Source organism: Erwinia sp. BNK-24-b (assembly GCF_047456155.1).
Classification (GTDB): Bacteria; Pseudomonadota; Gammaproteobacteria; order Enterobacterales; family Enterobacteriaceae; genus Erwinia; species Erwinia phyllosphaerae.
Window position 1 is genome coordinate 1,203,908 of sequence record NZ_CP179901.1, and the last position, 57,671, is coordinate 1,261,578.

54 protein-coding genes (2 of these 54 running past the window's edge) are annotated in these 57,671 nt (G+C 54.6%); 43 read left to right on the top strand and 11 right to left on the bottom strand.

Annotated features, from left to right (window positions below; genetic code table 11):
• Positions 1–639, top strand: partial view of a maltoporin gene (locus ACMGGR_RS05590; RefSeq protein ID WP_414148353.1) — the final stretch only. 660 nt of this gene lie to the left of the window's left edge; the window shows 639 of its 1,299 coding nt (coding positions 661–1,299); its start codon lies beyond the left edge, outside the window; the stop codon is at positions 637–639.
• Between the two features lie 8 nt (positions 640–647).
• Here ACMGGR_RS05590 and ACMGGR_RS05595 read toward each other — a convergent pair whose 3' ends face one another.
• Positions 648–2,078 (bottom strand): PLP-dependent aminotransferase family protein, encoded by a 1,431-nt coding sequence (locus ACMGGR_RS05595; RefSeq protein WP_414148354.1) that lies wholly within the window; start codon positions 2,076–2,078, stop codon positions 648–650.
• 90 nt (positions 2,079–2,168) lie between these two features.
• Here ACMGGR_RS05595 and ACMGGR_RS05600 point away from each other — a divergent pair, with 90 nt between their 5' ends.
• Entirely contained in the window at positions 2,169–2,615 is a 447-nt protein-coding gene (locus tag ACMGGR_RS05600) for a rhodanese-like domain-containing protein (protein ID WP_414148355.1), read from the top strand.
• Positions 2,616–2,617: 2 nt separating this feature from the next.
• Here ACMGGR_RS05600 and flk read toward each other — a convergent pair whose 3' ends face one another.
• Entirely contained in the window at positions 2,618–3,652 is a 1,035-nt protein-coding gene (gene flk / locus ACMGGR_RS05605; protein WP_414148356.1) for a flagella biosynthesis regulator Flk, read from the bottom strand.
• A gap of 107 nt (positions 3,653–3,759) precedes the next feature.
• Entirely contained in the window at positions 3,760–4,668 is a 909-nt protein-coding gene (locus tag ACMGGR_RS05610) for a DMT family transporter (protein ID WP_414148357.1), read from the bottom strand.
• Between the two features lie 402 nt (positions 4,669–5,070).
• On the opposite strand from ACMGGR_RS05610, the gene ACMGGR_RS05615 reads away from it, so the two are divergent.
• Together ACMGGR_RS05615 and ACMGGR_RS05620 are read left to right on the top strand one after the other, a co-directional pair.
• The gene (locus tag ACMGGR_RS05615) at positions 5,071–6,495 is read left to right on the top strand and encodes an amino acid permease (protein WP_414148358.1); all 1,425 of its coding nucleotides are present in this window, start codon (positions 5,071–5,073) and stop codon (positions 6,493–6,495) included.
• 435 nt (positions 6,496–6,930) lie between these two features.
• Positions 6,931–7,683: a glycosyltransferase family 25 protein gene (locus ACMGGR_RS05620; RefSeq protein WP_414148359.1), complete on the top strand. Its 753-nt coding sequence runs from the start codon at positions 6,931–6,933 to the stop codon at positions 7,681–7,683.
• A 161-nt stretch (positions 7,684–7,844) separates the two neighbouring features.
• Here ACMGGR_RS05620 and ACMGGR_RS05625 read toward each other — a convergent pair whose 3' ends face one another.
• Positions 7,845–9,125 carry an NAD(P)/FAD-dependent oxidoreductase gene (locus ACMGGR_RS05625; RefSeq protein WP_414148360.1) on the bottom strand — a complete coding sequence of 427 codons (1,281 nt, stop codon included), beginning with the start codon at positions 9,123–9,125 and terminating at the stop codon, positions 7,845–7,847.
• Between the two features lie 95 nt (positions 9,126–9,220).
• Positions 9,221–10,714, bottom strand: coding sequence for an aldehyde dehydrogenase family protein (locus ACMGGR_RS05630; RefSeq protein WP_414148361.1), 1,494 nt, complete (start codon positions 10,712–10,714; stop codon positions 9,221–9,223).
• A gap of 130 nt (positions 10,715–10,844) precedes the next feature.
• Between ACMGGR_RS05630 and gcvA the strand changes: the two genes are divergently transcribed.
• The 19 genes from gcvA (at position 10,845) to hisP (ending at position 28,952) form a co-directional block, all read left to right on the top strand.
• Positions 10,845–11,738, top strand: coding sequence for a transcriptional regulator GcvA (gene gcvA / locus ACMGGR_RS05635; RefSeq protein WP_414148362.1), 894 nt, complete (start codon positions 10,845–10,847; stop codon positions 11,736–11,738).
• Positions 11,739–11,842: 104 nt separating this feature from the next.
• Entirely contained in the window at positions 11,843–13,093 is a 1,251-nt protein-coding gene (locus ACMGGR_RS05640; RefSeq protein ID WP_414148363.1) for an aspartate aminotransferase family protein, read from the top strand.
• Between the two features lie 22 nt (positions 13,094–13,115).
• A complete protein-coding gene (locus tag ACMGGR_RS05645; protein WP_414148364.1) occupies positions 13,116–14,438 on the top strand; it encodes a VOC family protein in 1,323 nt (440 codons plus the stop codon).
• A 95-nt stretch (positions 14,439–14,533) separates the two neighbouring features.
• On the top strand, positions 14,534–14,977 hold the full coding sequence (locus tag ACMGGR_RS05650; protein ID WP_246757998.1) for a hypothetical protein: 444 nt from the start codon (positions 14,534–14,536) through the stop codon (positions 14,975–14,977).
• A 46-nt stretch (positions 14,978–15,023) separates the two neighbouring features.
• Positions 15,024–15,437 carry a fosfomycin resistance glutathione transferase gene (gene fos, locus ACMGGR_RS05655; RefSeq protein WP_246757997.1) on the top strand — a complete coding sequence of 138 codons (414 nt, stop codon included), beginning with the start codon at positions 15,024–15,026 and terminating at the stop codon, positions 15,435–15,437.
• A gap of 146 nt (positions 15,438–15,583) precedes the next feature.
• Complete coding sequence (gene pdxB, locus ACMGGR_RS05660; protein WP_414148365.1) at positions 15,584–16,708, top strand: 4-phosphoerythronate dehydrogenase PdxB; 1,125 nt, start codon at positions 15,584–15,586, stop codon at positions 16,706–16,708.
• Between the two features lie 124 nt (positions 16,709–16,832).
• Entirely contained in the window at positions 16,833–17,843 is a 1,011-nt protein-coding gene (locus tag ACMGGR_RS05665) for an aspartate-semialdehyde dehydrogenase (protein ID WP_246757995.1), read from the top strand.
• Complete coding sequence (gene truA / locus ACMGGR_RS05670) at positions 17,843–18,658, top strand: tRNA pseudouridine(38-40) synthase TruA (RefSeq protein ID WP_246757994.1); 816 nt, start codon at positions 17,843–17,845, stop codon at positions 18,656–18,658. Before ACMGGR_RS05665 ends, truA begins: the two co-directional genes overlap by 1 nt.
• An 18-nt stretch (positions 18,659–18,676) precedes the next feature.
• Positions 18,677–19,339, top strand: coding sequence for a DedA family protein (locus ACMGGR_RS05675; protein ID WP_246757993.1), 663 nt, complete (start codon positions 18,677–18,679; stop codon positions 19,337–19,339).
• Positions 19,340–19,707: 368 nt separating this feature from the next.
• The gene (gene accD, locus ACMGGR_RS05680; RefSeq protein ID WP_246757992.1) at positions 19,708–20,613 is read left to right on the top strand and encodes an acetyl-CoA carboxylase, carboxyltransferase subunit beta; all 906 of its coding nucleotides are present in this window, start codon (positions 19,708–19,710) and stop codon (positions 20,611–20,613) included.
• A gap of 64 nt (positions 20,614–20,677) precedes the next feature.
• Complete coding sequence (gene folC / locus ACMGGR_RS05685; RefSeq protein ID WP_414148366.1) at positions 20,678–21,940, top strand: bifunctional tetrahydrofolate synthase/dihydrofolate synthase; 1,263 nt, start codon at positions 20,678–20,680, stop codon at positions 21,938–21,940.
• Positions 21,930–22,643, top strand: coding sequence for a cell division protein DedD (gene dedD / locus ACMGGR_RS05690; protein WP_246757990.1), 714 nt, complete (start codon positions 21,930–21,932; stop codon positions 22,641–22,643). The genes folC and dedD overlap by 11 nt, the downstream gene beginning before the upstream one ends.
• A 328-nt stretch (positions 22,644–22,971) precedes the next feature.
• Positions 22,972–23,457, top strand: coding sequence for a colicin V production protein (cvpA, locus tag ACMGGR_RS05695; RefSeq protein WP_246757989.1), 486 nt, complete (start codon positions 22,972–22,974; stop codon positions 23,455–23,457).
• Positions 23,458–23,493: 36 nt separating this feature from the next.
• Complete coding sequence (purF, locus tag ACMGGR_RS05700) at positions 23,494–25,011, top strand: amidophosphoribosyltransferase (protein ID WP_246757988.1); 1,518 nt, start codon at positions 23,494–23,496, stop codon at positions 25,009–25,011.
• An 86-nt stretch (positions 25,012–25,097) separates the two neighbouring features.
• On the top strand, positions 25,098–25,667 hold the full coding sequence (locus ACMGGR_RS05705; protein WP_246757987.1) for a UbiX family flavin prenyltransferase: 570 nt from the start codon (positions 25,098–25,100) through the stop codon (positions 25,665–25,667).
• Between the two features lie 244 nt (positions 25,668–25,911).
• Positions 25,912–26,694, top strand: a complete 783-nt coding sequence (argT, locus tag ACMGGR_RS05710; RefSeq protein WP_246757986.1) for a lysine/arginine/ornithine ABC transporter substrate-binding protein ArgT — start codon at positions 25,912–25,914, stop codon at positions 26,692–26,694.
• Between the two features lie 82 nt (positions 26,695–26,776).
• Positions 26,777–27,463, top strand: a complete 687-nt coding sequence (hisQ, locus tag ACMGGR_RS05715) for a histidine ABC transporter permease HisQ (protein ID WP_246757985.1) — start codon at positions 26,777–26,779, stop codon at positions 27,461–27,463.
• A complete protein-coding gene (locus ACMGGR_RS05720) occupies positions 27,460–28,176 on the top strand; it encodes an ABC transporter permease (protein WP_246757984.1) in 717 nt (238 codons plus the stop codon). Before hisQ ends, ACMGGR_RS05720 begins: the two co-directional genes overlap by 4 nt.
• Positions 28,177–28,184: 8 nt before the next feature.
• Positions 28,185–28,952 (top strand): histidine ABC transporter ATP-binding protein HisP, encoded by a 768-nt coding sequence (gene hisP / locus ACMGGR_RS05725; protein WP_246757983.1) that lies wholly within the window; start codon positions 28,185–28,187, stop codon positions 28,950–28,952.
• Positions 28,953–28,988: 36 nt separating this feature from the next.
• Here the strand turns inward: hisP and ACMGGR_RS05730 are convergent, their stop codons facing one another.
• Positions 28,989–29,882, bottom strand: a complete 894-nt coding sequence (locus ACMGGR_RS05730; protein WP_246757982.1) for a TIGR01777 family oxidoreductase — start codon at positions 29,880–29,882, stop codon at positions 28,989–28,991.
• Positions 29,883–30,095: 213 nt separating this feature from the next.
• Here ACMGGR_RS05730 and yfcF point away from each other — a divergent pair, with 213 nt between their 5' ends.
• The 4 genes from yfcF (at position 30,096) to ACMGGR_RS05750 (ending at position 32,292) form a co-directional block, all read left to right on the top strand.
• Positions 30,096–30,737, top strand: coding sequence for a glutathione transferase (yfcF, locus tag ACMGGR_RS05735; protein WP_414148367.1), 642 nt, complete (start codon positions 30,096–30,098; stop codon positions 30,735–30,737).
• A gap of 92 nt (positions 30,738–30,829) precedes the next feature.
• Positions 30,830–31,345, top strand: a complete 516-nt coding sequence (gene yfcD / locus ACMGGR_RS05740) for an NUDIX hydrolase YfcD (RefSeq protein ID WP_246757980.1) — start codon at positions 30,830–30,832, stop codon at positions 31,343–31,345.
• Between the two features lie 187 nt (positions 31,346–31,532).
• On the top strand, positions 31,533–32,060 hold the full coding sequence (locus ACMGGR_RS05745; protein WP_246757979.1) for a DUF2778 domain-containing protein: 528 nt from the start codon (positions 31,533–31,535) through the stop codon (positions 32,058–32,060).
• Entirely contained in the window at positions 32,029–32,292 is a 264-nt protein-coding gene (locus ACMGGR_RS05750) for a hypothetical protein (RefSeq protein WP_414148368.1), read from the top strand. The genes ACMGGR_RS05745 and ACMGGR_RS05750 overlap by 32 nt, the downstream gene beginning before the upstream one ends.
• A 133-nt stretch (positions 32,293–32,425) precedes the next feature.
• Here the strand turns inward: ACMGGR_RS05750 and ACMGGR_RS05755 are convergent, their stop codons facing one another.
• The 3 genes from ACMGGR_RS05755 to ackA all read right to left on the bottom strand — a co-directional run bounded on the left by ACMGGR_RS05755 (position 32,426) and on the right by ackA (position 37,206).
• Positions 32,426–33,424 carry a hypothetical protein gene (locus ACMGGR_RS05755; protein WP_246757978.1) on the bottom strand — a complete coding sequence of 333 codons (999 nt, stop codon included), beginning with the start codon at positions 33,422–33,424 and terminating at the stop codon, positions 32,426–32,428.
• A gap of 295 nt (positions 33,425–33,719) precedes the next feature.
• Positions 33,720–35,864, bottom strand: a complete 2,145-nt coding sequence (gene pta / locus ACMGGR_RS05760) for a phosphate acetyltransferase (protein ID WP_246757977.1) — start codon at positions 35,862–35,864, stop codon at positions 33,720–33,722.
• Positions 35,865–36,003: 139 nt separating this feature from the next.
• Entirely contained in the window at positions 36,004–37,206 is a 1,203-nt protein-coding gene (ackA, locus tag ACMGGR_RS05765) for an acetate kinase (protein WP_246757976.1), read from the bottom strand.
• Positions 37,207–37,539: 333 nt separating this feature from the next.
• On the opposite strand from ackA, the gene yfbV reads away from it, so the two are divergent.
• From yfbV to ACMGGR_RS05785, 4 genes are all read left to right on the top strand, one after another.
• The gene (gene yfbV / locus ACMGGR_RS05770; RefSeq protein ID WP_246757975.1) at positions 37,540–37,992 is read left to right on the top strand and encodes a terminus macrodomain insulation protein YfbV; all 453 of its coding nucleotides are present in this window, start codon (positions 37,540–37,542) and stop codon (positions 37,990–37,992) included.
• A gap of 139 nt (positions 37,993–38,131) precedes the next feature.
• The gene (locus ACMGGR_RS05775; RefSeq protein ID WP_414148914.1) at positions 38,132–38,626 is read left to right on the top strand and encodes a YfbU family protein; all 495 of its coding nucleotides are present in this window, start codon (positions 38,132–38,134) and stop codon (positions 38,624–38,626) included.
• A gap of 13 nt (positions 38,627–38,639) precedes the next feature.
• Positions 38,640–39,299, top strand: coding sequence for a sugar phosphatase (locus ACMGGR_RS05780; protein WP_246758081.1), 660 nt, complete (start codon positions 38,640–38,642; stop codon positions 39,297–39,299).
• Between the two features lie 78 nt (positions 39,300–39,377).
• The gene (locus ACMGGR_RS05785; RefSeq protein ID WP_414148369.1) at positions 39,378–41,204 is read left to right on the top strand and encodes an SLC13 family permease; all 1,827 of its coding nucleotides are present in this window, start codon (positions 39,378–39,380) and stop codon (positions 41,202–41,204) included.
• Between the two features lie 7 nt (positions 41,205–41,211).
• Here ACMGGR_RS05785 and yfbR read toward each other — a convergent pair whose 3' ends face one another.
• Both yfbR and ACMGGR_RS05795 read right to left on the bottom strand, forming a co-directional pair.
• The gene (gene yfbR, locus ACMGGR_RS05790; protein WP_414148370.1) at positions 41,212–41,808 is read right to left on the bottom strand and encodes a 5'-deoxynucleotidase; all 597 of its coding nucleotides are present in this window, start codon (positions 41,806–41,808) and stop codon (positions 41,212–41,214) included.
• Between the two features lie 120 nt (positions 41,809–41,928).
• Positions 41,929–43,143: a pyridoxal phosphate-dependent aminotransferase gene (locus ACMGGR_RS05795; RefSeq protein WP_246757971.1), complete on the bottom strand. Its 1,215-nt coding sequence runs from the start codon at positions 43,141–43,143 to the stop codon at positions 41,929–41,931.
• Between the two features lie 989 nt (positions 43,144–44,132).
• On the opposite strand from ACMGGR_RS05795, the gene lrhA reads away from it, so the two are divergent.
• The 12 genes from lrhA to nuoL form a co-directional block, all read left to right on the top strand.
• The gene (gene lrhA / locus ACMGGR_RS05800; RefSeq protein WP_246757970.1) at positions 44,133–45,059 is read left to right on the top strand and encodes a transcriptional regulator LrhA; all 927 of its coding nucleotides are present in this window, start codon (positions 44,133–44,135) and stop codon (positions 45,057–45,059) included.
• 664 nt (positions 45,060–45,723) lie between these two features.
• Complete coding sequence (locus ACMGGR_RS05805; RefSeq protein ID WP_246757969.1) at positions 45,724–46,161, top strand: NADH-quinone oxidoreductase subunit A; 438 nt, start codon at positions 45,724–45,726, stop codon at positions 46,159–46,161.
• Between the two features lie 14 nt (positions 46,162–46,175).
• Entirely contained in the window at positions 46,176–46,850 is a 675-nt protein-coding gene (locus tag ACMGGR_RS05810) for a NuoB/complex I 20 kDa subunit family protein (RefSeq protein ID WP_125288254.1), read from the top strand.
• Positions 46,851–46,959: 109 nt separating this feature from the next.
• A complete protein-coding gene (gene nuoC, locus ACMGGR_RS05815) occupies positions 46,960–48,759 on the top strand; it encodes an NADH-quinone oxidoreductase subunit C/D (RefSeq protein WP_246757968.1) in 1,800 nt (599 codons plus the stop codon).
• Between the two features lie 2 nt (positions 48,760–48,761).
• Positions 48,762–49,277: an NADH-quinone oxidoreductase subunit NuoE gene (gene nuoE, locus ACMGGR_RS05820; RefSeq protein ID WP_246757967.1), complete on the top strand. Its 516-nt coding sequence runs from the start codon at positions 48,762–48,764 to the stop codon at positions 49,275–49,277.
• Complete coding sequence (gene nuoF, locus ACMGGR_RS05825; RefSeq protein WP_246757966.1) at positions 49,274–50,620, top strand: NADH-quinone oxidoreductase subunit NuoF; 1,347 nt, start codon at positions 49,274–49,276, stop codon at positions 50,618–50,620. The genes nuoE and nuoF overlap by 4 nt, the downstream gene beginning before the upstream one ends.
• A gap of 196 nt (positions 50,621–50,816) precedes the next feature.
• Entirely contained in the window at positions 50,817–53,543 is a 2,727-nt protein-coding gene (gene nuoG / locus ACMGGR_RS05830; RefSeq protein ID WP_246757965.1) for an NADH-quinone oxidoreductase subunit NuoG, read from the top strand.
• Entirely contained in the window at positions 53,540–54,517 is a 978-nt protein-coding gene (gene nuoH, locus ACMGGR_RS05835) for an NADH-quinone oxidoreductase subunit NuoH (protein WP_246757964.1), read from the top strand. Before nuoG ends, nuoH begins: the two co-directional genes overlap by 4 nt.
• Positions 54,518–54,530: 13 nt before the next feature.
• Positions 54,531–55,073 (top strand): NADH-quinone oxidoreductase subunit NuoI, encoded by a 543-nt coding sequence (gene nuoI, locus ACMGGR_RS05840; protein ID WP_246757963.1) that lies wholly within the window; start codon positions 54,531–54,533, stop codon positions 55,071–55,073.
• A gap of 10 nt (positions 55,074–55,083) precedes the next feature.
• A complete protein-coding gene (gene nuoJ, locus ACMGGR_RS05845; protein WP_246757962.1) occupies positions 55,084–55,632 on the top strand; it encodes an NADH-quinone oxidoreductase subunit J in 549 nt (182 codons plus the stop codon).
• Complete coding sequence (nuoK, locus tag ACMGGR_RS05850; RefSeq protein ID WP_034894855.1) at positions 55,629–55,931, top strand: NADH-quinone oxidoreductase subunit NuoK; 303 nt, start codon at positions 55,629–55,631, stop codon at positions 55,929–55,931. Before nuoJ ends, nuoK begins: the two co-directional genes overlap by 4 nt.
• A protein-coding gene (nuoL, locus tag ACMGGR_RS05855) for an NADH-quinone oxidoreductase subunit L (protein ID WP_414148371.1) crosses the window boundary here: on the top strand, positions 55,928–57,671 show its 5' portion. The gene runs 95 nt beyond the window's last position; only the first 1,744 of its 1,839 coding nucleotides appear in the window; its start codon is at positions 55,928–55,930; the stop codon falls past the right edge of the window. The genes nuoK and nuoL overlap by 4 nt, the downstream gene beginning before the upstream one ends.

A 57,671-nucleotide genomic window follows, 5' to 3' on the forward strand; every position in this document is an offset into this window, starting at 1 on the left:
GCCAACGTGCAGGAGGGCTACCGACTGGCGGACGATGCCAGTCGGGCAGGCTGGATGCTAACGGCCATCCATACGCAGGATTTAGCGGGAGGAAACAATAAGTTTGTGGCGCAGTATGCGACGGATTCAATGACCTCGCTGGGAAACGGTCGCAACGAAGGCGCATCGGTTGATAACAATGGGCGGATGATCCGCGTGCTCAACCACGGTTCGATTGATTTCAACAATCGGTGGGGAATGATGTATGTGGCGATGTACCAGAATATCGATCGTGACAATAACAACGGCACCGAATGGTACAGCGCGGGTATAAGTCCAATGTATAAGTGGACGCCGATTATGAGCACCGTGCTGGAAGCCGGTTACGATAACGTCAAATCGCAGCGTACCCGCGAGCGCAACAGCCAGTATAAAGTGACGCTGGCGCAGCAGTGGCAGGCGGGTGACAGCGTCTGGTCGCGTCCGGCGCTGCGTTTGTTTGCTAGCTGGGCTAAATGGCATGAAAAATGGGGCTATGCCACGGCAAGCGACGACGGCTTCAGTTCCGGCACGGCTTACAGCGATACCGGCCTGCATACGTTCAGCCGCGGAAACAGCGATGAGGTCAGCTTTGGCGCGCAGATGGAAGTGATGTGGTAAACCGGTGACTAAAACAGGCGCGCAAGCTTGTCGACCGCGCTAATAATCTCCGCTCGCTGCAGGGCGGAGAATCCCAGCAGCCAGCCTTCCTGGCGCGCCGTTCCCTGATATAACGGCGACAGCCGCGGCAGCAGCAAACCCGTCTGCAAAGCCTGGCGCGTTAATCTCTCTTCTCCGCCATCCGGCAGCGTAACCGTTAACTGTAAACCGTGCTGGTGGCTCAGCGGCTTGAGCTTATCGTCCAGCCTCGCTGAAAGCTGCGTCAGAAGCAGATCGCGGCGGCTGGCATACAGCTTACGCATCAGCCGTAAATGCGCCTGAAAGTGACCGTTATTGATAAAATCTGCCGTCACTGCCTGTAGAAGCTGTGCGCTATGCCCGTCCATGACGCTGCGCAGGCGGCAAAAAGGACTGACCAGGGCGGAAGGGACAACCAGATAAGCCAGCCGCAGGGAAGGGAACAGCGTTTTGGAAAACGTGCCCAGATAGAGCACGCGTCCGGCGCTATCCAGCCCTTGCATGGCGGGCGCAGGCTGGCTGTCGTAATAAAATTCGCTGTCGTAGTCATCTTCAATCAGCCAGGCATTTTGCGTACGGGCGAAATGCAGCCATTGCAGACGACGCGCCAGGCTCATCGCCACGCCCGTTGGATACTGATGGGAAGGCGTCAGGTAGACCAGTTTGGCCGCTGGCCGCTCGGGAATTCTGGCACCCTGATCGTCCAGCGCCACCGTACTGACTGCGGCACCCGCGCTGACAAAAGCATGATGAGCGCCACTATAGCCCGGCTCTTCCAGCCAGATCTGCTCGCCCGGATCGCACAGCAGCATTGCCAGCATCTGTAACGCCTGCTGAGAACTGGTCAGAATGATGACCTGCTCCGCTTCACAGCGCACGCCGCGCGACAGGTGGAGATAACGGGCCACCGCCTGACGCAGTTCCGGCAACCCTTGCGGGCTACCATAGCCCATCATTTTTTCCGGCTCGTGGCGCAAACGCTGTACGGTCAGCCGTCGCCAGATATCGTGAGGAAAAGCACGCAGATCCGGCGAACCGGCGGCGAAAGCCTGAGGGAAAAGAGGATCGCTACAGCCGCCGGTCGCTACAATGCGCGCTCCCCGTGCGGAAAACGCGGGTTTTTCTGTCCGGCCTGGTTTTCTGACGCGCTGCATCTCTGGCAGCCCAACGGCAACAAAAGTCCCTTTACCGGTTTGACGAAACAGATAGCCTTCGCTTTCCAGCTGCGCATAGGCTGCTTCTACCGTTACTCTCGACAATGACAAATCGCCAGCCAGCAGGCGCGAGGAGGGAAGTCGTTCGCCCTGCGGCAGCGTGCCGCTGGTGATGAGCTGGCGCAGAGCGGCGCACAGTTTTTCCCGTAGCGTTCTGCCGTGCTGCGAAGCAAATATCTGAATAAAAGAAGCGCGGGCCAGCGGCATAATGGTCTTACTCTTCGGTTAAAATGGGTCTTATTATTAAGACCCATTGACCTTATCATTGCGGGGACATTAAGCAAAGGAGCTACCCCGATGACCTTTTCCGCTGTTTTACAATTTCCACCGCCGTCAGCCGTGCAAAGTGAAGCCTGGCTACGCGAGAAGCTGGCTTACTATACCGACGCGTGGGATTTAGCGCAGGATCTTGCTAACGCCATTACCGCTATCGTTGTTATCGATACCCGTTCAACGGAACATTACCTGGCCGGCCATATTCCCGGCGCGGCAAGCTTTCCGCACGCCACTATGACGGCTGAAACGCTGGCAGCGCTGGATAAAAGTAAGGTTTACATCACCTATTGTGACGGCATCGGCTGTAACGGTTCGACCAAAGGCGCATGGAAGCTGGCGGCGGCAGGATTTCGCGTTAAGGAGCTTATCGGCGGCCTGGATTTCTGGCTGCGCGACCGTCATCCGATCGCGCAGGGAACCGCTAAAGGCGAGTGGCCGCCGCAAAGCTTACAGGCGTGCGGCTGCTGAACTCAGAGGAAAACCCACAGCAGGAAAATAACCAGCAGTAGCGCCGTAAAAGCGGTGACGGCTGGTCGGCTAACCAGCGGCTGTAGCGCCGTTGGCAGATAGCTGATGGGCGCGACGATGGGTTGAGGATTGATTTCGCTGTCGGCCAGCGGCAGCTCTTTCAGACGCTCGGCGCGGCGTGAGAACAGCAGATTCATCAAATCCTGCGCCTGTGCCGCGGTCAGTACGGCCTGCGGCGGCAGCTGGAACCGCTGCTGGCTGGCATCTTCCAGCATGCGTTGCTCAGCATGATCGGATGGCACCTTTAGCGTGGCAAGCAGTGAATGCAGCGTGGGCGCAGGCTGCTGGCTGAGCGTCTGGCTAACCTGTAAATATTGCGTCAGCAGCGGGAACAGGCGGGAAGGAATCGGGTCACCGCTGTGCAGATTGACCACTTTCAGCGCCGACGTCCACAGCTTGACCGGCTGCTCGCCAGTAACGGCAGCCAGGCGCGCCACCTGCTGATTAAGCGCATGGTGTTCTGCGGGCAGCAGCGAACGGTCGGTAACGCGATTCTGCTGCGGCTGCGGGATCGCCATCTGTCCGTTTTGTAACATCGTCAACACCTGACGCAGCTGGTCGGTATTCAGCGAGCTGAGCACGGTATGGCCAAACTGCTGGCGAATAAAGTCGCTGACCGCCTGACGATTATTACCCTGAGGCAGCAGATCGCTCAGCTGTTGAAACAGCTGACGGGTCGCATGCGTATTCTGCACCTGGGAAAGACGCGTATTCAGAAACTGCTCGGCCGCCGGGAAATGGCGCGACAGCAGTCCCGCGTCATTTTTCACGCCGACCTCATGCCGCAGGCCAGCCCACAGCTCCGGGGATTTCAACGAGCTGAGGGACATGATTTTGACAATCAGCCTTTCCAGCGTGGTGCGCTGAGCGGGCGTCAGCGGCTGGTCTCCCGGGCCGGTTCGGCTGGTATCGGGTCGGTTTTCGACCGTCGTACGTTCGCCAGGTAATGGCGCACCGGGGCCACTAAGAGGTTGCATGGCAAAATCCTTAACTCAAAATTATCCGGGGCGCACCGGAAAAAGGGGATTGGCTATGATAACAATCCCGCTTTGCGATAGGTAGTGGCGAGGGGCCGCAGAGCCGATTATTTTTCAGCAATTTTCTGGCGTCCGGCCGTTTTTTTCAGGCGTAAAGGCGTACGCAGCCGCTGAGCCAGAATCACGCCGCACAGAGTAATGCCGCCGCCGATAAAATGGTAGCTGTGCAGCTTTTCATGCAGAAACAGTACGGCGATAACGGCGGTAAAAACGGGCGTCAGATTCATAAAGATCGATGCGGTGCTGGCACCCATCCGCATCACGCCCTGGATCCACAAAAAAGGCGCGATAATTGAAGCCGGAATAGCGGCAAACAGCACCAGCGGCAGGTTATGCGCGTTTAGCGAAACGTCTTTTGCCAGCAGGAAACCGGGCAGCAATAGCAGGACGCCAAACACAATCTGCACGTAAAGACTTTGCCAGTTCGGCAGTGGAATTGCCCAGCGGCGGGTCAGCACGCCATACAGCGCATAAGAAGTGGAGGCGGCAAACAGCATTAGTTCGCCAGTACCCATGCCCTGCGTTAACAGCTGCGCAGGATTGCCCTGGCTAATCAGCCACACCAGACCGCTGAACGACAGCACGCTGCCGATCAGAATGCCTACCGTCGGCGCAACTTTTAACAGCACAATACTGATTAGCACGGTCAGTAGCGGGATCAGTGAAACCAGAATACCCATCGACAGCGCGCTCACGCTGTGCGCGGCGTAGTAGGCCAGGCTCTGATAAAGCACCATGCCAAGCAGGCCGAGCGTCAATAATTGCCAGGGATGTGGCCCGATCGGACGCCGATTACGCCACACGGCAGGCAGTACAAAAGGCGTCAGTGCAAGCAGCGCAATTAACCAGCGATAGAAAGAGATAGCGGCCGGATCGATAGCGCCAGCGGAAATTTTGCTGACGATAGCGTTGAACGACCAGATCAACACCGCCATCAGCGGATAAAGGAAATTCATTCTTATGCTCAAATCAATAAACAGGCAGAAGAGTGTACCTTTGTCCTGCTACAAATTAACAACGATTATCACATTACTGCCACAGTCACCGCAGCATCACGCCGCCATTTTTCTGCATCCAGCCCGTTCGGTGAAAAAAAGTTGCCAGTTCATTCCCAATTGTCGTTTGTGTATTTTTTGTTACGTCAAGATACTCATGCTGATGAGACAGGAAATTAATGCTGCATATCAGCAACATAAGAAAAGGCTATGACTCACCAACCTGAAAGCTTTTACTCCTTTTTCGGTAAAGTACAGAATTAATTCAGGAAATGACAGTTGTGTGACAGCGCAACGAAGAAAGGGAATTTGCACAGGAGAAAAGCACTAACGCCACTAACTCTATGCTATGCAGGAATAACTATGAACCCACCTAAACTGCACTCCGCGCTTGGCGACGGATTATCCAGTCGTCAGGTCACGATGATTTCAATTGCCGGTATTATTGGCGCTGGTCTGTTTATCGGTTCTGCCAGCGCGATTGCTACTGCCGGCCCGGCCATATTAATTTCTTATGCTTTGACCGGTTTTCTGGTTTTACTGGTTATGCGAATGTTAGGCGAAATGGCGGTAATACAGCCAGATTCGGGTTCTTTTTCCACCTACGCCGCCCGAGCGCTCGGCCCCTGGGCTGGCTTCACTATCGGCTGGCTGTACTGGTGGTTCTGGGTACTGATTGTGCCGGTCGAGGCGATAGCCGGAGCCAATATCCTTCACTCCGCTTTGCCTGCCGTTCCCGCCTGGGTTTATACGCTTTCCATCATGACTCTGCTGACCATCACCAACCTCTTCAATGTGAAAAACTTCGGTGAATTTGAATTCTGGTTTTCCATTATCAAAGTGGTGGCAATTATCGCTTTTATCATCGTCGGCATTGTGGCGGTAAGCGGCTACTGGCCTTTGGCAAAAGTAAGCGGCGTGTCGCGCTTATGGGATCATGGTGGCTTTATGCCGCACGGTAGCGGCGCAATCCTTTCCGGCGTGCTGATTACCATCTTCTCTTTCTTCGGCGCGGAAATTGTGACCATTGCCGCCGCCGAGTCAAAAAATCCGGGCGAGCAAATCCGCCGCTCAACCAACCTGGTGGTATACCGTATTGCCTTGTTCTATCTGCTGTCGATTTTTCTGGTGGTCTCGCTGGTAGGCTGGAACGATCCACAACTGAAAGAACAGGGAAGTTTTCAATACGTGCTGAACGTGCTCAATCTGCCGGGCGCAAATATTTTGGTCAGCACCGTAGTGTTTATCGCCGTTTGTAGCTGCATGAACTCCGGGCTTTATACGGCTTCAAGAATGTTTTATTCGCTGGCACAGCGTGGCGACGCGCCAAAAGCCGGCACCCGCGTTTCCGCAGGCGGCGTCCCGCGCGTGGCCGTGCTTTCTTCCACGCTGGCCGGTTTTGCTGGCTGCTTCGCAAACTATGCTTTCCCCGGTAAGGTTTTTGATTTTCTGCTTTCCACAACGGGCGCCATTGCGCTGCTGGTTTATCTGGTCATTGCCGTTTCCCAGCTGATTATGCGGCGGAAACTGGAGCGCAGCGGCCAGACGCCAGAATTTAAGATGTGGCTGTTCCCGTGGCTGACGCTGTTTACTATTGCCATCATCCTGATGGTGCTGGGCTATATGTTTATCTCACCCGACTACCGTTATGAAACGTTGATGACGCTGGCCGTGGCGGTGATTATGCTGATGCTGAGCTTCTACGTAACGCGTAAGCGAGCGGTGCAGAAAGTGACCGTCAGCAGCAAGATGCAGCCTCAGCGCCGCGCCGTTCAGGCAACTAAATAAAGGTGAGCTGATGACAAGGGCTGTCCGTGTTTCGGGCGGCCCTTGCTGCCTTACAGCATACCTGTAGCACCCTTAACAGTGACTCAATTGCTCAGCCCTTGATGCCGGTTCACCAGTAACCTGCTGGGCCAAAAGTAAAAGCCGCTCCTGCCGCCTGACCCCCATGCCACAGCCCCTTACGCAGGTAATAGCAAAATCCAACCCTGCTGCCGATATGTCTGTCCAACAGCACCCGCTTAATGAAAAACACTATCTATAGCCCGTTTCAATTGCCCGATTAATTTATATAATTGCGTCGCGCGATGTTAAAGATCGATACAGGAGTATCGAGCTGGGGAATAAGTAGAAATGAAAGCCAAAATAATCGCGAATATCTCTGGTTTAATTTCGGTATGGAAAACTATTTCTCCAGTTTAAATAATGGATGTTAGTAGAATGAAAGTTTTTATTATTAATTTGAAGCGCTCGGTATTGCGTAGGGAAAGTATTGAAAGAGAATGTGCTAAATATAATCTGGATTATGAATTTATTGATGCTATAGATGGGCGGCTGTTAACCTCTGCTGAAATACAGCAACATACGCGTAAACTTAATTATGCTTATAAACCTGGCGAAATCGGCTGCTCGCTTAGCCATATCAAGGTTTACCGCCTTATGTGCGCGCAAAAGATTAACACCGCACTGATTCTGGAAGACGACGCAAAGCTGATGCCGGATATAACGACCGTGCTGAACGCGCTCAATAAGGCCGAATACAGCAAAAAACCGACCATCACGCTTTTGACCAAAACGTTTCAATATCAGGATAAATACCTTTTTCATCTCGACCAGACCCACCGGGTTTATCCCGTTATTGAGGCCTGCATGTCGCATGGCTATGTTATTAACCAGGCCGCCGCGCAAAAGGTATTGGCAGCTTTTTATCCCGTATGGATGGTTGCAGACCGCTGGAGCCTTTTTAAAGAATATGCTGACTGTGATATCAATGCTGTTATTCCCCCGGTCATTGTCCATTCTGACCTTGCCAGCGCATCGACAATAAAGATGCCAGCAGATGAGGAAGATCATCAGTCCAAAAAGAAACAAATCTGGAAGGAGCTGCGCAAAAAGCGCCCGCTATCGGTCAGGTTAAAAAGAATGGTATGGCTGATGGGTAAGCGGAATTTTATAAAAATTGTTAAGTGCTAAATCTTTCAACGGCGCCAGTGGCGCCGCTCCGGCAACAACGCTTACGGCGGCTTTAATATTGCGACCAGTCCGGCTCCGGCAACAACGCTTACGGCGGCTTTAATATTGCGGCCAGTCCGGCTCCGGCAACACCATTCGCCGCGACTCCTTTTGCCGCACGCTCAGGAGAAAATGCGTAGCGCCTGGCCAGTATGGTAGAGCGTAAAGCCATTTTCAAAGGCAGCGGAACGCAAAGTGGAGTGGGTCACCGGCTTATACTGCTGTAGCGGCAGAGGCAGCAGCGATTGCTCACCCGTGGTCAGATAGTGCGCAAATCCTTTTCCTACGGCGGTGCCTGTCGTGACGCCGCGTCCGTTATAGCCCGTCACGGCCAGCATGCCGGGCAGTGGCTCAAAAATACGAAAGGTATGATTTGGCGTAAAGCCTATCGTGCCCGTCCAGAAGCATTCCCACTTTACATTACGCAGAAAAGGAAAATAAAACTTCAGCTGGCTGTTTACCCAGCCGCGAATATAGGCCGCCGGTTTTCCCTGCGCCGACCCCATACTGCCAAACAGCAAACGATTGTGTGCATCGCGACGAATACTGCTGAGAACCGTTTTGGTATCCCAGGAACCCTGACGCTCAGGGAAAATAGCCTGCGCATCGGCACACTCCAGCGGCGCAGAAGCGACCTGAAAATACCAGGCTTTAAAGAAGTTCTGCTTCACCGTATACCAGTCTGCCTCGGTATAGGCATTGGTGGCCAACACTACGCGCGACGCTTTAACTTCGCCTTCTGCCGTGGTGATAGTCCACTGCGTGCCGCTCCGGCTGACGCCTTTCACCGCGCTCTGTTCATAAATTGCCGCGCCGTTGATTTTGGCCGCTCGCGCCAGGCCTCGCGTGTAGGCTGTCGGGTTTAGCGTACCGGCGCGCTTATCCAGTAGGGCCGCCGGAACGTTGCTGCTGCCGACCAGCTGCTGTGCCTGCGTCTGGCTAAGCATTTCGACAGGTGCGCCACGACTGCTGAGCTGTTCATAACGACGCGCCAAATCCTTCATGCCGTTGTCGTTGTGTGCCAGATGCAGCGTGCCGCTACGGGTAGCGTCACACGCAATGCCATACTTATCGACCAGCGAAAACACCAGCGCGGGCGCTTCGCCCATCATGCGCGTCACGCGTTCGCCGTTCTCATTGCCCAGGACCTTTAAAATATCGTTCGGCGGGATCCAGGCACCCGCATTGACCAGGCCGACGTTACGTCCCGAACCGCCGCTGGCGACGCTGCCAGATTCCAGTACGGTCACCGAAATATTATTTTCGGCAAGATGTAGCGCGGTCGAAAGACCGGTAATGCCGCCGCCAATAATAACGACGTCGCTTTCTACCGTTGACTGCAAACAGGGGAAAGAAAGGGGAAGTTCAGACGAGGTGTTTTCCCATAAACATTTCTGCTCCATACTGACTCCGGGCAATAGACTGCAATGATTGACAGAATTTTTATCGTGAAGCCGGGAAAAAAGAGCCGCTGATAAAGTCAGCGGCTACAGCCAAACTAATTGAATTTAATACCCTGAGCCAGCGGTAATTCGCGCGAATAGTTAACGGTATTGGTCTGGCGACGCATATAGCTTTTCCAGACGTCCGAACCCGATTCGCGACCGCCGCCGGTTTCTTTCTCACCGCCGAAAGCACCGCCAATTTCCGCGCCGCTTGGGCCAATATTAATATTCGCGATGCCGCAGTCGCTGCCGGTAGCGGAAATAAAGGTTTCGGCTTCGCGGATATCGGTCGTGAAGATACAGGAGGAAAGCCCTTGCGGCACATCGTTATTTAAGGCAATGGCTTCATCCAGCGTATCGTAAGGGAGTACGTAAAGAACCGGCGCAAAAGTCTCTTTGCGGACAAATTCCGTCTGTGCCTCCAGCTCGACAATTGCCGGAGAAACGTAATAGCCCTGCGAATATTTATTATCCAGCACGCGCTCGCCGCCAAATGTTTTCGCACCGTGGGTTTTAGCCAGGGCCAGCACGTTTTGCATTGCCTTAAAGGCTTGTTCATCAATCAGCGGCCCAATTAATGAACCCTTGAGCGGATTGCCGATGCTGATATTGCTATAAGACTGCTTCAGGCGCTGCACAAGGTCGTCTTTTATTGAGCGGTGCACAATCAGGCGACGCAATGAGGTACAGCGCTGGCCCGCCGTGCCGACAGCCGAAAACAATATAGCGCGCAGTGCCATATCCAGATCGGCAGCAGGCGTAACCACCATCGCGTTATTACCGCCCAGCTCCAGAATGCTTCGGCCAAAGCGTGCCGCAACCGCTGGCCCAATATCGTGGCCCATTCGCGTGCTGCCGGTGGCGCTGATTAGCGGAATTCGCGCATCGCTGGTTAACACTTCACCTGCTTCCCGCTCGCCTAAAATTACCTGGCTTAATCCTTCCGGTGCATCGTCGCCAAATTGCGCGATAGCTTTGTTCAGCAGTGCCTGGGTAGCCAGTGCGCACAGCGGCGTTTTCTCTGACGGCTTCCATAAAAGACTGTTGCCGCAAACCAGTGCCAGCGCCGCATTCCAGGCCCAGGGCGCGGTGGGGAAATTAAAGGCGGTGATAATGCCGATAACGCCCAGCGGATGCCAGGTTTCGCGCATGTGGTGGCCGGGGCGCTCCGAGGCGATAGTCAGGCCGTAAAGCTGACGTGACTGACCCACGGCCAGATCGCAAATATCAATCATCTCCTGCACTTCGCCCAGGCCTTCCTGCAGGATCTTGCCGCATTCCCAGGTAATTAACGCGCCCAGTTCTTCTTTGTGCTGGCGCAGCTGTTCAGCAAACAAACGTACCAGTTCGCCACGGCGCGGAGCCGGAATTTTGCGCCATTGAATAAAGGCGGAGTGGGCAAGCTCAATGCGTTGGGCTACTTCCTCTTTATTTTGCAAAGTAATTCGTCCAATTACGCTGCCATCAATTGGCGACGTAACGGGATAATTTCCTGCAAGATAATCATTTTCAGCGACGCCCATTCGCAGCATTAGCTCTTTAATCATTCCATCACCTGTTATTTATTGACAAAAAAATTGCGTAATTCAGTATTGATGGGAGTGACAGATGGAAACAAACGACATTTTTTATTCAATTCATTCCGGAAAGTTGTGACCTCATATGAATCGCCGATACATGCCCTCATTGATCTCTATGCAGTGTTTTGAAGCGGCCGCCAGGCATTTAAGTTTTACCAAAGCGGCGGAAGAACTGAATATCACCCAGAGCGCGGTCAGCAAGCAGGTTGGCCAGCTGGAAGCTATTCTTGCCACGGCGCTTTTCCAGCGCGTGCGCAAGCGCCTTCAGCTGACGCCAGAAGGATCGGTTTACCTGACAGAAGTGCGTAAGGTATTGACCCAGGTAGAAATGTCGACGCGCTACATGCTTTCCTACGGTAGCCGCAATGAAGTACTGAACGTCAATACGCTGCCGACTTTTGGCGTGCGCTGGCTGATGCCGCGCCTGAACGGCTTTCGCTTTAAGCACGCCAATCTTTATTTAAATATTTCGAGCCGCATCGATCTTTTTGACTTTGATAAAGAAAACATCGATATCGCTTTTTATTATGGTCGCGGCAACTGGCCCAGGGCGCACTGTACAAAATTGCTGGATGAAGTTGTGGTGCCGGTCTGTTCGCCCGACATCCTTCCCGCCGTGCCTTTGACCTCGCCGCTTGAGCTGACCCGGATGGTTCTGCTGCAAAGTTCTACGCGGCCTGAAGCCTGGCACGACTGGTATGAACAGCAGGGGTTTCATACGGAACACAGCTATCACGGCCCGCGCTTTGAGACGTTTATGCTGTCTATTCAGGCCGCGCGGATTGGCTGCGGCGTGGCGCTGGTGCCGCGTATGTTTGTCGAAGAAGAGCTGGCGGAGGGGAAACTGGTTATTCCCTGGCACTATGCGATGACGGACAGCCACAACGCTTACTATATTGCCGTGCCTGAGCACGCACACCAGGCACCCAAGGTGACCGCTTTTATGGCGTGGATCCAGGAAAAAGCGCCGTCGCTGAACGTGGCACCCTGAGCGATACCGGAAAAAAAGGAATGGATACCGCCTTTTTTTTCGTTTGAAGCAGCAGGGCAACTTTGTTTTTATCTTCCTTATCTTTTCCCCAGCAGGAATAAATAATGGAGCTGCCCTTCGTTAGCCAGTCAATAAATATTGTTCATCCCGTCTGTATTGAGCGTGGCGAAAATGCCGAGGTCTGGGATATTGCCGGTCGCCGCTATATCGATTTTATTGGCGGTATCGGCGTACTCAATTTAGGTCACTGCCATCCTGAAGTGGTTGAACAGGCTGCCGGGCAAATTCGCGCCTTAATGCATTCGGCATTTAATGCCGTGCCGCATAATAAATATTTGCAGCTAACCGAGGCGCTCAACGATTTTATTCCCCTGCACTACGATAAAGCTTTTATGCTGACCAACAGCGGTACGGAAGCGACGGAAAATGCCCTTAAAATCGCGCGAGCCTGCACGGGTCGCCAGGCCGTTATCGCGTTCGATGATGCTTTTCATGGCCGCACCCTCGCGGCGCTGGCGCTTAACGGCAAGGTTAAGCCTTATAAAAACCGCATCGGCACGCTGCCGGGAACGGTATTTCATGCGCCTTTTCCCGGCAAAGATTCTGGCGTGTCGGCTGAAGAAGCCAAAGCGGCTATCTTGCGTCTGTTCGACGTTGAGGTCGACATTGAAGACGTTGCCGCGATTATTGTCGAACCCGTGCAGGGCGAAGGCGGTTTTCGCTGTCTGGATGCTGCTTTTGCCAGCTGGCTGCGCAGGCTGTGTAACGAATCCGGCATCGTGCTGATTATGGATGAGATCCAGTCGGGCTTTGGCCGCACCGGCAGAAAGTTTGCCTTCGAGGCGTTGGGCACGGAGCCGGATCTGCTGCTGATGGGAAAAAGCATGGCAAACGGCCTGCCGCTGGCGGCGATTGCCGGACGAAAAGAGATTATGGACGCCTTACCGCGTGGCGGTCTGGGTGGGACTTATTCCGGCAACGTTGTCGCCTGCGCCGCCAGCCTGGCCGTGATTAAAACGATGACCGATGCACGCCTGGCTGAATGGGGCTGTGCAATGGATAAGGCGATTGTCGAAGCCCACCAGCGCTGGCACGGCAGCGACTTACCGATGGTTGGTGAACTGACCGGTACGGGCGCAATGCGCGGCATCGTCTTTAAGGATACGGCAAATGCTTGTGGAGCCGACCACCTTAGCGCACTGCTCGTCAGCGCACGTGAGGCAGGCGTGCTGCTTATGCCAAGCGGCCGACATCGCAATATCCTGCGGCTGTTAGCACCGCTGACCACGCCGCCAGCTATTCTTAAAGAAGGGTTGTTACTTATCGAACAGGCTCTTTTTACCCTGCGCGCGTAAACCATCATCATAAGGCCAGATTATGACCCAGCTTGTTTCGCCCGATCTTATTCGCGACAAATTCTCTAAGGCGATGTCGCTGATGTATCAACAGGAAGTTCCCCAGTACCGCACGCTGTTGCACATTGTGAAAGAAGTGAACGAGCGCTACCTCCTTGCGCATCCACAGACTTTTGCCACGCTGGACAAGGAGCAGGAGCTAAACCGGCTGGACGTAGAGCGTCACGGCGCTATCCGGCTGGGTACGGCGGAAGAACTGGCAACGATGCGCAGGCTGTTTGCCGTGATGGGGATGCTGCCGGTGAGCTATTACGATCTTTCTGCGGCGGGCGTTCCGGTACACGCGACCGCTTTCCGCGCCGTTGAGGAAAGCTCGCTGCAATACAATCCATTCCGCGTTTTCACTTCGCTGCTGCGGCTGGATTTGATCGAGGATGCGAAGCTCAGGGAGCAGGTAGAACAGATCCTCGCCAGACGGGCTATTTTTACGCCTCGCGCGCTGGAGCTGATGGCAACAAATGATAAGCAGCAAGGTTTGACGGCGGATCAGGCGGAAGAGTTTGTTGCCGAAGCGCTGAAAACCTTTCAGTGGCACAGCGAAGCGCAGGTCGATGTTGCTACCTATCAGTCGCTGCTGGAGCAGCACCGCCTGATTGCCGACGTCGTCTCTTTTAAAGGGCCGCATATTAACCATCTGACGCCACGCACGCTGGATATCGACAGCGTGCAGCAGCGGATGCCGGATTACCAAATCGTACCGAAAGAGAATATTGAAGGGCCGCCGCGACGTCGGGTGCCGATCCTGCTGCGCCAGACCAGTTTTAAGGCGTTAAGTGAAAAGATTGTGTTTACCGACAGCATCGAAGGCAGGCATACCGCGCGGTTTGGCGAAATCGAACAGCGCGGTCTGGCGCTGACGCCGCAGGGCCGCGCGCTGTATGACCAGCTTTTACAGCACCCCGCCGAGGGTGACAGCGATGCCGCCGCGCGCTTTGCCGCTTTCCCGGACGATGAAGAAACGCTGCGTCAGCAAAAGCTGGGCTATTTTCGCTACCGGCTGGTGGCTGAACGGCTGCCTGTTGAAACAGCGTCGCGCGAACATCTCAACACTTTACTACAGCAAGGCATTATCGAGGCCAGGCCAATTATTTATGAGGATTTTTTACCGGTCAGCGCGGCGGGGATTTTCCAGTCGAACCTGGGCAGTGAAAGGGGCGCGGTAAGCAAAGGTAATCCTAATAAGGCCGCTTTTGAGCAGGCGCTGGGCCGTCAGGTTATCGACGAGTTTTCGCTGTATCAGCAGCTGGAAGATAACTCGCTGGCGGAGATTTTCGACGGGCGCTAATGCTTTTTGACTCAGGCCATAACTTAAGCCTAAAGTTAGCAGCATAAAATTCAGGCAGAATAGCGGGCGTTAGCCGATCATTAAGGAAATTCACGATGAAAACCAGACTGGTTGTTTTGCTGTTAACGTTATTTATTGGCTCAGGCAGCGCCTTCTCCGCGACGGAACAGGAGGTCGACCAACGGCTCGACGTTCTTTTCGGTTCGCATCAGGACTACCACGATTTTTTCGACAATTTGCAGAGGGCGGTAGCATCACAAAACCAGGTGAAAGTGGCCGCAATGGTCTCTTATCCACTGAAGGTAGGATTACGCGGTAAGGAAAAAACCTTCCGCAATCAGGATGCATTGCAAAAAAGCTATGACGCCGTGTTTACGCCAGCCTTGAGCCAGGTCATCGTTAACCAAAAATATGAAAATCTGTTTGCGCGGGATCAGGGCGTGATGGTCGGCGACAGCGGGCAGCTCTGGTTTGGCGAGGTGTGCCAGGATAAAGCCTGTAAGCAAAAGCAAATCATGATTACCCGTATAAACCAGTGAATTTCTGTCAGGCCAGATTGCTTTCATTTATGAGGCATCGATAAATATGTTATCAGGACTCAACCATTTAACGCTGGCGGTCAGCGATCTCAACACAAGCGTGGCGTTTTATCAGCGGCTGCTGCAAATGGATCTGCATGCCGTTTGGGAAAGCGGTGCTTATCTGAACTGCGGGCCGCTATGGTTATGTCTCTCTTACGATGCGATGCGGCAATATGTTGCACCCGAAAGCAGCGACTATACGCACTATGCTTTTACCATTGAACAGCAAAACTTCGCCGATTTTGTGATGCGTCTTCAGCAGGCCGGGGTGACAAGCTGGAAAGAAAACCGTAGCGAAGGCGAATCATTCTACTTTCTCGATCCCGACGGTCATAAGCTGGAAGTCCATGTCGGTGATTTACAGCAGCGGCTGGCGGCCTGCCGGAAAAATCCTTATCACAGGATGATTTTTAGCTAACTATTTTCTTCTCCCCGTTTTCCCGAATCCGGCAGAGCAGCCTTGTTCTGCCGGACCACCGCTGGCTGCCGCATCCCTTGCTTATCCCTGTCGGTAATTTATGGCAGAATACCGCCCCTCGCCGTGAGTAAACAGGAACCCTGATTGTGAAAATTCTCGTTGATGAAAATATGCCTTACGCCCGCGAACTGTTTGGCCGTACTGGCGATGTTGTCGCCGTGCCGGGACGTCCGGTGCCGCAGGCCGAGCTGGACAATGCCGACGGCCTGATGGTGCGATCCGTCACCAAAGTCAACGCGGCGCTCTTAGACGGCAAGCCGGTGAAGTTTGTCGGCACGGCCACGGCGGGCACCGACCACATCGATGAGACCTATCTGCAACAGCAGGGCATCGCCTTTTCAGCCGCGCCCGGCTGTAACGCCATCGCCGTGGTGGAATATGTTTTCTCTTCGCTGCTGCTGCTGGCAGAGCGTGACGGTTTTGCACTGAAAGATCGTACCGTCGGCATCGTGGGCGTCGGCAACGTTGGCGGTCGTTTGCAGGCTCGTCTGGAAGCGCTGGGCATTCGCACGCTACTTTGCGATCCGCCTCGCGCCGATCGGGGTGACGCAGGCGATTTCCTGCCGCTGTCCCGGCTGGTGGAGGAAGCCGATATCCTGACTTTCCATACGCCGCTGTTCAAACAGGGCGAGTACAAAACGCTGCATCTGGCCGATGAAGCTTTACTTATGGCGCTGAAACCAAACGCCATCCTGATTAACGCCTGCCGTGGTCCGGTAGTGGACAATCAGGCGCTGTTGAAAGTACTGGAAACGCGTAGCGATCTTAGCGTGGTGCTGGACGTTTGGGAGCCGGAGCCGGAACTTTCCCTGCCGCTGCTGGATAAAGTAGATATTGCCACCGCGCATATCGCAGGCTATACGCTGGAAGGCAAGGCGCGCGGCACCACGCAGGTTTTTGAAGCCTGGACGCGCTTTTTAGGCCAGCCACAGCAGGTAGCGCTGGATACGCTGCTGCCCGCGCCGGAGTTTGGCCAGATAACGCTGCACGGCGAGCTGGATCAGCCAACGCTAAAAAGACTGGTGCATCTGGTGTATGATGTGCGCCGCGACGATGCGCCGCTGCGAAAAGTAGCCGCGATCCCGGGCGAATTTGACCGCCTGCGCAAAAATTATCTGGAACGCCGCGAGTGGTCTTCTCTGCGTGTCGAGTGCGACTCTGCGCAAACCGCTGCGCTGCTGCTGAAGCTGGGCTTTAACGCAGTTTATTAGGGCGCTTCCTGACTCCCGTTTACCTGCCTGTTGTGGTTGACGTGGACTACGAAAAAATCTGAATCCCTGGGCGGTGGTGTCACCGCCTTCTGTTTTTTATGTACATTATCTGGAGTAAACCAACATGTCTGACGGCTGGAACATTGCGCTACTGGGCGCGACAGGCGCAGTAGGCGGAGCAGTACTGGAACTACTGGCCGAGCGCCAGTTCCCGGTTGGTGAGCTGCACTTGCTGGCGAGTGAACGCAGCGCGGGTGAAAACCTGCGTTTTGAAGGCAAAACGCTGCTGGTGACCAGCGCGCAGGAATTTGACTGGTCGCAGGTACAGCTGGCCTTTTTTGCCGCCGGACGTGAAGCCTCCGCGCGCTATGCGGAAGAAGCCGCCAGCGCGGGCTGCCTGGTGATTGATACCAGCGATCTGTTTGCGCTGGAGCCGGATGTGCCTTTGGTGGTGCCGGACGTGAATTCTCAGGTGCTGGCGGACTACCGCAATCGCAATATCGTCAGCGTGGCCGACAGCGTGACCAGCCAGCTGCTGTGCGCGATCAAACCGCTGGTCGATCAGGCCGGGCTGGGTCGTTTGCAGGTGACCAGCCTGATTGCCGCTTCGGCACATGGCAAAGCGGCGGTGGATTCACTGGCGGGCGAAAGCGCGCGCCTGCTGAACGGCCTGCCTGCGGAAGAGACGTTCTTTGGCCGCCAGCTGGCTTTCAACATGCTGCCGCTGCTGCCGGATGCGGAAGGGAGCGTGCTGCAGGAACGTCGCCTGATCGATCAGGTGCGTAAAGTGCTACAGGACGAAGGCCTGCCGATTACCGTCACCACCGTTCAGGCACCGGTTTTCTATGGCAACGCGCAGATTGTCCATATAGAAAATTTACGCCCGATGTCGGCGGAAGAAGCGCGTGAAGCCCTGATGCAGGCGGAAGATATCGCGCTTTCTGATGAAGATGACTATCCGACGCAGGTGGGCGACGCCTCTGGAAACGTGCAGCTAAGCCTGGGCTGTATTCGTAACGATTACGGTATCCCGGAAATGCTGCAGTTCTGGTCAGTGGCGGATAACGTGCGCTTCGGCGGCGCGCTGATGGCGGTGAAAACGGCCGAGAAGCTGGTACAGGAGTACTTCTGGTAATGTCAGCAGGAGATTTGCCGCCACCCACGTACAAGCTGGCGCTGGGGATTGAATATGACGGCAGCCGTTACTATGGCTGGCAACGGCAGCAGGAAGTCAGAAGCGTTCAGGAAAAGCTGGAGAAGGCGCTCTCAAAAGTGGCCAATCATCCGGTCGTGGTTTTCTGCGCGGGACGAACGGACGCTGGCGTACACGGTACGGGGCAGGTGGTGCATTTTGAAACCACTTCGCTACGCAAAGATGCGGCCTGGACACTGGGCGTTAACGCTAATCTGCCGGACGATATCGCGGTGCGCTGGGTGAAATCCGTCGCGGATGATTTTCACGCCCGCTTTAGCGCGACGGCAAGACGTTATCGCTATGTGATCTACAACCGCCGTTTGCGCCCGGCGATCCTTCACGGTGGCGTTACGCATTTTTATCATCCGCTGGACGCCGAAAAGATGCAGCGCGCCGGCCAGGCATTACTGGGTGAAAACGACTTCACTTCTTTTCGCGCCGTACAGTGTCAGTCGCGTACGCCGTGGCGCAACGTTATCCATTTAAACGTTAGCCGTCATGGCGCCTATGTCGTAGTGGATATTAAAGCCAATGCTTTTGTGCATCACATGGTGCGCAATATTGTCGGTAGCCTGATGGAAATAGGCTGTGGAAATCAGCAGGAGAGCTGGATGGCCGAACTGCTGGCGGCGAAAGATCGCACGCTGGCAGCGGCAACCGCGCGGGCCGAAGGGCTCTATCTGGTCGCGGTTGATTACCCTGAACATTATGATTTACCACGTCCGCCGATGGGACCGCTGTTCCTCGAGGATTAACGCATTAAGGAACCCTGTATGGAAGTGATTCACAGCGTTATCGACTTTATTTTGCACATTGATGTTCATTTACAGGCGATGGTGGCGCAGTACGGCGTCTGGATCTACGCCATTCTGTTTTTGATTCTGTTTTGTGAAACAGGGCTGGTGGTCACGCCTTTTCTGCCCGGTGACTCGCTGTTATTCGTGGCGGGCGCGCTGGCGGCTATCCCGGACAGTGCGCTGAATGTGCACATGATGGCGCTGCTGCTCTGCGTGGCGGCAATTGCAGGCGATGCGGTGAATTACACTATCGGTCGGCTGTTTGGCAACAAGCTGTTCAGCAATCCGAACTCAAAGGTTTTCCGTCGCAGCTATCTGGATAAAACCCATCAGTTTTACGAGCGCCACGGTGGCAAGACGATTATCCTGGCACGCTTTGTCCCCATCGTCCGTACCTTTGCGCCGTTTGTTGCCGGTATGGGCAAGATGTCCTATCGTCATTTTGCCTTGTTTAACGTGGCTGGCGGCCTGCTGTGGGTGCTGCTGTTCTCCTATGCCGGTTACTTCTTTGGTAATCTGCCGGCGATTCAGAAAAACCTGCACTATCTGATCGTCGTCATCATTCTGGTTTCGGTCCTGCCCGGCATTGTGGAAGTGCTGCGCCATCGCCGTTCGGCGGCTCGTCAGCAGAAGCTGTAGCTGTCCCGGTAACGATAAACAGCGTGAAAGCCTGGCGAAAGCCGGGCTTTTTGCTTCAGGCAGAAAGACCGCGGCCAGCCGCAAGGCGTTGCGGCACCGGGATAGTTAGCCAGCGGGTAAACTCTCTGTCGGCGCTGAATGAAATAGCAGCAGAACGCAAGTTTTAACGCGGGCATCGGCCTGAATGAATAAAAGCGCGAACGGTTACAAGGTAATCATTGTGAAAAATCCGTGTGAAAAGCCACGATAACCCGTTGATGATTATGTAGCGCGGGCAAGCGTTTTATGATGTAATACCGCCTAATTCTCAGGCGATAATCTGTGTTAAGTATCTGATTTAGCACAACAAACAACATAACAGGTCATCAATGAGCTGGATTGAAAGAATTCTCAACAAGAGCACAATTACTCCTTCGCGCAAAGCCAGCATCCCTGAAGGGGTGTGGACCAAATGCGACAGCTGCGGTCAGGTTTTGTACCGTGCCGAGCTGGAACGTAATCTGGAAGTTTGCCCGAAATGCGATCACCACATGCGTATGCACGGTCGTGACCGCCTGCACAGCTTGCTGGATGAAGGCTCTTTAGTTGAGCTGGGCAGCGAACTGGAGCCAAAAGACGTGCTCAAGTTCCGGGATTCCAAGAAATACAAAGATCGTCTGGTCGCGGCACAGAAAGATACCGGAGAGAAAGACGCGCTGATCGTAATGAAAGGCACGCTGCACGGTATGCCAATTGTCGCGGCGGCCTTCGAGTTCTCCTTTATGGGCGGCTCAATGGGTTCCGTGGTCGGTGCGCGCTTTGTTCGTGCCGTTGAGCAGGCGCTGGAAGATAACTGCCCGCTGATCTGCTTCTCCGCTTCCGGCGGCGCGCGTATGCAGGAAGCGCTGATGTCGCTGATGCAGATGGCGAAAACCAGCGCCGCGCTGGCGAAAATGCAGGCGCGTGGTCTGCCGTACATCTCCGTGCTGACCGACCCAACCATGGGCGGCGTTTCCGCCAGTTTCGCTATGCTGGGCGATCTGAACATTGCTGAACCTAAGGCGCTGATTGGCTTTGCCGGCCCGCGCGTTATCGAGCAAACCGTGCGTGAAAAACTGCCGCCGGGCTTCCAGCGCAGCGAGTTCCTGATCGAGAAGGGCGCTATCGACATGATCGTGCGCCGTCCGGTAATGCGCTACAAGCTGGCCAGCGTGCTGGCAAAAATGATGAACCTGCCGCAGCCGCAGGAAGAGCAGCCGGAAGCAGAAGAGGCCACGCAAAGTCCAGAGGCGTGACCGATGGCCGAAAGGGCGCGCGTCGCCCTTTCTCCTATGAACCGTAACGTTGTGAACGGGATACATGGATAATCTTCCTCAAGCCACGTCGCCTCTGGCCACGTGGCTTCATTATCTTGAGCATCTTCATACTCAAGCTATCGAACTCGGGCTGGCGCGCGTTCAGCGCGTGGCGACACGCCTTGACCTGTTAACGCCAGCGCCCGTTGTTTTCACCGTTGCCGGGACTAACGGCAAAGGCACCACCTGCCGCACGCTGGAAACGCTGCTGATGGCGGCGGGTTATCGCGTGGGCGTCTACAGTTCGCCGCACCTGCTGCGCTATACCGAGCGCGTACGTATTCAGGGCGCAGAGCTGCCGGAAGCCGATCACACCGCTTCTTTTGCCGATATTGAGCAAGGGCGTGGCGACACGTCGCTGACCTATTTTGAATACGGCACGCTGTCTGCGCTGTGGCTGTTCAAGCGCGCGCAGCTGGACGTGGTGATCCTTGAAGTGGGGCTTGGTGGCCGCCTGGACGCGACCAATATTGTGGATGCCGACGTCGCGGTTATCACCAGTATCGCGCTCGACCATACCGACTGGCTTGGCCCCGATCGCGAAAGCATTGGCCGTGAAAAAGCGGGCGTATTTCGTGGCGGCAAACCCGCCATCGTTGGCGAACCGGATATGCCGCATACCATCGCCGAAGTCGCCGCTACGCTGGGCGCGCAGCTGCACAAGCGCGATCGCGACTGGTCATTTAGCGTGGGTGAACATGACTGGTCGTTTACGGACCAGCTGGGCACGCTGAGCGGCCTGCCTTTGCCGCAGGTACCGCTGCCAAATGCCGCTACGGCGCTGGCCGCGCTGCGCGCGTCACCGCTCAAGGTGGATGATGCGGTGCTCTACGGCCTGGATAAAGCCGTTTTGCCCGGCCGTTTTCAAACCGTTGCACAATCACCCCGCATTATTCTGGACGTCGCGCACAACCCTCACGCGGCGGCTTATCTGGCCGGACGCCTGAGCGAACTGCCAAAAACCGGTAAGGTGCATGCGGTAGTAGGGATGCTGCACGACAAAGACATTATCGGCACGCTGGCCTGCCTGAAGCCCCAGGTTGATAGCTGGTACTGCGCGCCGCTGGAAGGGCCGCGTGGCGCAACGGCGCAGCAGCTGGCGGCGCATTTGCCGACCACGGCGCAAACCTTTTCCAGCGTGGCGGAAGCATTTAAGCATGCGTTACAGCAGGCGCATGAACAGGATATCGTGCTGGTGTGCGGATCTTTTCACACCGTAGCGCACGTAATGGAAACGATGGAAACGGAGAGTGGCAGTGGCAAGTAAGTTTCAAAATCGTTTAGTAGGGACCATTATCATCGTGGCGCTGGGCGTTATCGCGTTGCCGGGGCTGCTGGATGGCAAGAAAAAGCATTATAAAGAAGAGTTTGCCGCTATCCCACTGGTGCCTAAACCCGGCGACCAGCAGGATTCAGAAATGGTGCCGCCGGTGACGCAATCGCTGCCGGCACAGCCGCCGGAAGGCGCAGGCACGGCGGTGAAGGGCCAGACCAGCGAAAACACCTCGCAGGCAGAAAGCGGTTCTACCGCGCCGCAGTCCGGCAATCAGCCAACCGTGGTTGCGCCGCCGCCTGTGCAGCACGTTAAGCCTGCTGAGAAACCGGTCGAGAAGCCGGTCGAAAAACCGAAGACCGTACCAAAACCCGTCCAGAAGACAGAGCCTAAACCTGAATCCAGGCCCGTGCAGAAAGCCGAACCGAAACCGGCGCAGGAAAGCGCACCGTCTGGTCAGGCTTGGGTTGTGCAGCTGGGCGCGTTGAAAAATGCTGCGAAGGTCAATGAAATCGTGGCGTCGCTCCGTCTTTCCGGCTATCGCGCCTTTACCGTGCCTTCAACGCCGGTGCAGGGCGAAATCACGCGCGTTTACGTAGGGCCAGATGCCTCTAAAGCAAAAATGCAGGCGTCCATTGGCGAGCTGAAGGGCATTACCGGCCTGGGCGGCGTCATTAAACCTTATAGCGTTCGTTAGCCTGTTGCTATTGCTGAAAGAGCCTGTGCCTTTCAGCGCCTAAAAACCCGCTGCCGCCGCGCCGAATCTGGCGAGGCGGTAGCGGGTAAAAACTGCTAAATCAATTGGTTGCCGAGGCACGTCAGCCAACCTGTTTTTTCCTTTTTCTTGCAGGTTTCAGGTGGATTTTTTTCGCGCCCGGTTTTCATCAGGACGGTTAAGGAAAAGCTACGCAAACGTTTTCTTTTTCTGTTAGAATTCGCCCCGAACTCAGGTTACGCCGCTCTGTTGCCCATTATGGCCACAGAGAACGTGGCCTGATACAGGGGCACAGTCGCTGGAAGAGTTCATGGTCTGGATAGATTACGTCATTATTGCGGTTGTTGGTTTTTCGGCTCTTGTCAGCCTGATCCGCGGGTTCGTTCGGGAAGCTTTATCACTCGTCACCTGGGGTTGCGCATTTTTTGTCGCCAGTCATTATTACTCCTTCCTTGCTGTCTGGTTCACAGGTTTTCAGGACGAACTGGTTCGAAATGGAATCGCCATTGCGGTGTTGTTCGTCGCCACGCTGATAGTCGGGGCGATCGTCAACTTTGTGATTGGCTCGCTGGTTGAAAAAACTGGCCTGTCGGGGACCGACAGAGTGCTGGGAGTCTGTTTCGGGGCATTACGCGGCGTACTGATTGTGGCGGCCATGCTGTTTTTCCTTGATACCTTCACCGGCTTTTCCAAAAGCCCGGACTGGCAACAGTCCCAGCTGATTCCCCAGTTTAGCTATATTATCAGGTGGTTTTTTGACTACCTGAAAGGCACGTCGAGTTTTTTGCCCCGGTAATTGAGCCGGGGTTGCGGCTTATGAGGAAATGACCACATGTGCGGTATTGTCGGGATCGCCGGTTTTATGCCGGTCAACCAGTCGATTTATGATGCGTTAACGGTGCTGCAGCACCGTGGCCAGGATGCCGCAGGCATCGTTACCATTGATGCCTTACACTGCTTCCGCCTGCGTAAAGCAAACGGCCTGGTGAGCGATGTTTTTGAAGCTCGCCATATGCAGCGTTTGCAGGGCAATATGGGTATCGGCCACGTCCGCTACCCGACTGCGGGAAGCTCCAGCGCTTCTGAAGCGCAGCCCTTTTACGTCAACTCGCCTTACGGCATTACGCTCGCGCACAACGGTAACCTGACCAACGCCCACGAACTGCGCAAGCAGCTGTTCGAAAGCGGCCGCCGTCACGTTAACACCACCTCAGATTCTGAGATCCTGCTCAATATCTTTGCTCAGGAACTGGATCGTTTTCAGCATTACCCGCTGGAAGCAGAAAACATTTTTGCAGCGGTTGCGGCGGTGCATCAGCACGTTCGCGGCGCTTACGCCTGCGTAGCAATGATTATCGGTCACGGCCTGGTTGCCTTCCGCGATCCTAACGGCATTCGTCCGCTGGTTATCGGCAAACGCGCTATGGCTGACGGCCGTAACGAATATATGGTGGCTTCCGAGAGCGTGGCGCTGGATACGCTGGGCTTTGAGTTCCTGCGCGACGTTGCGCCGGGCGAAGCGGTCTACGTCACTGAAAAAGGGCAGCTGTTTACCCGTCAGTGCGCAGAGAACCCGAAATTCAACCCGTGCCTGTTTGAATACGTCTATTTTGCCCGCCCGGATTCCTTCCTGGACAAAATTTCCGTTTACAGCGCGCGCGTGCGTATGGGCACCAAGCTGGGTGAGAAAATCGCCCGTGAGTGGGAAGATCTGGATATCGACGTGGTTATCCCGATTCCGGAAACCTCCTGCGATATCGCGCTGGAAATGGCCCGCATTCTGAATAAGCCTTACCGTCAGGGTTTTGTGAAAAACCGCTACGTAGGCCGTACCTTCATTATGCCAGGCCAGCACCTGCGCCGCAGCGCGGTACGCCGCAAGCTCAACGCTAACCGTGCCGAGTTCCGCGGTAAGAACGTGCTGCTGGTGGATGACTCCATTGTGCGCGGCACCACGTCTGAACAAATTATTGAAATGGCGCGCGAAGCGGGAGCGAAAAAGGTTTATCTGGCTTCTGCCGCTCCGGAAATCCGCTTCCCGAACGTTTACGGCATCGATATGCCAAGCGCCACTGAGCTGATTGCGCACGGTCGTGAAGTAGATGAGATTTGCAAGCTGATCAAAGCGGATGCGCTGATTTTCCAGGATCTGGACGATCTTATCGATGCGGTACGTGAAGAAAATCCGGATATCATTCAGTTTGAATGCTCGGTTTTCAACGGCGTTTACGTCACCAAAGATGTCGACCAGCGTTACCTGGAGCATATCCAGTCGCTGCGCAACGATGATGCCAAAGCGCTGGCGCGTCAGAATGAAGTCGAAAACCTGGAAATGCACAACGAAGGCTAATGCCCTCGGGTGTCACAGCAGGTATGATGGGCCGGAAGCAATTCCGGCCCATTTTTTTTGGCGCGGCGGACTCAATAAGGACTCTTATGAAACGACTTATCATCGGTATCTCAGGCGCCAGCGGCGTAATTTACGGCGTGCGCGCGCTGCAGGTATTGCAGCAGGTCAGCGACGTCGAAACCCATCTGGTGATGAGCCAGGCCGCCCGGCAGACGCTGGCCCTGGAAAGCGACTATTCCGTGCGCGACGTGCAGGCGATGGCGGACGTGGTGCATGACGTGCGCGATATTGCCGCCAGCATCTCTTCCGGCTCGTTTAAAACCGATGGTATGGCTATTTTACCCTGCTCGATGAAGACGCTGTCCGGCATCGTTCACAGCTACAGCGATGGCCTGCTGACGCGTGCGGCGGACGTTATCCTGAAGGAAAGGCGTCGGCTGGTACTTTGCGTTCGCGAAACGCCGCTGCACCTTGGGCATTTGCGAATGATGACCACCGCCGCAGAAATGGGCGTGGTGATCATGCCGCCCGTGCCCGCGTTTTACCACCGTCCACAAACGGTAATGGATATTGTCGATCAGACGGTTAACCGCGTGCTGGATCAGTTTGATATCCAGCTTGATAAAGATCTTTTTACGCGCTGGCAAGGTGCATAGACGACAGTCTTGTGCGCTCTGTTGGTGCATTTTTCCCGTTGTAAACGCTTTGCGTGCAGGTTTTGCACCAAAACAAAGCATTTTTAGCGCTACGCTGCCTTCTTCCTTTGCGCGCAGTCGGCACATCCGTGCCGTCTGTCAGACCTCCGTCATCTTCCTGAACGCCTGCCGGTAAAAATGGCACGGAACCTGCACATCTCAAAGCGGGTAGACCCATAATAAAAACGCACTTTGAGGATAATCTATGAAAAAGCAGGCTGTGGCTCTTTCTCTGCTGCTGGCGCTCTCTGCCGCTGGCAGTGCTTTTGCTGCCGTACCAAAAGCGTTGCGCATCGGCACCGATCCCACCTACGCCCCGTTTGAATCTAAAAACGCGCAGGGCCAGCTGGTGGGATTTGATATCGATCTGGCCACGGAAATCTGCAAGCGTATGGAAACCAAATGTACCTTCGTGGAAAGCGATTTTGATGCGCTGATCCCCTCACTGAAAGCGAAAAAAATCGACGCCATTATCTCTTCACTTTCCATCACCGAAAAGCGCCAGCAGGAAATCGCCTTCTCTGAAAAGCTGTATGCGGCTAACGCGCGGCTGATTGCGCCGAAAGGCTCAAAGCTGGAGCCAACCGTAGCTTCGCTGAAAGGTAAAAACATCGGTCTGCTGCAGGGCACCACCCAGGAAACTTACGCTAACCAGTACTGGCGCACCCAGGGCGTAACCATTACGCCATACGCCAATCAGGATCTGGTTTATCAGGACCTGACCGCAGGCCGCATTGACGCCGCTTTCCAGGATGAAGTTGCCGCCAGCGAAGGCTTTCTCAAGCAGCCCGTCGGTAAGGATTACGCCTTTGCCGGTCCGGCGGTAAAAGATGAAAAAATCTTTGGCGTGGGAACCGGCATCGGCTTGCCGAAAGAGGATCCCGAGCTGAAAGCCGCTATCGACAAAGCTTTCGACTCTATGCGTAAAGATGGCACCTACGACAAGCTGGCGAAAAAATACTTCGATTTTAACGTCTACGGCGATTAAGAAAATCTGTCAGGGGGCGCTTGCTCTCGTTCTGCCCTGCGTTGTGCGGGGCAGACATATTTAATCGGCCAGGAAACTACCTATGCTGGATGGCTATTCTACAGTAATTTTTAAAGGGGCGATGGTAACGCTGGAGCTGGCCCTGAGTTCCGTCGTGCTTGCGGTACTGCTGGGCTTGCTTGGCGCGGGCGCTAAGCTTTCCGGCCGCCGCTCACTGGCAATGATTTTTGAAGGTTACACCACGCTTATTCGCGGCGTGCCCGACCTGGTTTTGATGCTGCTGATCTTTTACGGGCTGCAAATAGCCCTTAACCAGCTGACCGACCTGCTTGGCCTGGCCCAGTTTGATATCGATCCTATGGTGGCGGGTATCCTTACCCTGGGCTTTATTTACGGCGCCTATTTTACCGAAACTTTTCGCGGCGCTTTTATGGCGGTGCCGAAAGGGCAGATTGAGGCGGCTACCGCTTTCGGTTTTTCCGGTTCGCAAACTTTCCGCCGCATTCTGTTTCCGGCCATGATGCGCTATGCGCTGCCCGGCATTGGCAATAACTGGCAGGTTATCCTGAAAGCAACCGCGCTGGTGTCGCTGCTGGGGTTGGAAGACGTGGTAAAAGCCACGCAGCTGGCGGGAAAAAGCACCTGGCAACCGTTTTACTTCGCTATCGTAGCCGGGGTGATTTATTTGATTTTCACCACGCTTTCCAACGGCGTGCTGTGGTGGCTGACGCGTCGTTATTCCGTAGGCGTAAGAAGGGCAGACTTATGATCGATATCGTGCAGGAATACTGGAAAGCCCTGCTGTGGAGCGACGGCTATCGTTTTTCCGGCGTGGCCATCACGCTCTGGCTGCTGATTATTTCCGTTGTGGTTGGCGGCTGCCTGGCCGTATTGCTGGCCATCGCCCGTGTTTCGAGCGTCAAAGCCGTGCGTTTTCCCGTATGGCTGTTTACCTATATCTTCCGCGGCACGCCGCTCTATGTACAGCTGCTGGTCTTTTATTCCGGCATGTATACGCTGGAAATCGTTAAGGGCAACGAGCTGCTGAATGCCTTTTTCCGCAGCGGCCTTAACTGTACGCTGCTGGCGCTGACGTTAAACACCTGCGCCTATACCACCGAGATCTTTGCCGGAGCCATTCGCGCCGTGCCGCACGGCGAAATCGAGGCGGCACGCGCCTACGGTTTTTCCACCTTTAAACTCTATCGCTGCATTATTTTGCCATCGGCGTTGCGCATTGCCTTGCCCGCTTACAGTAATGAGGTGATTTTGATGCTGCACTCTACGGCGCTGGCGTTTACCGCGACCGTTCCCGATTTGCTGAAGGTGGCGCGCGATATCAACTCTGCAACCTATCAGCCTTTTTACGCTTTCGGTATTGCGGCGCTGCTCTATCTGATTATTTCTTATGCGTTAATTAGCCTGTTTCGTAAAGCGGAGCGGCGCTGGCTGGCGCACATAAAACCTTCATCGAGCCACTGAGTAGATCTATGTCCAAATTAAACGTAATCGAACTGCACAAGCGCTACGGCGAGCATGAAGTATTAAAAGGCGTGTCGCTCCAGGCGCAGGCGGGCGACGTTATTACCATTATTGGTTCTTCCGGTTCGGGTAAAAGTACTTTTCTGCGCTGCATTAATTTTCTGGAAAAGCCCAGCGAAGGCAGCATTATGGTGAATAACCAGCAGATCAACCTGGTGCGCGATACCGACGGTCAGCTAAAAGTTGCCAACAAGGAACAGCTGCGCGCGCTACGCACCAGCCTGACGATGGTGTTTCAGCACTTTAATCTGTGGAGCCACATGACGGTGCTGCAAAACGTGATGGAAGCACCCGTGCAGATCCTGGGCCTGAGTAAAGCCGAAGCGCAGAAGCGCGCCATTCACTATCTGGATAAAGTGGGCATTGACGAACGGGCGCGGGCAAAATACCCGGTTAATCTTTCCGGCGGCCAGCAGCAGCGCGTTTCTATTGCACGTGCGCTGGCGATGGAGCCAGAAGTGCTGCTGTTTGATGAGCCAACATCCGCACTTGATCCGGAGCTGGTCGGCGAAGTGCTGAAAATTATGCAGAAGCTGGCGGAGGAGGGCAAAACGATGGTGGTGGTAACCCACGAAATGGAGTTTGCCCGTCACGTTTCCAGCCAGGTGATCTTTCTGCATCAGGGTAAAATTGAAGAGCAAGGGCCGCCAGACGCGGTATTTAATAATCCGCAAAGCCCACGGCTACAGCAGTTCTTATCGGGCGCATTAAAATAAAAGGCCGTTCAGGCGACACCCTGCGCCGTCAGGCGTCTACAGCACGTCCGCCAGCGCTTCATCCAGCTGATACCAGCGAAAGCTGAAGCCGGACTCTTCCAGCCGTTTTGGCAGCACGTGCTGGCCGCCCAGCACCAGCACCGCAGATTCGCCCATCATCAGTTTGATGGCGCTGGCTGGCGTGCGCATAAAGGCCGGACGGTGCATCGCCTTACCCAGCGTGGCGGCAAACTGTTCATTGCGCACGGCATAGGGCGACACCATATTAAACGGCCCACGCAGCTCGGGACTATCCAGCAGCCAGAGGATGGCGTTCAGCATATCCTCCAGATGGATCCACGGCATATATTGCTGGCCGCTGCCAATGGGGCCGCCGATCCCTAACTTAAAGGGAAGCTTCATCTTACTGAGCGCGCCGCCTTCTTTGGCAAGCACGACGCCGGTACGCAACAGGCAGACGCGCGTTCGGTCACTATCGGCTGCTTTCGCCAGGGACTCCCAGTGCGCGCAAAGCTTGTGGGTAAACTCCTGATGGCCGGGATCGTCTTCGGTCAGCACCAGATCGCCGGTGTCGCCGTAGAAGCCGGTCGCGGAACCGGAAATAAATACCTTTGGCGGCGTGCTGCTGGCGTTAATCAGCGTCGCGAGTTTTTCCGTTATCTGCCAGCGGCTTTCGCACAGGTGCTGTTTTTGCTGCTCGCTCCAGCGCTTGTCGGCAATCGGCTCGCCGGCCAGATTAATCACGGCGTCGACGCCGTTAAGATCGCGCTGCTGATCCAGTCCTGACCACAGGCTAACCTTTTCGCCCAGCTTAGCGCGTGCGTTGACCACATCGCGGGTGACCACGCTTACGCTGTCGCCTCGTGATAAAAGGCGAGGAATCAGATGGCTGCCAATCAGGCCGGTGCCGCCCGTCAGTAAAATGTGCATGCTGCTCTCCTCAAAATGGTGAAGTAAAAAACCAACGGCCCGTCATAATCTTAGGCGAAGATAACGGGAAAGGGATCGGCAGCGGCAAGGCATAAATTAAAAACGAGAACGTCGTTTGAATAATGAATATTTCTGGCAATATTGTTGAGATATTGCCTTCTGTTAAAAAAATGGGTAAACAGGTTGCAGACGCCGCCTTGTGAGGAACTCAGGATGATTTATCCCAATGTCATTTTGTGGTCAGATGCCTGTTTTTTCAGTCCCTATGTGATGTCCACCTTTGTCGCACTTAGCGAGAAAGGTATTCCGTTTTCGTTGAAGCGTATCGATCTTGCCAGCAACGAGCAGCTGCAGGAAAATTACGGCCAGGTTTCTATAACGCGCCGTGTGCCCACGTTACAGATTGATGATTTTCAACTTTCTGAATCTTCAGCTATTGCCGAATATCTGGAGGAGCGTTTTCCCGCGCCTGAATTTGAACGCCTTTATCCAAAAAACCTGGAAAAAAGAGCCAGGGCGCGTGAAATCCAGGCCTGGCTGCGCAGTGACTTTTTGCCGCTACGCGAGGAAAGGCCGACGGAAGTGCTGTTTGCTGGCGAAACCTTTGCGCCATTGTCGCCAGAGGCGCAGCGATCGGCTGACAAACTTGTCACCGCCGTTACGCAGCTGGTGCCAACAGGCCAGCAAAATCTTTTTGGCGAATGGTCGATAGCGGATACCGATTTGGCCATTATGATTAATCGGCTGGCGCTACATGGTGACAACCTGCCGCCAGCCGTCGCAGAATATGCCCATTTTCAGTGGCAGCGCGCATCGGTACAGCTGTGGTTATCTGAATCCTCCAAAGGCCAATAACACGGCAGGATCATAATTTCAGGGCAGTCCGTGGCAAACTGCGCGGGCAGGCATAAATAAGCGCGAAGGCGCCAGACAAATAAGGGTTAGGGATGGTGGAGCAAGACAGCGGCACGGAGTGGGTGGATATCGTTAACGAAGACAACGATGTCATTGCACAGGCCAGCCGTGCGCAGATGCGGGCACAGTGCTTGCGTCACAGGGCAACTTACATCGTCGTGCATAACGGGATGGGCAAAATTCTGGTGCAGCGCCGGACGCAAAACAAAGATTTTATGCCGGGTATGCTGGATGCTACCGCTGGTGGCGTAGTGCAAAGCGGCGAAGAGATGCTGGAATCGGCGCGTCGTGAAGCAGAAGAAGAACTGGGCATTGCGGCCGTGCCGTTTGCGGAGCACGGTCTGTTCTATTACGAAGATGAACATTGCCGCGTCTGGGGAGGCCTGTTTAGCTGTGTTTCGCACGGGCCTTTCGCTATGCAGGAAGAAGAAGTAGACGAAGTCTTCTGGATGACGCCGGAAGAGATTACCGCGCGCTGTGACGAGTTTACGGACGATTCGTTAAAAGCGCTTTCGCTGTGGCTGAGCCGCAACGGTGAGCAAAGCTAAGCGCTACAGATAAAAAAGGCCGCGTGAGCGGCCTGACTATTTCCTTTAACGCAGTTATATGTCAGAACGATGTTCACATATTGCTCACTCTTCGAAAAAATCTCTTTAATGGCAGTTTTTTTGTCTGTATAAGCTAATTAAAAATATACAAGGATGATGGGTTATTAGTACCAATAAAGGAGCCACTATGGCACGACAAGGAAAGTTTATTATTAATGATGCTGATTTTTCTCCACTAATTATTTATGGTACAGGAACTTTCCTGGCTTATTCAGGTAAAGATAAATACCGTAACCGTAGCGGGTGTGGTGGTATACCAAATCTGGGGCCAATTCCAGCAGGCCGTTATCACATCGTGAACCGCCCTTCTGGTGGCTGGAAAGATGTTATTCGCAATATAGGTAAATATGCATGGACCTGGGTTACTCCTACACCCATCATAAAAGCCGAGTGGTTCGCTCTATACCGTGATGATAATAGAATCGACGATCGCACATGGATTAACGGTGTAGAACGTGGCCATTTCCGGTGGCATCCACCTGGTCCTTTGGGTGTCTCGTTGGGCTGCATAACATTGCAACATCGCTCGGATTTCCTTGCTATTCGCCAGTCCTTACTTGCAACCCAGAGTGTACGTTTGCGTAATGGTCTTGAGTCTTACGGTATTATTGAGGTGAGTTTAAATGGAAGCGCGACATGTGCCAGCGGGGATTAGAATATTTATCGGAATCGGCATTTTTGTTCTGGTCATTTTTCTCCTCCACCCATCTTCCCCGGTGGGATTGACGGGGTATGTTTTCTGGAGCAAAACAGCGGGCTACTTCAATAACCCGGATATCGAAGGTTTTACAGGAGTTTCGCTTTTGATTATATGCCCTTGTATTACGCTGATTATTTACCGGATTACTATTAACCTGATCAAGCGCCATTTAAGCGCCTCTGTATAGCAGAAAAGTGTGCCAGAAACGGCGCGCCTGTAATCTCTGTTCCGTTCATCTTTATACTGAATATTTCTGGTAAAGGGACCATTAGTCCAAACGTAAAAAAGGCCGCGTAAGCGGCCTTTGTGCACACTGGTGTTTAGCGGGTTTCGCGTACGGCCAGGCGAGGCTGCGTTCTGCGGCCTAACATTCCCAGCCAGCCTGCGATGGCGGCTTCAACCAGCAGTATAATCAGTGTTACCCAGCTGGCTTTTGCAGTTGCAGCAGCGGCTTTGTCTCCGGCTTCACGTGCTTTCTGTGCCGCCTCGGTTTTCAGCTGCTGATATTTCTGGTAAGCCTGCTGATAGCTCTGCTGAGTCTGAGCAACGATCTGATCGACTTCCTGATCGCTTTTACCCGTGCGGGCCTTGATGATGTTTTTCAGCGCGTCAACGTCTGCTGCCTGCAGAGTTGCCTGATTACGCTGCATGACGCCTTTAAACCAGTTTGCTAAATCAGTATCTGCGTTCTGCTGATCTTTAGCGGTATTTTCAGCCTGGTTCTGGGCGTTATTTTTTTCTTTGTTGGCATCCTGCTGCAGTTTTTCCGGCTGCAGTTCTGGCTTACCGGTCTGACGCAGGGTAGTTTCCAGCTCGTTCTGCACGTTGTTCAGATCGATATTGTTTTCCTGCAGCTTCTGCTTGATGTTCTGACCAACAGTAGGCGCAATGGAGGAGATGCCGTTACCCAGCATGCTGAAGCCTGAGCCAATCACGCTGGCCGTACCGCTAACCGCGCTGCTCAGTACTACCACCACCAGCCAGACGCACACCAGCGTATTGACTGCCCACATCAGCAGACCGTGTAGCGCGCCTTCACGCTGCGCCAGACGACCGGTGATATAAGCACCGGCACCCACAGAGATCAGCATGCTTAACCCGGTCCAGATAGTGGCACCAGTGCCCAGACCATCAAGAGGGTTCTGTTCTTTTAAAGGATCGATCGTGGTTGCGCCTATTGCCGTTCCTAAAATCGTTAGCAGCAAATAAATAACCACGGATAAAATGACACCTGCGAAAATAGCGCTCCATGAAATACGCTTTAGCGGAATACCGCTATTAACCTCATTGTAAACCGGATGAATTTGATTATCGCTCATGAGAGAACTCCCTTGCCTGATATAGGTGTGTTTCCTGATTACATTATTATCGAAAAGACTCAATTTCTTGCCAAGGTAAGCCTGGCACCGGAAGCGGGATTCTACCAGGAATTATTTTTTACATTTAAAATCAATATGTTGAGGTGTTTGATTCGGGTGGAAGCTTAATGGGAGAAGAAAAGAAGGATAACGGCAATAGTAAAAATATGGTTATTTTTGCCTGCAAAGAAGAGGCGAGCTTATATTGCTATAGCATAAGGCGGCTCTTGCAAGCCGCCTTAATTTAACGTGGCCGTCAGGCGTCAGCCTGCTGTGCCTGAATAGCGGTCAGCGCAATGGTATAAACGATATCGTCGACCAGCGCGCCGCGCGACAAATCGTTAACCGGCTTGCGCATACCCTGTAGCATTGGCCCGATTGAAATAAGATCGGCGGAACGCTGTACGGCCTTATAGGTTGTGTTGCCCGTATTGAGATCCGGGAAAATAAAGACGGTAGCGCGTCCTGCTACAGGCGAATTCGGCGCCTTAGATTTTGCCACATCGGCCATTATCGCGGCGTCGTACTGCAGCGGCCCGTCAATCACCAGATCGGGACGTTTCTCCTGCGCGATACGCGTTGCCTCACGCACTTTTTCCACATCGCTGCCGGCGCCCGAGTTGCCGGTAGAGTAGGAGATCATCGCCACGCGCGGCTCGATGCCGAAGGCCGTAGCGGAATCTGCCGACTGAATGGCAATCTCTGCCAGCTGTTCCGGGTTGGGATCCGGGTTAATGGCGCAGTCGCCATAAACCAGCACCTGTTCCGGCAGCAGCATAAAGAAGATGGAGGAAACCAGCGAGCTGTTGGGCGCGGTTTTAATCAGCTGCAGCGGCGGACGGATGGTATTGGCCGTGGTGTGAACCGCGCCGGAAACCAGGCCGTCTACTTCGCTACGTTCCAGCATCATGGTGCCGAGCATGACGTTATCTTCCAGCTGCTCCTGCGCCACAACCTCGGTCATACCTTTGTTCTTACGCAGTTCTACCAGGCGCGGGACGTAGTTTTCACGCACCTGCTGAGGATCGACAATTTCAATACCTTTGCCAAGCGTCACGCCCTGTGCGGCAGCCACGCGCTGGATTTCGTCCGGATTACCCAGCAGTATGCAGGTCGCAATGCCGCGTTCAGCGCAGATAGCCGCGGCTTTTACCGTACGCGGCTCGTCGCCTTCCGGCAGTACGATACGCTTGCCCGCCTGGCGTGCCAGCTCGGTAAGCTGATAGCGGAAGGCTGGCGGCGACAGACGACGGCTGCGTTCGGAAGCGGCGGTCAGCGACTCAATCCATTCGGAGTCAATATGGCTGGCCACGTATTCCTGCACGCGCTCAATACGCTGGGTATCATCGCTCGGCACTTCCAGATTAAAGCTTTGCAGGCTCAGCGACGTCTGCCAGGTATTGGTTTTCACCATAAATACCGGCAGGCCAGTAGCGAAGGCACGCTCGCACAGGTGGGCAATGGAATCATCCATCTTATAGCCACCGGTCAACAGAATTGCACCGATTTCCACGCCGTTCATTGCCGCCAGGCAGGCGGCCACTACCACATCAGGACGGTCTGCCGAGGTCACCAGCAGCGAGCCGGGGCGGAAATGCTCCAGCATGTGCGGCAGGCTGCGCGCGCAGAAGGTAACCGATTTTATACGGCGCGTATCAATATCACCCTGGTTAATTACCTGTGCATTAAGGTGACGACACATGTCGATAGCACGCGTGGCGATCAGCTCAAAGCTCCACGGCACGCAGCCCAGTATCGGCAGCGGGCTATTGGCAAACAGCTGCTTAGGATCGATGTTGGCTACGCTGGCTTTGGTTGAGTCGTCAAAAATTTCGGACAGATCGGGACGAGTACGGCCCTGTTCGTCAACGGGCGCGTTCAGCTTGTTAACAATCACGCCGGTGATGTTTTTATTTTTGCTGCCGCCAAAGCTGTTGCGGGTCAGCTTAATGCGTTCCTGCAGCTCTTCCGGGGAATCATTGCCTGGCGACATCACGAAAATGATTTCCGCGTTCAGCGTTTTGGCAATCTCATAGTTCAGCGTAGGGGCAAACTGATGCTTGCGCGTAGGCACCAGACCTTCGACTAATACGACTTCGGCATCTTTAGCGCTTTCATGGTAGCGCGCGATGATCTCTTCCATCAGCACGTCCTGCTGGCTGGCGCTCAGCAGGGATTCGACGTGGCTCATTTGCAGCGGTTCTGCTGCCGGAATAGCAGAATTTTTGCGGATGATTAAGGTTGTCTGGTCAAGTGAATCGCCGCCGGTGCGAGGCTGGGCGATAGGTTTGAACACGCTCAGCCGTACGCCTTTGCGCTCCATCGCGCGGATAACGCCAAGGCTGATGCTGGTAAGACCGACGCTGGTGCCGGTAGGAATTAACATGATGGTACGTGACACGGTAAACCTCTCGAAATCACACCCCTGGCAGCGGCGCTGACGCGTTGAGAGCTGGCTTAATCTGCCGTTAGCGCTACTGCCATGCGGGTTTCCTGGTGTCTGAAACAACACCGCCAGCCTGAGCTGACGGTGTGCGGGATTAAGCGGTCAGACGGCTGGCGTCCTGGGCAATCACCAACTCTTCATTGGTTGGAATAACGATTGCCGGGCGCGTGCCTTCTTTATTAATAAAACCGGCTTTGCCAAAGCGAGCAGCAAGGTTGCGTTCGTGATCGACTTCAAAGCCAAGCAGTGCCAGCTTATTCAGCGTCAGCTCGCGCACCATCGCGGCGTTTTCGCCGATGCCGCCGGTAAAGATCACGGCGTCCAGGCGGCCATCCATCAGCGCGGTATAGGAACCGATATATTTGGCAAGGCGGTGACAGTATACGTCCATCGCGCGCTTTGCATCTTCCTTGGTGGCGTAGTTATCTTCCACGTAGCGGCAGTCGCTGGTCACGCCGGTCAGGCCCAGCAGGCCAGACTCTTTGGTCAGCATCTTGTTAATGGCGTCCACGCTCATGCCCAGCGTATCGTGCAGGAAGAAAACAATCGCCGGATCGATATCGCCCGAGCGGGTGCCCATCACTAAACCTTCCAGCGGCGTCAGGCCCATAGAGGTATCAACGCACTCGCCGTTGCGAATGGCGCTGACGGAGCCGCCGTTACCCAGGTGACAGGTAATGATATTCAGCTCGTTCAGCGGCTTATTCAATACTTTTGCCGCCTGATGCGTCACATAATAGTGGCTGGTGCCGTGCGCGCCGTAGCGGCGTACGCCGTGCTCTTTATAAAGATGGTAAGGCAGGGCATACAGATAGGACTCTTCAGGCATGCTCTGATGAAACGCCGTATCAAACACGGCCACGTTTTTATCAGAAAGATGCGGAAAATTCTTCATGGCTTCATCAATGCCGATCAGGTGCGCCGGATTGTGCAGTGGGGCAAAAGATGAAGCATCTTTAATGCCCTGAATAACATCCTGATCGATAACGATTGACTGGGTCAGTTTCTCACCGCCGTGCACAATACGATGACCTATTGCAGTAATTTGTGCGGACAGCTCTGGTTTTTGTGCCAGAATAGTTTTAACGATAAAGTTAAGAGCCTCGCTGTGAGCTGCGCCAGCGCCTAATTCGGCTTCCTCTTTATTGCCGTCCAGTTTCCATTTAATGCGCGCTTCGGGTAGATGGAAACATTCAGCTAAACCGGAAAGGTATTCATCGCCGCTTGCGGGATTGAGAATGGCAAATTTTAACGACGAGCTACCGCAATTCAAAACCAGAACTAACTTACTCGACATGGGAGATCCTGTTGGTTGAGGGTGGCGAAAAAAAACTCAATCAGACTATCAGCGTAGCGCATGAAAGCTGGTACATTAATGATGAACATCATGCTGACGGCACATTTTGTCCGAAAGCAAAAAATTTCATAAAAATCCCAAGATTTTTTGAACTTGTGCAGGCGGCAGCGTTCAGATCTGTCTAAAGGCGCAGCAAGCACGTAACAGCCAGTCAACAATCGCGCACAGGATAACCAGAGTGCCCTGTAAAGACAAAATTTTTTGAAAGATGTCAGATAAAGTTGTTGGGTTGTGCATTATGTTTAATTTTTATCCCTGAAGTTGAGGTCAACCATGGCAAATGAATCCGGCACTGTCGGTTGGTTTAAACTGTTCCAGAACGGGCAGCACTATATGAAAACGTGGCCAGCCGATAAGCGCCTTGCACCGCTGTTCCCGGAGAACAGGGTCACAACGGCGACGCGCTTTGGCATTCGTTTTATGCCGCCGCTGGCCGTCTTTGCCATGAGCTGGCAAATTGCGCTTGGTGGCCAGCTGGGGCCCGCCGTGGCAACCGCGCTGTTTGCCTGTAGCCTGCCGATGCAGGGACTGTGGTGGCTGGGCAAGCGTTCCGTGACGCCGCTGCCGCCTACGTTGCTGAGCTGGTTCCATGAAGTGCGCGAAAAGCTACAGGCCGCAGGCCAGGCGCTGGCACCGCTCGAAGGTAAGCCGACCTACCAGTCGCTGGCCGACGTGCTGAAACGGGCCTTCAGGCAGCTGGACAAAACGTTTCTCGACGACCTTTAACGTAGCGCCATTCGCCACTTCGGTGGCGAAATTTGGTCTGGGTCAAAAAAGCCGCTGTTTGCCGTGTCGACAGGCGGCGGTTGTGCAATCCTTGCGCCATCCTAATCTCATTTTGTCCAGCGGACACCGGGAGTTAATGATGGAAATGACCCACGCGCAACGTTTAATCCTCTCTAATCAGTATAAGCTCATGAGCCTGCTCGATCCTGACAGCAGCGAGCGCTATCACCGTTTGCAAACTATTGTCGAACGCGGCTACGGACTACAGCTCCGCGAGCTGGACCGCGAGTTCGGCGAGCTTCCCGAAACGGTTTGCCGCACCATTATTGATATCATGGAGATGCATCACGCCCTCCACGTGTCCTGGACAAATCTGAAAGGTCCCTCATCTGTTGAAGAGCGCCGCCTGCTGTTTTTAGGCTTTGATGCCGCAACTGAAGCGCGCTACCTTGGCTATGTGCGGTTTATGGTACAGATTGAAGGCCGCTATACTCAGTTTGATGCAGGCAGTCACGGCTTTAACGCCCAGACGCCAATGTGGGAAAAGTATCAACGTATGCTGGCTGTATGGCACACTTGCCCCAGACAGTACCACCTGAGTGCGAATGAAATCGCGCAAATCATCAACGCCTGAGAAGGAAAAAGTAGTGAAGTGTAAAGGTTTTCTGTTTGATTTGGACGGCACGCTGGTGGATTCACTACCGGTGGTCGAACGCGCCTGGACAAACTGGGCATCGCAGCACGATATCGCAGCCGATGACGTGCTGAACTTCATCCACGGCAAGCAGGCTATCACCTCACTGCGGCACTTTATGGCCGGGGCCTCTGAAGAGACCATCCAGCAAGAGTTTCTGGCGCTGGAGAAAACGGAAGCCGAAGACACCGAAGGCGTGGTGGCTTTACCTGGCGCGGTACAGCTGCTCGCCACGCTGAACGAGCTGCATATCCCCTGGGCGATTGTCACTTCGGGTTCCGTTCCCGTTGCTTCTGCGCGACGTAAGGCGGCAGGCCTGCCAGAGCCAGAGGTGTTTGTCACCGCTGAACGAGTGCAGAACGGCAAACCGGCACCGGATGCCTATCTGCTCGGCGCGCAGCTGCTGGAGCTGGAGCCGGAAGAGTGCGTGGTGGTGGAAGATGCCGCGGCGGGTATTCTCTCCGGCCTGGCCGCCGGTAGCCACGTCATTGCCGTCAATGCGCCAGCCGGGTCGCCGCGTCTGGAGGATGTGGATATGCTGCTTACCTCGCTGGAAGAGCTGATTATCAACAAAAACGGTGATGGCACCATCGACGTTCACCGAAAGCACTAAGATATGATTTAGCCCCGCATCCGCGGGGCTTTTTTATGGCATTCTGCGGAAAATTTTTCTCACAGGCAGGAAGCAAAAGTGAATGCGGATCTGATCCGGGTGCTTATTTTGCTGGCGATAGCAATTGTCCTCTTCGTCAGCGGCAAAATACGTATGGACGTCGTGGCGCTGCTGGTTATCGTCGCTTTCGTGCTGAGCGGCACGCTGAGCCTGCAGGAAGCCACGCTGGGGTTTAGCGACGCCAACGTTATCCTTATTGCCGCCTTATTTGTGATTGGCGAAGGGCTGGTGCGTACCGGTGTCGCGTTAAGAATGGGCGAGTGGCTGATGAAAATGGCGGGCAGCAGCGAAACCAAAATGCTGACGCTGCTGATGCTTACCGTCGCTGGCCTCGGTGCCTTTATGAGCTCGACGGGCGTGGTCGCCATCTTTATTCCCATCGTGCTTAGCGTCTCGGCAAAGATGAACCGCTCGCCCGGCAGGCTGATGATGCCGCTGAGTTTTGCCGGGCTGATCAGCGGAATGATGACGCTGGTCGCCACGCCGCCCAACCTGGTCGTGAACAGCGAGCTGGTCCGCGAAGGGCTGGCGGGTTTTAGCTTTTTCGACGTAACGCCCGTTGGCCTGGTTGCGCTGGTATTGGGCATCGGCTATATGCTGCTGGCCCGTCTCTGGTTAGGGAAGGGAGAACCGGCAGGCAAGAAAGGCCAGGAAAGAACCTTCCGCGACCTCATCCGCGACTACAGATTAAGCGGCAGAGCGCGTCGCCTTGCCGTTCATCCCGAATCGCCTTTAATTGGCAAGCCGCTCGACGATCTGCAACTGCGTGAACGCTATGGCGTTAACGTTGTTGGGCTGGAGCGCTGGCGCAAATTCCGGCGGATTATGGTGCCGGTAACGGGCGCAACGCAGTTTCGCGCGCGCGACGTACTGCTGATTGATATGTCCGCCGCCGATGTTGATATTCGTGAATTCTGTAGCGAGCACCGGCTTGAGCCGATGATCCTGAGGGGAGAATATTTTTCCGATCGCGCGCAGGATGTCGGCATGGCGGAAGTGCTGATTTTCCCGGACTCGGCGCTACAGGGAAAAACGCTGCGGGAAAGTTCATTTCGCTCTCGTTATGGCGTTAGCGTCATCGGGATCCGGCGGCGTGGGGAGGTCATGGAGGGCGCGCTGAGCGATCTGCCGCTGGAGCTGGGCGACTGCCTGCTGGTCATCGGCGACTGGAAAAAAATCACTCGGCTTCAGCAGCAGAAGCGCGACGTGCTGCTGTTAAGCCTGCCGGCGGAGGTTAAAGAGGTAGCGCCGGCCAGCAGTCAGGCACCGCACGCTATTTTTTGCCTGGCGCTGATGGTTGCCATGATGCTGACCAATGAGATCCCCAATCCCGTTGCCGCGCTGATTGCCTGCCTGCTGATGGGTAAATTTCGCTGTATCGATATGGAAAGCGCCTATCGGGCCATCCACTGGCCAAGCCTGATCCTGATCGTCGGCATGATGCCTTTTGCGCTGGCGCTGCAAAAAACCGGCGGTATCGCGCTGATTGTGGATGGGCTAATGGATCTGGCTGGCGGCTATACGCCGCGCGTAATGTTACTTTGCCTGTTTATTCTGTGCGCCACCATCGGGCTTTTTATCTCCAATACCGCAACAGCGGTACTGATGGCACCGGTTGGCGTAGCGGCCGCGCATCAGATGGGCGTTTCGCCTTATCCGTTCGCGATGATCGTAGCGGTAGCCGCTTCTGCCGCCTTTATGACGCCGGTTTCCAGCCCGGTCAACACGCTGGTGCTGGGGCCAGGCGGCTATCGCTTTAGCGACTTTGTAAAAACGGGCGTGCCTTTTACTTTGCTGATTATGGTGGTGAGCGTGCTGCTGGTGCCGCTACTGTTCCCGTTTTAAAGCTGGCCTACAGCGATTCCTGGCTGATTTCATCCAGCGACAGGCTGAAGCTGGGGACAAACACCTCGACAAAATAGTCCATTTCCGGGCTGTGGCGCTCGGTAAGCGTTTTTTCCAGGCGCGCCTTAGCCAGCTGAAACTCATGGTTTCCGGCAGAGAGTTCTTCCAGGCATTTCAGATAGGCGCACAGCGCGTCGGCCTGCTTGACGATGGCGTTTTCCTCTTCGCTACGCTGTTGTTCATCCAGCAGCGGCTGCCAGGCGTTGCGCAGCTCCTCGGGCAGCATATCAACCAGCTTTAGCTGGGCGATTTTTTCAATCTTTTTATACTCGCTGGCAATCTGGGCGTTGTAGTACTTAACCGGCGTGGGCAAATCGCCCGTCAGCACCTCGCTGGCGTCATGGTACATGGCCATCAGCGCAATGCGTTCGGCATTGAGATTGCTGTTAAACTTTTGATTTTTGATCACGGCAAGCGCGTGGGCAACCATAGCAACCTGCAGGCTGTGTTCGGATACGTTTTCCGTACGCACATTGCGCATCAGCGGCCAGCGATTAATCAGTTTCAGGCGGGAAAGGTGAGCGAAAAAATGACTTTGGTTCATAAAACGGTTTCCTGTGCTTGACGGCCAGAGGCGGGCTCTGGCGTCACAGTATAGCCGTTTCAGCAGCGGGAATGCAGCGGATATCCTCAGACGCCTGCCCGCCGCTCAAAGCGTTGAACGCTACTGGCGATAGCCTTCCAGGAAGCGGCCAAATTTACCGATAGCCATTTCCAGATCGTTGACGTGCGGCAGGGTGACAATACGGACGTGATCCGGCCACGGCCAGTTGAAAGCGCTGCCTTGCACCAGCAGAACTTTTTCCTGCAGCAGAAAATCCAGCACCATTTTCTGGTCGTCATGCAAATTGAATTTTTTCGCGTCAATCTTAGGGAACATATAGAGCGCGCCGTCCGGCTTCACGCAGCTGACGCCCGGAATATCATTGATCAGTTCCCAGGCGCGCTGGCGCTGCTCATACAGCCGACCACCGGGCACGATAAATTCGCTGATGCTTTGATAACCGCCAAGCGCGGTTTGAATCGCGTGCTGGGCCGGAACGTTGGCACACAGGCGCATCGAAGCCAGCATTTCCAGACCTTCAATATAGCCTTTGGCATGTTTTTTCGGCCCGTTCAGTACCATCCAGCCCTGACGGAAACCCGCCACGCGATAGGTTTTGGACAAACCGTTAAAGGTAATCGTCAATAAATCCGGTGCCAGCGCGGCAATGGAATGGTGCTGGGCGGCGTCATACAAAATTTTGTCGTAAATTTCGTCAGCAAAAATAATCAGGTTATGCTGGCGGGCCAGTTCCACAACTTCCAGCAGCAGCTCCTTGCTGTACACCGCGCCGGTTGGGTTGTTAGGGTTAATTATCACTATCCCGCGCGTGCGCGGCGTGATTTTGCTGCGGATGTCGTCAAGATCGGGGAACCAGCCCGCCGACTCATCGCAAAGATAGTGCACCGCTTTTCCGCTGGACAGGGAAACCGCAGCCGTCCACAGGGGATAATCGGGTGCCGGAACCAGCATCTCATCACCGCTGTTGAGCAACGCCTGCATTGACTGAACAATCAGTTCAGACACGCCGTTACCGATATAGACATCTTCAACGGTGACTTCACGCAGGCCGCGTGCCTGATAGTGCTGCACGATAGCTTTACGTGCCGAATAGAGTCCTTTTGAATCACAGTAACCCTGCGCGCTCGGCAGGTTACGGATTACATCGACCAGGATTTCGTCAGGCGCTTCAAAACCAAAAGGGGCGGGATTGCCAATATTAAGCTTGAGGACTTTGTTGCCTTCTTCTTCAAGGCGTTTGGCTTCTTTTAGTACCGGGCCACGGATGTCATAACAGACGTTATCGAGCTTGCTGGATTTATCAATTGGGGTCATTTCATTCGCCTTTGGCTTAGCCGCATTCCTGCCGTGGAAAAGTAAACCCGCACAATGTACTCCTCTCGCTGACGCTTTTGAAGTGGGGCGGCCGGCTTTGGCGTAACAGGAGCGCGTTTCTTGAGAGCGGTTTTGCAAACGCCATCGAAAAAACACACGCAGCAAAAATGGCTTAAACGGTAAAGGTTTAACAAAATTCACGCCTGAAGCAGGCAAAAAAATGCAAAAAGATGCGTCAGGACGCAAGTAAGAGGAGTTTTTTTGTCATTTTTAGGTAAAATAAAGTGCATTGATGCGATGTGTAACTATAAAGCATTTCTTAACTTTTAGTGTATAATCTACTCAGGTGCCAGATAAGCAATTGCAAAGCAGAAAAGTGCAAATCTACGTAAGGCGCTGGCTTGCATGCTGACATATTGTTACCAATTGATAAATTTTTATGCTCTGAGGGAGGGGTGAGACGCCATTCTCAATAAAAACTTATTTTACTGATAAGAATAATCGGATTTGGGCTTAAAAAGTAATCGACAGTATGTCAGGATAATAGTGGAGATACCGCGTGCTTCACGCGCGGGTTTCCAGCGAGGCGGTAAATGTAGCTTATCGTCCTTAATGTTAAGTTTTTTTTATTATTATTCCGCTGTAACTACAGCTTGATGGTCGTTCAACTTTCAATGGCAGTTCTACATTGACAGCATCGTCGCTGAGCACGTAATGGTGGCCGACGAAGTAAATGGGTTTAAGCGTTGTTGTTCCTTTACCGGTCAACTGCGCGCAGTAGTGATGTACAGACGCACCGCCCGTCAGCGACTTTGTTGCGGCATTAGTCGGGCATATTGGGTCGCTGGGGTTAGCGCGTCTGCGAGTACGGTAATGGCGAACGGCAACGTTCGTAGTATTACATGATTATTACCTCTGTATCTTACTGATAGAGAAGGTAATAACACCAGGGTAGCAGTATATTAAAAATCTTATAAAGTGAATAAAACATGACCAGTGCAAATCGTCCAATCCTCAATCTCGATCTGGATCTGCTGAGAACCTTTGTGGCTGTCGCCGATCTTAACACCTTCGCGGCAGCTGCCGCGGCGGTATGCCGTACGCAGTCTGCCGTCAGCCAGCAGATGCAGCGTCTGGAACAGCTGGTAGGTAAAGAGCTGTTTGCTCGCCACGGCCGTAACAAGCTGTTAACCGAGCACGGCATTCAGCTGCTGGGTTACGCGCGCAAAATCCTGCGTTTTAACGATGAAGCCTGTACTTCTCTGATGTACAGCAATATTCAGGGTGTGCTCACCATCGGCGCTTCTGACGATACTTCAGACACCATTCTGCCTTTCCTGCTGAACCGGGTAACTTCGGTTTATCCAAAACTGGCAATTGATGTCCGCGTTAAGCGTAATCCTTTTATGATGGAAATGCTGAATCAGGGTGAAGTTGATCTGGTGGTCACCACCTCCAGTCCAATGAACTTTACCTGGCAGGTACTGCGTACTTCGCCAACGCTGTGGTATTGCGCGGCAGATTACGTTTTCCAGCGTGGAGAAGCTATCCCTCTGGTTTTACTGGATGAACCAAGCCCGTACCGCGATATGGCCATCGATCACCTCAACGAGGCGGGCATTCCATGGCGCATCTCTTACGTGGCATCCACGCTGGCGGCAGTTCGCGCTGCCGTTAAAGCGGGTCTGGGCGTTACCGCGCGTCCGGTAGAGATGATGAGTCCGGAGCTGCGCGTAATGGGCGCAGCCGAAGGTCTGCCGGTGCTGCCTGATACGGAATACCTGCTGTGCCGTAATCCGGAAAGCGATAACGAACTGGCTCTGGCCATTTTCAACGCGATGGAATCCAGTAACGATCCGTACAGCCTGGCAGCCAGCGCACAGGATAGCTCTGTTTTCGCTGACGAAGATGAGTAATTATTTATTTTAATTTAGATAAATAATATCAAATAGTTACGTTAGAAACGTGGATGAAACACACCTTCTGAGGGTTTTAATCTTCAGAAGGTTTTTTTATGGGCTTTTTTTGCCGTCACAACCCGCATTTTTACCTCTGATTACTTTTCAACTGCTGTAAAAAACAGCATGGCGTTTTCTTGCTCATCAACAATACTCTTTTGGCAACGAGCTAATCAGCGTTGAATTGATTTTGCTCAGTTCTGGTCGCTTACTTTTTTCTCTAAAAATACCAAACCTTGTTCTGGATCAAAAAAATAACCCTTGTAAGGGGAGGGAAAAGGACCTGATTCCTGAGAGAATAGGCACCGTTAAATCCGTGATCCATACAGGGAAATACCCGCTACACTGTAGATGACGAAGCTCACTGACACGATTTAGCGCAATTTTTGCGCATCAAATGTTAAATAAATGCTACTTATGTAAAATAACCTGTGGATACTTTTATCAAAGTTGACAAAAGGTTATATAAAGGAGTAAAAAACCCCATAAAATTGCTGCTTAATCTATAAAGACAGCATCGTTTATCTGGTTTTTTATTTTTTCCCTTGAATCGAGGCATCAGTCAACTGCCACTCAACAGAGCAGCATGTCTGACGCCCCTTTATTGAGTTAAGCAGAGTGTATGTCAACAACCACTGAAGTCGTCGCTCATCACTGGGCATTTGCTGTATTTCTGGTCGTTTCTATCGGTCTGTGCTGCGCAATGTTGGCCGGGGCATGGTTTCTGGGCGGAAAAGCTCGCGGAAGGTATACAAATACACCTTTTGAATCGGGTGCCGCGCCTGTCGGTACAGCTAAACTGCGCATGTCCGCTAAGTTTTATCTTGTCGCCATGTTCTTCGTTATTTTTGACGTAGAAGCCCTCTATCTGTACGCATGGTCGACCGCCATCCGCGAAAGCGGCTGGATCGGCTTTATCGAAGCCACCATTTTCATTTTGGTACTGCTTGCTGGTCTGGTTTATCTGGTGCGGATCCGCGCGCTGGACTGGGCGCCTGCACCTCGTCGTGTTGTCGCTAAATCAACCACCGTTTCGCATTCCAATCGTCATACGCAGTAAAGCGAGGCAAAACAATGGACTATACGCTAACCCGCGCAGATCCGAACGGCGACAACGACCGTTATCCGCTGCAGAAACAGGAGATCGTCACCGATCCGCTGGAGAAGCACGTTCATCAAAGCGTCTATATGGGCAAGCTCGAACATGCACTGCATGACATGGTGAACTGGGGGCGAAAAAACTCCCTGTGGCCATTTAACTTCGGGCTGTCATGTTGTTACGTAGAAATGACCACTTCTTTCACCTCCGTGCACGACGTTGCGCGCTTTGGGTCGGAAGTTATTCGCGCCTCGCCTCGTCAGGCAGACTTTATGGTGGTGGCCGGTACGCCTTTCACCAAAATGGCCCCGGTTATTCAGCGCCTGTACGATCAGATGCTGGAGCCAAAATGGGTGATTTCCATGGGTGCCTGTGCTAACTCCGGCGGCATGTATGACATCTATTCGGTGGTGCAGGGCGTCGATAAGTTTTTACCTGTTGACGTTTACATTCCCGGCTGCCCGCCGCGTCCCGAAGCCTATATGCAGGCACTGCTGCTGCTGCAGGAATCCATCGGCAAAGAGCGTCGTCCGCTCTCGTGGGTGGTCGGTGACCAGGGGGTTTATCGTGCCAATATGCAATCCGAGCGTGAAAGAAAGCAGGGTGAGCGTATCGCGGTAACTAACCTGCGTACCCCGGACGAAATTTAAGAGTTAATGGACAAGGCCCGATTAGCACGCAGATAACAATAATACGCGCGCGGCCTGTTCTGACGCCAATACTGAGTGCCTGCATGCGGGCCCACATGGTGAACGACCTATGACAGATTTAACCACGCAAGATCTCGCTCAGCCAGCATGGCAAACCCGGGATCACCTGGATGACCCGGTGATCGGCGAGTTGCGTAACCGTTTTGGGCCAGATGCCTTTACCGTTCAGCCTACCCGTACCGGTATTCCGGTGGTGTGGATCAAGCGTGAACAGCTACTGGAAGTCACAGAGTTTCTGCGTAAGCTGCCGAAACCCTATGTAATGTTGTATGACCTGCACGGCATGGACGAGCGTCTGCGCACGCATCGCGATGGCCTGCCTGCGGCAGATTTTTCCGTGTTCTACCACCTGCTCTCCATTGAACGTAATCGCGATATTATGCTCAAGGTGGCGCTGTCTGAAAAAGATCTGCATCTGCCAACCATTACCAAAATTTTCGCCAATGCCAACTGGTACGAGCGCGAAACCTGGGAGATGTTCGGCATTACCTTTGATGGCCATCCACACTTGACGCGCATCATGATGCCGCAGACCTGGGAAGGGCATCCGCTGCGCAAAGATTATCCGGCCCGCGCTACCGAATTCGATCCTTTTGAGCTGACTAAGCAAAAAGAAGATCTGGAAATGGAGGCGATGACCTTCAAGCCGGAAGAGTGGGGCATGAAGCGCGGCACGGCCAACGAGGACTTTATGTTCCTCAACCTTGGCCCTAACCATCCTTCCGCACACGGCGCGTTCCGTATCATCCTGCAGCTGGACGGCGAAGAAATCGTCGACTGCGTGCCGGATATCGGCTACCACCATCGCGGTGCGGAAAAGATGGGCGAGCGCCAGTCCTGGCACAGCTATATTCCCTACACTGACCGTATTGAATACCTGGGCGGCTGCGTCAATGAAATGCCTTACGTGCTGGCGGTAGAAAAGCTGGCCGGCATTAAAGTACCGGAACGCGTGGATGTGATCCGCGTGATGCTGTCAGAGCTGTTCCGTATTAACAGCCACCTTCTTTATATTTCTACTTTTATTCAGGACGTTGGAGCGATGTCTCCGGTGTTCTTTGCCTTTACCGACCGCCAGAAAATTTACGATGTCGTAGAAGCGATTACCGGTTTCCGTATGCATCCGGCCTGGTTCCGCATTGGCGGCGTGGCGCACGACCTGCCAAAAGGCTGGGACCGTCTGCTGCGTGAATTCCTCGACTGGATGCCGAAGCGTCTGAAAGCCTACGAGCAGACCGCGCTGAAAAACTCCGTTTTGATTGGCCGTTCCAAAGGCGTCTCCGCCTACAATATGGATGAGGCGCTGGCCTGGGGCACCACCGGTGCGGGCCTGCGCGCCACCGGTCTGGACTTCGACGTGCGTAAATGGCGTCCTTATTCCGGCTATGAGAATTTCGATTTTGAAGTGCCGATTGGTGATGGCATCAGCTGCGCCTATACCCGCGTCATGCTGAAAATGGAAGAGATGCGCCAGAGCATGCGCATCCTGGAACAGTGCCTGAAAAACATGCCGGAAGGGCCGTTTAAAGCCGATCATCCGCTGACCACGCCGCCGCCGAAAGAGCGCACGCTGCAGCACATTGAAACGCTGATTACGCACTTCCTGCAGGTTTCCTGGGGACCGGTGATGCCAGCCAACGAATCCTTCCAGATGATTGAAGCTACCAAAGGGATCAACAGCTACTATCTGACCAGTGACGGCAGCACCATGAGCTACCGCACCCGCGTGCGGACGCCAAGCTTCCCGCATCTGCAGCAGATCCCTTCCGTCATCAACGGCAGCCTGGTATCCGATCTGATCGTGTACCTCGGCAGTATCGATTTTGTTATGTCAGACGTGGACCGCTAATTATGCACGATCAAAGAATTGCGATCGAAACGATCGAGCCTTCAGACGCTTTCGTCCTGAGCGCGGCAGAGCACGACGCCATTGAGCACGAAAAGCACCACTACGAAGATGCCCGCGCGGCCTCTATCGAAGCGCTGAAAATTGTGCAAAAGCAGCGCGGCTGGGTGCCGGACGGCGCGATTAACGCCATTGCTGACGTGCTGGGTATTCCGGCCAGCGACGTTGAAGGCGTAGCTACCTTCTACAGCCAGATTTTCCGCCAGCCCGTTGGCCGTCACGTTATCCGCTATTGCGACAGCGTAGTCTGCCATATCACCGGCTATCAGGGGATTCAGGCGGCGCTGGAAGAAAACCTGAAAATTAAACCGGGCCAGACTACGCCGGATGGCCGCTTCACGCTGCTGCCGACCTGCTGCCTGGGCAACTGCGACAAAGGCCCGACGATGATGGTGGATGAAGATACGCACGTGCATCTTACTCCGGAAAACGTCGTCACTTTACTGGAGCAGTATCAATGACAAGCAAAGAGATCGTGCGTACTGCGGAGATGCATCCGCTGACCTGGCGCATGCGTGACGACAAGCAGCCGGTTTTCCTGGACGAGTATCGCAGCAAGAACGGCTATGCCGGTGCGGAAAAAGCGCTGAAGGGCATGGCACCAGAAGAAATCGTGGCGCTGGTCAAAGATTCTGGTCTGAAAGGACGCGGCGGCGCAGGCTTCTCCACCGGGCTGAAGTGGAGCCTGATGCCGAAAGATGAATCCATGAACATCCGCTATTTGCTGTGCAACGCTGATGAGATGGAGCCGGGCACCTATAAAGACCGCCTGCTGATGGAGCAGATGCCGCACCAGCTGGTAGAAGGCATGCTGATCAGCGCCTTTGCCCTGAAGGCTTACCGCGGCTACATCTTTCTGCGCGGCGAATATATCGAGGCTGCCGTTAACCTGCGTCGCGCTATAGCAGAAGCGACCGAGGCTGGCTATCTGGGGAAAAATATCCTGGGGACGGGCTTCGATTTTGAACTGATCGTGCATACGGGCGCGGGACGTTACATCTGCGGCGAAGAAACTGCGCTGATTAACTCGCTGGAAGGCCGTCGTGCCAACCCGCGTTCCAAGCCGCCATTCCCTGCTTCTGCGGGCGCGTGGGGCAAGCCGACCTGCGTTAACAACGTCGAAACCCTTTCTAACGTACCGGCGATCCTGGCTAACGGCGTGGACTGGTACAAAGGCATCTCTAAAAGCGACGATACCGGTACTAAAATGATGGGCTTTTCCGGACGGGTAAAAAACCCTGGCGTCTGGGAGCTACCGTTTGGTACGACCGCCCGCGAGATCCTGGAAGATTACGCTGGCGGCATGCGCGATGGGCTGAAATTTAAAGCCTGGCAGCCTGGCGGCGCGGGAACCGACTTTTTGACCGAGTCGCACCTGGATCTGCCGATGGAGTTTGCCAGCATTGGTAAAGCAGGTAGCCGTCTTGGCACCGCGCTGGCGATGGCTGTCGACCACGAAATCAATATGGTTTCGCTGGTGCGTAACCTGGAAGAGTTCTTTGCTCGTGAATCCTGCGGCTGGTGTACGCCGTGCCGTGACGGCCTGCCGTGGAGCGTCAAAATTCTGCGCGCGCTGGAGCGGAAAGAAGGGCAGCCTGGCGATATTGAAACGCTGCTGCAGCTTTGCCGCCAGCTGGGGCCGGGCAAAACCTTCTGCGCGCACGCGCCGGGTGCAGTAGAGCCACTGCAAAGCGCCATCAAATATTTCCGTGAAGAATTTGAAGCAGGCATGGCGCCGCAGGTTTACAGCAACGCGCACGCTATCGCCGGTATTCAGGCGAACCTGCTAAAGGCTCGCTGGTAGATATCGCGCAGTTAATGATATGCGCAATAACCCGATCAAATGGCGTTGTGGCAAGGCAGCAAGAGAACGCGTCCGGCTTACTTTAATAAGTACCGGGTAAAAGAGCGCAGCTAACACAGCCCCAACGCCAGTTAAGACGGTTATTTAAGAATTGTGTTTAACGCTCGATTCCGAGCCTTACTTGAGCAATTTCACTATGGCTACAATTCATGTAGACGGTAAAGAATACGATGTCGATGGAGCGGACAACCTGTTGCAGGCTTGCCTCTCGCTTGGCCTTGATATTCCTTATTTTTGCTGGCATCCGGCGCTCGGTAGCGTCGGCGCCTGCCGCCAGTGTGCGGTAAAGCAATTTCAAAATGCCGAAGATACCCGCGGTCGCCTGGTGATGTCCTGTATGACACCCGCTTCTGACGGCACCTTTATCTCGATTGATGACGGCGAAGCAAAAGAATTTCGTGAAAGCGTGGTGGAGTGGCTGATGACCAACCACCCACACGACTGCCCGGTCTGTGAAGAAGGCGGCAACTGCCATCTGCAGGATATGACCGTAATGACCGGTCACAGCTTCCGCCGCTACCGCTTTACCAAACGTACCCACCGCAATCAGGATCTTGGCCCGTTCATCTCGCATGAAATGAACCGCTGTATCGCCTGTTACCGCTGCGTGCGCTACTACAAAGACTATGCGGACGGCACGGATCTGGGCGTCTATGGCGCGCATGACAACGTCTACTTTGGCCGTCCGGAAGACGGCGTGCTGGAAAGCGAGTTTTCCGGCAACCTGGTGGAAATCTGCCCGACCGGCGTCTTTACCGATAAAACCCACTCGCAGCGCTATAACCGTAAGTGGGATATGCAGTATGCGCCAAGCATCTGCCAGCAGTGCAGCGTCGGCTGTAACATCAGCCCCGGCGAGCGCTATGGCGAACTCAGGCGTATCGAAAACCGCTACAACGGTACCGTAAACCAGTACTTCCTGTGCGACCGTGGCCGCTTTGGCTATGGCTACGTTAACCTGAAGGACAGGCCGCGCCAGCCGATGCAGCGACGCGGCAACGACTGGATCGCGCTAAACGCCGAACAGGCGATGCAGGGCGCGGCGGACGTGCTGCGTCAGGCGAAAAAAGTGATCGGTATTGGTTCTCCTCGCGCCAGCGTGGAAAGCAACTTTGCGCTGCGTGAACTGGTCGGCGCGGAAAACTTCTCGACCGGCATCCCGGCGGGCGAGCAGGCGCGCCTGGAGCTGATGCTGAAAGTGCTGCGCGAAGGCGGTATTCATACGCCAGCGCTGCGCGAAATCGAAAGCTATGATGCGGTACTGGTGTTGGGCGAAGACCTGACTCAGGTTGGCGCTCGCGTCGCGCTCTCCGTACGCCAGGCCGTGAAAGGCAAAGCACGTGATATGGCAGCGGCGCAGAAGGTAGCCGACTGGCAAATCGCGGCGATTATGAATATCGGCCAGCACGCCAAACATCCGCTTTTCGTCACTAACGTCGATGAAACCCGTCTGGATGATATCGCCGCCTGGAGCTATCGCGCACCGGTAGAGGATCAGGCTCGTCTGGGCTTTGCCATTGCAAATGCGCTGGACGAAAGCGCGCCAGCGGTTACAGGCATCGACCGCGATCTGAGCGGCAAAATAGATGTGGTCGTGCAGGCGCTGAGCGGCGCGAAGAAACCGCTGATTATTTCCGGCGTGCATGCCGGTAGCGAAGCGATGATCCAGGCGGCGGCTAACGTAGCGAAAGCGCTGAAAGGGCGCGGCGCGGACGTAGGTATTACGCTGCTTGCAGGCGGCGCGAACAGCGTTGGTCTGGGTATGATGGGCGGCAAACCGCTGGATGCGGTGCTGGGCGAGCTGGCAGACGGCTCGGCCGATGCGGTGATCATTATGGAAAATGATCTCTATCGCCATGCACCAAAAGCGCAGGTTGATGCCGCGCTAAGCAATACGCCAAACGTAATTGTTATCGATCACCAGCGCACCACCACGATGGAAAAAGCGGGGCTGATCCTTTCAACCGCCAGCTTTGCCGAAAGTGACGGCACGGTGGTGAATCAGGAAGGCCGCGCGCAGCGCTTCTTCCAGGTTTACGATCCGTCTTACTACGACGACAAAGTACAGATGCTGGAAAGCTGGCGCTGGCTGCATTCTCTGCAAAGCACTATCAGCAGCCGCGCGGTGGACTGGACGCAGCTTGACCACGTTATCGATGCCTGCGTAGCCGCGCTGCCGCAGCTGGCCGGTATCAAAGAAGCCGCGCCGGACGCCAGCTTCCGCATTCGCGGTCAGAAACTGGCGCGTTCGCCGATTCGCGCCAGCGGCCGTACGGCGGCTCGCGCCAATATCAGCGTGCACGAACCGCGTCAGCCGCAGGATAAAGACACCATGTTCGCCTTCTCCATGGAAGGGAACAACCAGCCGAGCGCGCCGCGTTCACAAATCCCGTTTGCCTGGGCGCCAGGCTGGAACTCCCCGCAGGCGTGGAACAAGTTCCAGGATGAGGTGGGTGGCAAACTGCGCTTCGGCGATCCTGGCGTGCGTCTGTTTGAAGCGGGCGAAGGTCAGCTTGAGTGGTTTAATTCCGTGCCGGAGGCGTTTGTTGGTACGGAAAGCGGCTGGCGCGTCGCACCTTACTTCCACCTGTTTGGCAGCGAAGAGATGACCCAGCGTTCGCCGGTCTTCCAGCAGCGTATGCCGTTGCCTTATGTGATGGTTAACCCGGACGACGCCGCGAAGCTGGGCGTTAATGCGGGCGCGACCGTTGCCTTTAGCTGCGCGGGCGAAACGCTGCGTCTGCCGGTGCGCTTCTCCAGCGCGTTACAGGCAGGGCAGGTTGGTTTACCGCTGGGCTTGCCGGGCGTGCCGCCATTCTTGCTGGGTGCAAGTATTGAAAATCTGCAGGAGGCTTTGCCATGAGCTGGCTGACACCGGAAGTTATTGATGTGCTGATCGCCATCGGCAAAGCGCTGGTGATCCTGTTTGTTGTTGTGGGCTGTGGGGCATTTATGAGCTTCGGCGAGCGCCGCTTGCTGGGCCTGTTCCAGAACCGCTACGGGCCAAACCGCGTCGGCTGGGGCGGCTCGCTGCAGCTGGTGGCAGACATGATCAAAATGTTCTTCAAAGAGGACTGGACGCCACCTTTTACCGACCGCGTAATTTTTACCCTTGCGCCGATGATCGCCTTCACCTCGCTGCTGCTGGCCATGGCGATCGTGCCGGTAACCTCAACCTGGATGGGGGCAGACCTGAATATCGGTCTGCTGTTCTTCCTGATGATGGCCGGTCTGGCGGTATATGCGGTGTTGTTTGCTGGCTGGTCCAGTAACAACAAATACTCGCTGCTGGGTGCGATGCGCGCTTCGGCGCAAACGCTGAGTTACGAAGTCTTTCTGGGTCTGTCGCTAATGGGCGTGGTGGCGCAGGCGGGCTCGTTCAATATGGTCGATATCGTCAACAGCCAGCAGCACCTGTGGAACATCATTCCCCAGTTCTTTGGCTTTCTGACCTTTGCCATTGCGGGCGTTGCGGTTTGTCACCGACATCCTTTTGACCAGCCGGAAGCGGAACAGGAGCTGGCTGACGGTTACCACATTGAATATGCCGGTATGAAGTTCGGCCTGTTCTTCGTGGGCGAATACGTCGGCATCGTGACCGTCTCTTCCCTGATCGTCACGCTGTTTTTCGGCGGCTGGAACGGCCCGTGGCTACCGCCCATTTTCTGGTTCGCGATTAAAACGGCTTTCTTCATGATGATGTTTATTCTGATTCGTGCTGCGCTGCCGCGTCCGCGCTATGACCAGGTAATGTCGTTCGGCTGGAAAGTTTGTCTGCCGTTGACGCTGTTGAACCTGCTGGCGACTGCCGCAGTGATTCTGTACAACGCGCAGTAAGAGGCTAATAACCATGAAAATAAAAGACATTCTGGTAGGGTTCGGCACCACGGTACGCAGTATCGTTCTGATCGGCTCAAACGCCTTCGCAAAACGCGAAACCATGATGTATCCGGAAGAGCCGGTTTATCTGCCGCCGCGCTACCGTGGTCGCATCGTGCTGACGCGTGACCCTGATGGCCAGGAGCGCTGCGTTGCCTGTAACCTTTGTGCGGTAGCCTGTCCCGTAGGCTGTATCTCTCTGCAAAAAGCAGAAACGCTGGACGGACGCTGGTATCCCGAATTTTTCCGTATCAACTTCTCGCGCTGCATCTTCTGCGGCCTGTGTGAAGAAGCCTGTCCGACCACGGCGATTCAGCTTACCCCCGATTTTGAACTGGGCGAGTTCAAGCGTCAGGATCTGGTGTATGAGAAAGAGAACCTGCTGATCTCCGGGCCAGGCAAATATCCGGAGTATAACTTCTATCGGATGGCGGGAATGGCGATCGAAGGCAAAGACAAGGGCGAAGCGGAAAGCGAAGCCAAACCCATCGACGTCAAGGGTTTGTTACCTTAAGGAGCCAGCTATGGAAATTGCGTTTTATCTTTGCGGACTGGTGGCGGTGTTAACGACTCTGCGCGTGATCACCCACACCAATCCCGTGCACGCGCTGTTATATCTGATCATTTCGCTGCTTTCGATCGCGGGCGTGTTTTTTTCGCTGGGTGCCTACTTTGCCGGTGCGCTGGAAATTATCGTCTATGCGGGCGCCATCATGGTGCTGTTCGTCTTTGTGGTGATGATGCTGAACCTGGGCGACAGCGTGCAGGCGCAGGAGCGCGAATGGCTGAAGCCCGGCGTCTGGGTTGGCCCTGGCCTGCTGTCGCTGCTGCTGCTGCTGGTCATCGTCTACGCTATTCTGACCATTAACGATCAGGGTATCGACGGCAAGATGATCGACGCGAAAGCGGTCGGTATCAGCCTGTTTGGTCCCTACGTTCTGGCCGTGGAGCTGGCTTCCATGCTGCTGCTGGCTGGCCTGGTCGTGGCCTATCACATTGGCCGCGAACAGCGGCCAGGCGAAGTGCTGAGCAATCGCCCGGCTGACGCAGCGAAGAAGGAGGAACACGCATGATCCCTTTGCAACACGGGCTGATTCTGGCCGCCATTCTGTTTGTACTTGGACTCACGGGCGTCGTTATTCGCCGTAACCTGCTGTTTATGCTGATCAGCCTTGAAATTATGATCAACGCGGCGGCGCTGGCGTTTGTAGTAGCGGGAAGCTATTGGGGACAGGCAGACGGGCAGGTGATGTATATCCTGGCAATCAGCCTGGCCGCCGCCGAGGCCAGTATCGGCCTGGCGCTGCTGCTGCAGCTGCATCGTCGCAGCCAGAATCTCAATATTGATAAAGTGAGCGAGATGCGCGGATGAATCTTCTCTATTTAACTATCTTGTTCCCGCTGATTGGCTTTGTGCTGTTGGCTTTCTCTCGCGGTCGCTGGTCAGAAAATCTGGCCGCTACCGTCGGGATGGGTTCCGTAGGGCTGGCGGCGCTGGTCACCCTTTACGTCGGCATCGACTTCTTTGCGCAGGGACAGCCGGTCTTTAACCAGGCGCTGTGGACGTGGATGCACGTTGGCAACTTTGATATCAAAGTAAACCTGACGCTGGACGGCCTGTCGATGACCATGCTGTCGGTGGTCACGGGCGTCGGCTTCTTTATCCACATGTTTGCCTCCTGGTATATGCGCGGTGAAGAGGGCTATTCACGCTTTTTTGCCTATACCAACCTGTTTATCGCCAGCATGGTCGTTCTGGTGCTGGCCGATAACCTGATGCTGATGTATCTGGGTTGGGAAGGTGTGGGCCTCTGCTCTTATCTGCTGATTGGCTTCTACTACACCAATCCGGATAACGGCGCGGCGGCGATGAAAGCCTTTATTATCACGCGCGTGGGCGACGTCTTCCTGGCCTTTGCGCTGTTCATTCTCTGGAATGAGCTGGGCACGCTGAACTTCCGCGAAATGGTTGCGTTGGCACCGGCACACTTTGCTGCGGACAACCATATGCTGCAATGGGCCACGCTGATGCTGCTTGGCGGCGCGGTGGGTAAATCTGCCCAGCTGCCGCTGCAAACCTGGCTGGCAGATGCGATGGCGGGTCCAACGCCGGTTTCCGCGCTGATCCATGCGGCAACGATGGTGACGGCGGGCGTTTATCTGATTGCCCGCAGCCACGGTCTGTTCCTGCTGACGCCGGAAGTGCTGCACCTGGTTGGTATTATCGGCGCGATTACGCTGCTGCTGGCGGGCTTTGCCGCGCTGGTGCAGACCGACATCAAGCGTGTGCTGGCCTATTCGACCATGAGCCAGATTGGCTATATGTTCCTGGCGCTGGGCGTACAGGCGTGGGACGCGGCCATTTTCCATCTGATGACCCATGCGTTCTTTAAAGCGCTGCTGTTCCTCTCGTCCGGCTCGGTGATCCTGGCCTGCCATCACGAGCAGAACATCTTTAAAATGGGTGGCCTGCGTAAAAGTATTCCGCTGGTCTACGTCTGCTTCCTGGTAGGCGGCTCGGCGCTGTCAGCACTGCCGCTGATTACCGCCGGCTTCTTCAGTAAGGACGAGATCCTGGCGGGCGCGCTGGCCAACGGACATCTCAACCTGATGGTGGCGGGTTTGGTCGGTGCCTTTATGACCTCGCTTTACACCTTCCGCATGATCTTTATTACCTTCCATGGCGAAGAGAAAATTCACGCGCACGCGGGCAAAGGCATTACGCATCACCTGCCGCTGATCGTGCTGCTTATTCTCTCAACCTTTATCGGCGCGATGATTGTGCCACCGTTACGCGGCGTACTGCCGGAGACGGCCGAACTGGCGCACGGCAGCGTCCTGACGCTGGAAATCTCTTCTGGCGTAGTGGCGATTGTCGGCATCCTGCTGGCGGCGTTCCTGTGGCTGGGCAAACGCTCGCTGGTTAACAGCATTGCCAGCAGTGCGGTAGGCCGCTTCTTCTCCACCTGGTGGTTTGCCGCCTGGGGCTTCGACTGGCTTTACGACAAAATTTTCGTCAAGCCATACCTGTTCGTTGCCTGGGTGCTGTCACGCGATCCGCTGAACGCCCTGATGAATACGCCAGCGCTGTTCTCCCGCCTGGCGAACAAAG

Excerpts from the sequence above, each read along its gene's own strand:
- yfcD (WP_246757980.1), top strand. The coding sequence starts at position 30,830 with ATGGTGGAGCAAGACAGCGGCACGGAGTGGGTGGATATCGTTAACGAA.
- truA (WP_246757994.1), top strand. The coding sequence starts at position 17,843 with ATGTCAGCAGGAGATTTGCCGCCACCCACGTACAAGCTGGCGCTGGGG.
- yfcF (WP_414148367.1), top strand. The coding sequence starts at position 30,096 with ATGATTTATCCCAATGTCATTTTGTGGTCAGATGCCTGTTTTTTCAGT.
- ACMGGR_RS05650 (WP_246757998.1), top strand. The coding sequence starts at position 14,534 with ATGAAAACCAGACTGGTTGTTTTGCTGTTAACGTTATTTATTGGCTCA.
- ACMGGR_RS05810 (WP_125288254.1), top strand. The coding sequence starts at position 46,176 with ATGGACTATACGCTAACCCGCGCAGATCCGAACGGCGACAACGACCGT.
- ACMGGR_RS05720 (WP_246757984.1), top strand. The coding sequence starts at position 27,460 with ATGATCGATATCGTGCAGGAATACTGGAAAGCCCTGCTGTGGAGCGAC.
- ackA (WP_246757976.1), bottom strand. The coding sequence starts at position 37,206 with ATGTCGAGTAAGTTAGTTCTGGTTTTGAATTGCGGTAGCTCGTCGTTA.
- nuoE (WP_246757967.1), top strand. The coding sequence starts at position 48,762 with ATGCACGATCAAAGAATTGCGATCGAAACGATCGAGCCTTCAGACGCT.
- nuoF (WP_246757966.1), top strand. The coding sequence starts at position 49,274 with ATGACAAGCAAAGAGATCGTGCGTACTGCGGAGATGCATCCGCTGACC.
- ACMGGR_RS05610 (WP_414148357.1), bottom strand. The coding sequence starts at position 4,668 with ATGAATTTCCTTTATCCGCTGATGGCGGTGTTGATCTGGTCGTTCAAC.
- nuoH (WP_246757964.1), top strand. The coding sequence starts at position 53,540 with ATGAGCTGGCTGACACCGGAAGTTATTGATGTGCTGATCGCCATCGGC.
- fos (WP_246757997.1), top strand. The coding sequence starts at position 15,024 with ATGTTATCAGGACTCAACCATTTAACGCTGGCGGTCAGCGATCTCAAC.
- ACMGGR_RS05600 (WP_414148355.1), top strand. The coding sequence starts at position 2,169 with ATGACCTTTTCCGCTGTTTTACAATTTCCACCGCCGTCAGCCGTGCAA.
- ACMGGR_RS05795 (WP_246757971.1), bottom strand. The coding sequence starts at position 43,143 with ATGACCCCAATTGATAAATCCAGCAAGCTCGATAACGTCTGTTATGAC.
- ACMGGR_RS05630 (WP_414148361.1), bottom strand. The coding sequence starts at position 10,714 with ATGATTAAAGAGCTAATGCTGCGAATGGGCGTCGCTGAAAATGATTAT.
- ACMGGR_RS05615 (WP_414148358.1), top strand. The coding sequence starts at position 5,071 with ATGAACCCACCTAAACTGCACTCCGCGCTTGGCGACGGATTATCCAGT.
- ACMGGR_RS05750 (WP_414148368.1), top strand. The coding sequence starts at position 32,029 with ATGGAAGCGCGACATGTGCCAGCGGGGATTAGAATATTTATCGGAATC.
- ACMGGR_RS05675 (WP_246757993.1), top strand. The coding sequence starts at position 18,677 with ATGGAAGTGATTCACAGCGTTATCGACTTTATTTTGCACATTGATGTT.
- ACMGGR_RS05665 (WP_246757995.1), top strand. The coding sequence starts at position 16,833 with ATGTCTGACGGCTGGAACATTGCGCTACTGGGCGCGACAGGCGCAGTA.
- hisQ (WP_246757985.1), top strand. The coding sequence starts at position 26,777 with ATGCTGGATGGCTATTCTACAGTAATTTTTAAAGGGGCGATGGTAACG.
- gcvA (WP_414148362.1), top strand. The coding sequence starts at position 10,845 with ATGCCCTCATTGATCTCTATGCAGTGTTTTGAAGCGGCCGCCAGGCAT.
- nuoJ (WP_246757962.1), top strand. The coding sequence starts at position 55,084 with ATGGAAATTGCGTTTTATCTTTGCGGACTGGTGGCGGTGTTAACGACT.
- ACMGGR_RS05625 (WP_414148360.1), bottom strand. The coding sequence starts at position 9,125 with ATGGAGCAGAAATGTTTATGGGAAAACACCTCGTCTGAACTTCCCCTT.
- nuoC (WP_246757968.1), top strand. The coding sequence starts at position 46,960 with ATGACAGATTTAACCACGCAAGATCTCGCTCAGCCAGCATGGCAAACC.
- ACMGGR_RS05595 (WP_414148354.1), bottom strand. The coding sequence starts at position 2,078 with ATGCCGCTGGCCCGCGCTTCTTTTATTCAGATATTTGCTTCGCAGCAC.
- purF (WP_246757988.1), top strand. The coding sequence starts at position 23,494 with ATGTGCGGTATTGTCGGGATCGCCGGTTTTATGCCGGTCAACCAGTCG.
- yfbR (WP_414148370.1), bottom strand. The coding sequence starts at position 41,808 with ATGAACCAAAGTCATTTTTTCGCTCACCTTTCCCGCCTGAAACTGATT.
- ACMGGR_RS05705 (WP_246757987.1), top strand. The coding sequence starts at position 25,098 with ATGAAACGACTTATCATCGGTATCTCAGGCGCCAGCGGCGTAATTTAC.
- ACMGGR_RS05645 (WP_414148364.1), top strand. The coding sequence starts at position 13,116 with ATGACCCAGCTTGTTTCGCCCGATCTTATTCGCGACAAATTCTCTAAG.
- ACMGGR_RS05745 (WP_246757979.1), top strand. The coding sequence starts at position 31,533 with ATGGCACGACAAGGAAAGTTTATTATTAATGATGCTGATTTTTCTCCA.
- argT (WP_246757986.1), top strand. The coding sequence starts at position 25,912 with ATGAAAAAGCAGGCTGTGGCTCTTTCTCTGCTGCTGGCGCTCTCTGCC.
- hisP (WP_246757983.1), top strand. The coding sequence starts at position 28,185 with ATGTCCAAATTAAACGTAATCGAACTGCACAAGCGCTACGGCGAGCAT.
- nuoK (WP_034894855.1), top strand. The coding sequence starts at position 55,629 with ATGATCCCTTTGCAACACGGGCTGATTCTGGCCGCCATTCTGTTTGTA.
- flk (WP_414148356.1), bottom strand. The coding sequence starts at position 3,652 with ATGCAACCTCTTAGTGGCCCCGGTGCGCCATTACCTGGCGAACGTACG.
- yfbV (WP_246757975.1), top strand. The coding sequence starts at position 37,540 with ATGGCAAATGAATCCGGCACTGTCGGTTGGTTTAAACTGTTCCAGAAC.
- lrhA (WP_246757970.1), top strand. The coding sequence starts at position 44,133 with ATGACCAGTGCAAATCGTCCAATCCTCAATCTCGATCTGGATCTGCTG.
- accD (WP_246757992.1), top strand. The coding sequence starts at position 19,708 with ATGAGCTGGATTGAAAGAATTCTCAACAAGAGCACAATTACTCCTTCG.
- ACMGGR_RS05805 (WP_246757969.1), top strand. The coding sequence starts at position 45,724 with ATGTCAACAACCACTGAAGTCGTCGCTCATCACTGGGCATTTGCTGTA.
- cvpA (WP_246757989.1), top strand. The coding sequence starts at position 22,972 with ATGGTCTGGATAGATTACGTCATTATTGCGGTTGTTGGTTTTTCGGCT.
- ACMGGR_RS05775 (WP_414148914.1), top strand. The coding sequence starts at position 38,132 with ATGGAAATGACCCACGCGCAACGTTTAATCCTCTCTAATCAGTATAAG.
- nuoI (WP_246757963.1), top strand. The coding sequence starts at position 54,531 with ATGAAAATAAAAGACATTCTGGTAGGGTTCGGCACCACGGTACGCAGT.
- ACMGGR_RS05620 (WP_414148359.1), top strand. The coding sequence starts at position 6,931 with ATGAAAGTTTTTATTATTAATTTGAAGCGCTCGGTATTGCGTAGGGAA.
- ACMGGR_RS05730 (WP_246757982.1), bottom strand. The coding sequence starts at position 29,882 with ATGCACATTTTACTGACGGGCGGCACCGGCCTGATTGGCAGCCATCTG.
- folC (WP_414148366.1), top strand. The coding sequence starts at position 20,678 with ATGGATAATCTTCCTCAAGCCACGTCGCCTCTGGCCACGTGGCTTCAT.
- ACMGGR_RS05755 (WP_246757978.1), bottom strand. The coding sequence starts at position 33,424 with ATGAGCGATAATCAAATTCATCCGGTTTACAATGAGGTTAATAGCGGT.
- ACMGGR_RS05640 (WP_414148363.1), top strand. The coding sequence starts at position 11,843 with ATGGAGCTGCCCTTCGTTAGCCAGTCAATAAATATTGTTCATCCCGTC.
- nuoG (WP_246757965.1), top strand. The coding sequence starts at position 50,817 with ATGGCTACAATTCATGTAGACGGTAAAGAATACGATGTCGATGGAGCG.